The sequence below is a fragment of the Specibacter sp. RAF43 genome (assembly GCF_052114065.1).
GTDB lineage: Bacteria > Actinomycetota > Actinomycetes > Actinomycetales > Micrococcaceae > Specibacter.
The window spans coordinates 1-57,671 of the sequence record NZ_JBFREA010000002.1 but is presented as its reverse complement, the minus strand read 5'-3'; the positions used below and the strand labels follow the sequence as shown (position 1 = coordinate 57,671).

48 protein-coding genes, 4 tRNA genes and 1 riboswitch (1 of these 53 running past the window's edge) are annotated in these 57,671 nt (G+C 68.6%); of the genes, 10 read left to right on the top strand and 42 right to left on the bottom strand.

Going from position 1 to position 57,671, the window contains the following annotated elements:
- The 3 genes from nrdE to nrdH form a co-directional block, all read right to left on the bottom strand.
- Positions 1-1,775 carry the 5' portion of a class 1b ribonucleoside-diphosphate reductase subunit alpha gene (gene nrdE, locus AB4Y80_RS01865; RefSeq protein WP_442211704.1) on the bottom strand. The gene continues 346 nt to the left of window position 1, outside the view, so only the first 1,775 of its 2,121 coding nucleotides appear in the window; it begins with the start codon at positions 1,773-1,775; its stop codon lies beyond the left edge, outside the window.
- Between the two features lie 14 nt (positions 1,776-1,789).
- Positions 1,790-2,266, bottom strand: coding sequence for a class Ib ribonucleoside-diphosphate reductase assembly flavoprotein NrdI (gene nrdI, locus AB4Y80_RS01860; protein WP_442211596.1), 477 nt, complete (start codon positions 2,264-2,266; stop codon positions 1,790-1,792).
- 124 nt (positions 2,267-2,390) lie between these two features.
- Positions 2,391-2,636, bottom strand: a complete 246-nt coding sequence (nrdH, locus tag AB4Y80_RS01855) for a glutaredoxin-like protein NrdH (protein ID WP_442211595.1) — start codon at positions 2,634-2,636, stop codon at positions 2,391-2,393.
- A 473-nt stretch (positions 2,637-3,109) separates the two neighbouring features.
- Here nrdH and AB4Y80_RS01850 point away from each other — a divergent pair, with 473 nt between their 5' ends.
- Positions 3,110-4,042, top strand: coding sequence for a LysR family transcriptional regulator (locus tag AB4Y80_RS01850; protein WP_442211594.1), 933 nt, complete (start codon positions 3,110-3,112; stop codon positions 4,040-4,042).
- A gap of 12 nt (positions 4,043-4,054) precedes the next feature.
- Here AB4Y80_RS01850 and AB4Y80_RS01845 read toward each other — a convergent pair whose 3' ends face one another.
- The 4 genes from AB4Y80_RS01845 to AB4Y80_RS01830 form a co-directional block, all read right to left on the bottom strand.
- Entirely contained in the window at positions 4,055-5,518 is a 1,464-nt protein-coding gene (locus AB4Y80_RS01845) for an aldehyde dehydrogenase family protein (protein ID WP_442211593.1), read from the bottom strand.
- A gap of 26 nt (positions 5,519-5,544) precedes the next feature.
- Complete coding sequence (locus tag AB4Y80_RS01840; protein WP_442211592.1) at positions 5,545-7,137, bottom strand: HNH endonuclease; 1,593 nt, start codon at positions 7,135-7,137, stop codon at positions 5,545-5,547.
- Between the two features lie 183 nt (positions 7,138-7,320).
- A complete protein-coding gene (metE, locus tag AB4Y80_RS01835; RefSeq protein WP_442211591.1) occupies positions 7,321-9,645 on the bottom strand; it encodes a 5-methyltetrahydropteroyltriglutamate--homocysteine S-methyltransferase in 2,325 nt (774 codons plus the stop codon).
- 53 nt (positions 9,646-9,698) lie between these two features.
- On the bottom strand, positions 9,699-10,661 hold the full coding sequence (locus AB4Y80_RS01830; RefSeq protein WP_442211590.1) for a methylenetetrahydrofolate reductase: 963 nt from the start codon (positions 10,659-10,661) through the stop codon (positions 9,699-9,701).
- A 347-nt stretch (positions 10,662-11,008) separates the two neighbouring features.
- On the opposite strand from AB4Y80_RS01830, the gene AB4Y80_RS01825 reads away from it, so the two are divergent.
- Positions 11,009-11,206, top strand: coding sequence for a hypothetical protein (locus AB4Y80_RS01825; RefSeq protein ID WP_442211589.1), 198 nt, complete (start codon positions 11,009-11,011; stop codon positions 11,204-11,206).
- A gap of 5 nt (positions 11,207-11,211) precedes the next feature.
- Here AB4Y80_RS01825 and AB4Y80_RS01820 read toward each other — a convergent pair whose 3' ends face one another.
- A complete protein-coding gene (locus tag AB4Y80_RS01820; RefSeq protein WP_442211703.1) occupies positions 11,212-12,417 on the bottom strand; it encodes an ROK family transcriptional regulator in 1,206 nt (401 codons plus the stop codon).
- Positions 12,418-12,615: 198 nt separating this feature from the next.
- A complete protein-coding gene (locus AB4Y80_RS01815; RefSeq protein WP_442211588.1) occupies positions 12,616-13,782 on the bottom strand; it encodes a class I SAM-dependent methyltransferase in 1,167 nt (388 codons plus the stop codon).
- A 153-nt stretch (positions 13,783-13,935) separates the two neighbouring features.
- Between AB4Y80_RS01815 and AB4Y80_RS01810 the strand changes: the two genes are divergently transcribed.
- Positions 13,936-14,895, top strand: a complete 960-nt coding sequence (locus AB4Y80_RS01810; RefSeq protein ID WP_442211587.1) for an MIP/aquaporin family protein — start codon at positions 13,936-13,938, stop codon at positions 14,893-14,895.
- Positions 14,896-14,898: 3 nt separating this feature from the next.
- On the opposite strand, the gene AB4Y80_RS01805 is transcribed toward AB4Y80_RS01810, so the two are convergent.
- The 15 genes from AB4Y80_RS01805 to AB4Y80_RS01735 all read right to left on the bottom strand — a co-directional run bounded on the left by AB4Y80_RS01805 (position 14,899) and on the right by AB4Y80_RS01735 (position 29,924).
- The gene (locus AB4Y80_RS01805; RefSeq protein WP_442211586.1) at positions 14,899-15,345 is read right to left on the bottom strand and encodes a YchJ family protein; all 447 of its coding nucleotides are present in this window, start codon (positions 15,343-15,345) and stop codon (positions 14,899-14,901) included.
- A 141-nt stretch (positions 15,346-15,486) separates the two neighbouring features.
- A tRNA-Ala gene (locus AB4Y80_RS01800) sits at positions 15,487-15,562 on the bottom strand.
- A 50-nt stretch (positions 15,563-15,612) separates the two neighbouring features.
- Positions 15,613-15,688 (bottom strand) — tRNA-Ala (locus tag AB4Y80_RS01795).
- Positions 15,689-15,812: 124 nt separating this feature from the next.
- On the bottom strand, positions 15,813-16,577 hold the full coding sequence (locus tag AB4Y80_RS01790; RefSeq protein ID WP_442211585.1) for a histidine phosphatase family protein: 765 nt from the start codon (positions 16,575-16,577) through the stop codon (positions 15,813-15,815).
- A gap of 17 nt (positions 16,578-16,594) precedes the next feature.
- Complete coding sequence (gene rsfS, locus AB4Y80_RS01785; RefSeq protein WP_442211584.1) at positions 16,595-17,002, bottom strand: ribosome silencing factor; 408 nt, start codon at positions 17,000-17,002, stop codon at positions 16,595-16,597.
- 25 nt (positions 17,003-17,027) lie between these two features.
- Positions 17,028-18,716: a hypothetical protein gene (locus tag AB4Y80_RS01780; RefSeq protein ID WP_442211583.1), complete on the bottom strand. Its 1,689-nt coding sequence runs from the start codon at positions 18,714-18,716 to the stop codon at positions 17,028-17,030.
- 7 nt (positions 18,717-18,723) lie between these two features.
- Positions 18,724-19,422 carry a nicotinate-nucleotide adenylyltransferase gene (gene nadD, locus AB4Y80_RS01775; protein ID WP_442211582.1) on the bottom strand — a complete coding sequence of 233 codons (699 nt, stop codon included), beginning with the start codon at positions 19,420-19,422 and terminating at the stop codon, positions 18,724-18,726.
- Positions 19,385-19,633, bottom strand: a complete 249-nt coding sequence (locus AB4Y80_RS01770) for a hypothetical protein (RefSeq protein WP_442211581.1) — start codon at positions 19,631-19,633, stop codon at positions 19,385-19,387. The genes nadD and AB4Y80_RS01770 overlap by 38 nt, the downstream gene beginning before the upstream one ends.
- Positions 19,634-19,753: 120 nt before the next feature.
- Entirely contained in the window at positions 19,754-21,043 is a 1,290-nt protein-coding gene (locus AB4Y80_RS01765; protein WP_442211580.1) for a glutamate-5-semialdehyde dehydrogenase, read from the bottom strand.
- A gap of 29 nt (positions 21,044-21,072) precedes the next feature.
- Positions 21,073-22,212 carry a glutamate 5-kinase gene (gene proB, locus AB4Y80_RS01760; RefSeq protein WP_442211579.1) on the bottom strand — a complete coding sequence of 380 codons (1,140 nt, stop codon included), beginning with the start codon at positions 22,210-22,212 and terminating at the stop codon, positions 21,073-21,075.
- The gene (gene obgE, locus AB4Y80_RS01755; protein ID WP_442211578.1) at positions 22,202-23,806 is read right to left on the bottom strand and encodes a GTPase ObgE; all 1,605 of its coding nucleotides are present in this window, start codon (positions 23,804-23,806) and stop codon (positions 22,202-22,204) included. The genes proB and obgE overlap by 11 nt, the downstream gene beginning before the upstream one ends.
- A gap of 119 nt (positions 23,807-23,925) precedes the next feature.
- Positions 23,926-24,183 carry a 50S ribosomal protein L27 gene (gene rpmA, locus AB4Y80_RS01750; RefSeq protein ID WP_442211577.1) on the bottom strand — a complete coding sequence of 86 codons (258 nt, stop codon included), beginning with the start codon at positions 24,181-24,183 and terminating at the stop codon, positions 23,926-23,928.
- A gap of 56 nt (positions 24,184-24,239) precedes the next feature.
- Positions 24,240-24,548 carry a 50S ribosomal protein L21 gene (gene rplU / locus AB4Y80_RS01745; protein ID WP_442211702.1) on the bottom strand — a complete coding sequence of 103 codons (309 nt, stop codon included), beginning with the start codon at positions 24,546-24,548 and terminating at the stop codon, positions 24,240-24,242.
- Between the two features lie 312 nt (positions 24,549-24,860).
- Positions 24,861-26,369 (bottom strand): bifunctional hydroxymethylpyrimidine kinase/phosphomethylpyrimidine kinase, encoded by a 1,509-nt coding sequence (locus AB4Y80_RS01740; protein WP_442211576.1) that lies wholly within the window; start codon positions 26,367-26,369, stop codon positions 24,861-24,863.
- A riboswitch (TPP riboswitch) is annotated at positions 26,358-26,456 on the bottom strand. It overlaps the preceding gene by 12 nt.
- A 111-nt stretch (positions 26,457-26,567) precedes the next feature.
- A complete protein-coding gene (locus AB4Y80_RS01735; protein ID WP_442211574.1) occupies positions 26,568-29,924 on the bottom strand; it encodes an Rne/Rng family ribonuclease in 3,357 nt (1,118 codons plus the stop codon).
- A 390-nt stretch (positions 29,925-30,314) separates the two neighbouring features.
- On the opposite strand from AB4Y80_RS01735, the gene AB4Y80_RS01730 reads away from it, so the two are divergent.
- Positions 30,315-30,950: a vitamin K epoxide reductase family protein gene (locus AB4Y80_RS01730; protein ID WP_442211573.1), complete on the top strand. Its 636-nt coding sequence runs from the start codon at positions 30,315-30,317 to the stop codon at positions 30,948-30,950.
- Positions 30,951-31,036: 86 nt separating this feature from the next.
- Here the strand turns inward: AB4Y80_RS01730 and ndk are convergent, their stop codons facing one another.
- The 6 genes from ndk to AB4Y80_RS01700 all read right to left on the bottom strand — a co-directional run bounded on the left by ndk (position 31,037) and on the right by AB4Y80_RS01700 (position 37,977).
- Positions 31,037-31,453: a nucleoside-diphosphate kinase gene (gene ndk / locus AB4Y80_RS01725; protein WP_442211572.1), complete on the bottom strand. Its 417-nt coding sequence runs from the start codon at positions 31,451-31,453 to the stop codon at positions 31,037-31,039.
- A 40-nt stretch (positions 31,454-31,493) separates the two neighbouring features.
- Entirely contained in the window at positions 31,494-31,925 is a 432-nt protein-coding gene (locus AB4Y80_RS01720) for a DUF4233 domain-containing protein (RefSeq protein WP_442211571.1), read from the bottom strand.
- 3 nt (positions 31,926-31,928) lie between these two features.
- Complete coding sequence (locus tag AB4Y80_RS01715) at positions 31,929-33,311, bottom strand: bifunctional folylpolyglutamate synthase/dihydrofolate synthase (protein ID WP_442211570.1); 1,383 nt, start codon at positions 33,309-33,311, stop codon at positions 31,929-31,931.
- Positions 33,311-36,622 carry an isoleucine--tRNA ligase gene (gene ileS, locus AB4Y80_RS01710; RefSeq protein WP_442211569.1) on the bottom strand — a complete coding sequence of 1,104 codons (3,312 nt, stop codon included), beginning with the start codon at positions 36,620-36,622 and terminating at the stop codon, positions 33,311-33,313. Before ileS ends, AB4Y80_RS01715 begins: the two co-directional genes overlap by 1 nt.
- Positions 36,623-36,861: 239 nt before the next feature.
- Positions 36,862-37,620, bottom strand: coding sequence for an SDR family oxidoreductase (locus AB4Y80_RS01705; RefSeq protein ID WP_442211567.1), 759 nt, complete (start codon positions 37,618-37,620; stop codon positions 36,862-36,864).
- A gap of 9 nt (positions 37,621-37,629) precedes the next feature.
- Positions 37,630-37,977: a DUF488 domain-containing protein gene (locus tag AB4Y80_RS01700; protein ID WP_442211566.1), complete on the bottom strand. Its 348-nt coding sequence runs from the start codon at positions 37,975-37,977 to the stop codon at positions 37,630-37,632.
- 282 nt (positions 37,978-38,259) lie between these two features.
- Between AB4Y80_RS01700 and valS the strand changes: the two genes are divergently transcribed.
- Positions 38,260-40,881 carry a valine--tRNA ligase gene (gene valS, locus AB4Y80_RS01695; protein ID WP_442211565.1) on the top strand — a complete coding sequence of 874 codons (2,622 nt, stop codon included), beginning with the start codon at positions 38,260-38,262 and terminating at the stop codon, positions 40,879-40,881.
- Here valS and AB4Y80_RS01690 read toward each other — a convergent pair.
- The 9 genes from AB4Y80_RS01690 to AB4Y80_RS01650 all read right to left on the bottom strand — a co-directional run bounded on the left by AB4Y80_RS01690 (position 40,802) and on the right by AB4Y80_RS01650 (position 49,945).
- Positions 40,802-41,680 carry an SGNH/GDSL hydrolase family protein gene (locus AB4Y80_RS01690; protein WP_442211563.1) on the bottom strand — a complete coding sequence of 293 codons (879 nt, stop codon included), beginning with the start codon at positions 41,678-41,680 and terminating at the stop codon, positions 40,802-40,804. The genes valS and AB4Y80_RS01690 overlap by 80 nt on opposite strands.
- Positions 41,681-41,694: 14 nt before the next feature.
- The gene (locus tag AB4Y80_RS01685; protein ID WP_442211562.1) at positions 41,695-43,026 is read right to left on the bottom strand and encodes a UDP-glucose dehydrogenase family protein; all 1,332 of its coding nucleotides are present in this window, start codon (positions 43,024-43,026) and stop codon (positions 41,695-41,697) included.
- The gene (locus tag AB4Y80_RS01680) at positions 43,023-44,168 is read right to left on the bottom strand and encodes a glycosyltransferase family 4 protein (protein WP_442211561.1); all 1,146 of its coding nucleotides are present in this window, start codon (positions 44,166-44,168) and stop codon (positions 43,023-43,025) included. Before AB4Y80_RS01680 ends, AB4Y80_RS01685 begins: the two co-directional genes overlap by 4 nt.
- A gap of 449 nt (positions 44,169-44,617) precedes the next feature.
- Complete coding sequence (locus AB4Y80_RS01675) at positions 44,618-45,244, bottom strand: mycothiol-dependent nitroreductase Rv2466c family protein (RefSeq protein ID WP_442211560.1); 627 nt, start codon at positions 45,242-45,244, stop codon at positions 44,618-44,620.
- Positions 45,245-45,326: 82 nt separating this feature from the next.
- Positions 45,327-46,610 (bottom strand): ATP-dependent Clp protease ATP-binding subunit ClpX, encoded by a 1,284-nt coding sequence (gene clpX / locus AB4Y80_RS01670; protein WP_442211559.1) that lies wholly within the window; start codon positions 46,608-46,610, stop codon positions 45,327-45,329.
- Positions 46,611-46,803: 193 nt separating this feature from the next.
- Positions 46,804-47,493 (bottom strand): ATP-dependent Clp protease proteolytic subunit, encoded by a 690-nt coding sequence (locus tag AB4Y80_RS01665; RefSeq protein WP_442211558.1) that lies wholly within the window; start codon positions 47,491-47,493, stop codon positions 46,804-46,806.
- A 37-nt stretch (positions 47,494-47,530) separates the two neighbouring features.
- The gene (locus tag AB4Y80_RS01660) at positions 47,531-48,151 is read right to left on the bottom strand and encodes an ATP-dependent Clp protease proteolytic subunit (RefSeq protein WP_442211557.1); all 621 of its coding nucleotides are present in this window, start codon (positions 48,149-48,151) and stop codon (positions 47,531-47,533) included.
- 261 nt (positions 48,152-48,412) lie between these two features.
- Positions 48,413-49,786 carry a trigger factor gene (gene tig, locus AB4Y80_RS01655; protein ID WP_442211556.1) on the bottom strand — a complete coding sequence of 458 codons (1,374 nt, stop codon included), beginning with the start codon at positions 49,784-49,786 and terminating at the stop codon, positions 48,413-48,415.
- A gap of 86 nt (positions 49,787-49,872) precedes the next feature.
- Positions 49,873-49,945: transfer RNA gene (locus AB4Y80_RS01650), tRNA-Pro, on the bottom strand.
- Between the two features lie 147 nt (positions 49,946-50,092).
- Between AB4Y80_RS01650 and AB4Y80_RS01645 the strand changes: the two genes are divergently transcribed.
- Positions 50,093-50,166, top strand: a tRNA-Gly gene (locus AB4Y80_RS01645).
- 33 nt (positions 50,167-50,199) lie between these two features.
- Here the strand turns inward: AB4Y80_RS01645 and AB4Y80_RS01640 are convergent.
- From AB4Y80_RS01640 to AB4Y80_RS01630, 3 genes are read right to left on the bottom strand one after another with little or no spacing between them, the layout of a single operon-like run.
- Positions 50,200-51,159, bottom strand: coding sequence for an Fpg/Nei family DNA glycosylase (locus AB4Y80_RS01640; RefSeq protein ID WP_442211555.1), 960 nt, complete (start codon positions 51,157-51,159; stop codon positions 50,200-50,202).
- A gap of 3 nt (positions 51,160-51,162) precedes the next feature.
- Positions 51,163-51,642: a ribose-5-phosphate isomerase gene (locus tag AB4Y80_RS01635; RefSeq protein WP_442211554.1), complete on the bottom strand. Its 480-nt coding sequence runs from the start codon at positions 51,640-51,642 to the stop codon at positions 51,163-51,165.
- Positions 51,643-51,689: 47 nt separating this feature from the next.
- Positions 51,690-52,679 (bottom strand): hypothetical protein, encoded by a 990-nt coding sequence (locus AB4Y80_RS01630; RefSeq protein ID WP_442211553.1) that lies wholly within the window; start codon positions 52,677-52,679, stop codon positions 51,690-51,692.
- A gap of 194 nt (positions 52,680-52,873) precedes the next feature.
- Here AB4Y80_RS01630 and pepN point away from each other — a divergent pair, with 194 nt between their 5' ends.
- From pepN to AB4Y80_RS01610, 4 genes are all read left to right on the top strand, one after another.
- Positions 52,874-55,432, top strand: coding sequence for an aminopeptidase N (gene pepN, locus AB4Y80_RS01625; RefSeq protein WP_442211551.1), 2,559 nt, complete (start codon positions 52,874-52,876; stop codon positions 55,430-55,432).
- A 153-nt stretch (positions 55,433-55,585) separates the two neighbouring features.
- Positions 55,586-56,398: an SGNH/GDSL hydrolase family protein gene (locus AB4Y80_RS01620; protein WP_442211550.1), complete on the top strand. Its 813-nt coding sequence runs from the start codon at positions 55,586-55,588 to the stop codon at positions 56,396-56,398.
- 23 nt (positions 56,399-56,421) lie between these two features.
- On the top strand, positions 56,422-56,892 hold the full coding sequence (locus tag AB4Y80_RS01615; protein ID WP_442211549.1) for an OsmC family protein: 471 nt from the start codon (positions 56,422-56,424) through the stop codon (positions 56,890-56,892).
- An 88-nt stretch (positions 56,893-56,980) separates the two neighbouring features.
- A partial coding sequence (locus AB4Y80_RS01610) for a mechanosensitive ion channel family protein (RefSeq protein WP_442211701.1) occupies positions 56,981-57,671 on the top strand: 691 nt, incomplete at its 3' end.

The window sequence follows — 57,671 nt, the reverse complement described above, 5'->3', positions numbered from 1 at the left end:
GAGGTCGAATTGTTGATGTAGCTGATGGAGCCGGTGGGCGGGACGGCCTGCAGGTTCTGGTTGTAGATCCCGTGCTCCATGACGGAGTCCTTCAGCGCGCGCCAGTCATCCTGGGTGGGGATGTGGATGCCGTCGAACAACTCGGCCACCCGGGCGGTCTGGGGCACCCATTCGGCATCCGTGTACTTGTCGAAAAACTCGCCCGTGGCGTACTTGGACTTCTCGAAGCCGGCGAACGTGGATCCGGTCTCCATGGCGATCAGGTTCGACGCCCGGATGCAGTGGTACACCACGGTGTAGAAGTAGATGTTGGTGAAGTCCAGGCCCTCCTCGGAGCCGTAGTGGATCCGTTCCCGGGCCAGGTAGCCGTGCAGGTTCATCTGGCCCAGGCCGATGGCATGCGATTGGTCATTGCCCCTGGCGATGGAGGGCACGCTGGTGATGTTGGACATGTCCGAGACGGCCGTCAGGGTGCGGATGGACGTCTCGATGGTGCTGCCCAGGTCCGGCGAGTCCATGGTCTTGGCAATGTTCAGCGAGCCCAGGTTGCAGGAGATGTCCTTGCCGGTCTCGGCGTAGGAGAGGTCGTCGTGGTAGCTGGTCGGCTGGGAAACCTGGAGGATTTCCGAGCACAGGTTGCTCATGATGATCTTGCCGTCGATCGGGTTGGCCCGGTTCACCGTGTCCTCAAACATGATGTACGGGTAGCCGGATTCAAACTGGATCTCGGCGAGGGTCTGGAAGAACTCGCGGGCCTTGATCTTGGTCTTCTTGATCCGCGAGTCATCGACCATCTCGTAGTACTTCTCGGTGACCGAAATGTCGGAGAACGGCACGCCGTAGACTTTTTCGACGTCGTACGGGGAGAACAGGTACATGTCCTCGTCGCGCTTGGCCAGGTCGAAGGTGATGTCCGGGACCACCACGCCCAGGGACAGGGTCTTGATGCGCACCTTCTCATCGGCGTTCTCCCGCTTCGTGTCCAGGAAGCGGTTGATGTCCGGGTGGTGGGCGTGCAGGTACACCGCGCCGGCACCCTGGCGGGCCCCGAGCTGGTTGGCGTAGGAGAAGCTGTCCTCCAGGAGCTTCATAACGGGAATGACGCCGGAGGACTGGTTCTCGATCTGCTTGATGGGGGCGCCCACCTCGCGGATGTTCGTCAGCGCGAAGGCCACGCCGCCGCCGCGCTTGGACAGTTGCAGGGCGGAGTTGATGGAGCGGCCGATGGACTCCATGTTGTCCTCGATGCGCAGCAGGAAGCAGGAGACCAGCTCGCCGCGCTGGCGCTTGCCGGCGTTGAGGAAGGTGGGGGTGGCGGGCTGGAAGCGGCCCTCGATGATCTCATCGACCATCTTCAGGGCCAGCTTCTCGTCGCCGCGGGCCAGGTGCAGGGCCACCATGCACACGCGGTCCTCGTAGCGTTCCAGGAAGCGGTTGCCGTCAAAGGTCTTCAGAGTGTAGGACGTGTAGAACTTGAACGCGCCCAGGAAGGTCTCGAAGCGGAACTTCTTCTTGTACGCGTGGTGGTACAGGTCCCGGATGAAGTTCATCGTGTACTGGTCGAGGGTTTCCCGCTCGTAGTACTCGTTCTTCACCAGGTAGTCCAGCTTCTCCTCCAGGTCGTGGAAGAACACGGTGTTGTTGTTCACGTGCTGGAGGAAGTACTGGCGGGCGGCGGCCCGGTCGGCGTCAAACTGGATCTCGCCGTCGGCGTTGTACAAATTCAGCATGGCGTTCAGCTCGTGATAGCCCAATCCCTCCCATGCTGCCGGCATGGCCTTGGCTGCCTTCACTGGCTTGTCTTGTTCTGCGACAATCGTGTCCAAAATTCTTCCAATCCTTCGTGAACGCGGTCCACGTCTTCCGACGTGCCCATCAGTTCAAAACGGTAGAGATGCGGTACCTTGCATTTGACCGAGATGATGTCCCCGGCCAGACAATACGTTTCGCCAAAGTTCGTGTTCCCGGCGCCGATGACGCCGCGAATCAGGCCCCGGTTCTGCTCGACGTTGAGGAACTTGATGACCTGCTTTGGCACGGCCCCATGCCCGGAGTCTCCGCCGTACGTTGGCAGGACCAGGACAAAGGGTTGGTCGGCGATCAGGGTCTCGTCATGGGTGTAGACCGGCAGGCGTGCCGCATCCAGGCCGAGCCTCCCGACAAACCTGTGGGTATTCGCCGAGACGGAGGAAAAGTAAATCAACCGGCGGCTGGTGTGCCGCCCGATCGTCCGCTCGACAGCTCTTGCTGCTGCAACGGCTGACATTCACATCGCTTCCTGCGGTACTTACTTGCTGGTGTGGGGCCGACCAGTTAACGGTCAGCCCCACCTGTGTGCACTCGCGGCACGTGAAATTATCTGGCGGGCGGGACTACTTGCCCGCCGGCGGTCAGGCTACCGAAGATACGGCGCCCTGGTTGATTTCGGCGATCTTGTCCGGGCGGAAGCCTGACCAGTGGTCGGCGTCGGTCACGACGACGGGCGCCTGCATGTAGCCAAGGCCGCGCAAGCGCTCCAGGGCCTCCGGATCCGTGGAGATGTCCACGCTCTGGTAAGTGATGCCCTTTTTGTCCAGTGCCCGGTAGGTGGCGTTGCACTGGACACATGCTGGCTTGGTGTAAACCGTGACGGTCATGATCAAGATCCCCTTGTCTGAAAATACTGCTCTGGAAGAACCAGTTGTTGCCCCGGACGGCCTGCTCGCTGCCGTGCGGGCCGGAGCGCTTGCGTCGTGGCCTCGTCAGCGGTTTGGGATGCGATCCCATGGTTGCTCGGTGCTGTTTAGGTGGTGCTTGGTGTTGCCGAATTTCTGTATTTGATACTACATGTAGTGCAGGCTTCCGGCAGTGACCCCAAGATGATGTATTACAAGTATGTCATTTTATGCACCGTTCGTCCACAGCCCGGCGGGCTTAAAAGCGCCGAAAATCCAACGATTCGCCCCGGGATGTCCACAGCCTGTGGAGTACTTAAGCACTTAATTCACGACGGCGTGTCGGGGGACATCGGCGTGTCGCCGCCGGCTCCGTCCCCGGCGCGCGGTGCGGCCCCGTTGCGCCGCCTATGCTTACAGAAAAGCCCCGACCAGGATCCGAGAAGGAGCACGCGGTGATCAACCCGATCCATCTGAAAACCCTCCTGGAGGTGGTGCGCCGCGGATCCTTTGCCGGCGCCGCAACCCAGTTGGGATACACGGCCTCCGCGGTGTCCCAGCAGATGTCGGCACTGGAACGGGACACGGGAGTCGTACTCTTTCACCGCTCGGCCCGCAGCGTGCTGCCCACCGACGCGGCCGTCGTGATGACCCGCCATGCCGCCAAGGTCCTCACCGACATTGACGCCCTGTTGGCCGCCAGCTCCCGCACGGAGCAGGGCACCAGCCAGGAGTTGCGGCTGGGGATATTCCCCTCCCTGGCCACCTATGTGCTCCCCCGCCTGCTGCGCAGCCAGGAGTGGCCGGATCTGGGCATCAACTTGCATGTCTCCGTCGGTGAGCCGCAGCAAACCATCGCGGGCCTGCGCATCGGCGGCGACCTTGACGTGGCGCTGGTCTACCAGGTGGGACAGTCCGGGCTGGCCTGGCCGCACACCATCAACCGCCAGTGGATTGGCGACGACAACTTCCGGGTGGTGCTCCCCAAGTCGTGGGGCATCCGGCCCGGCGCCAAGGTGGCCGCCGCACAGCTCTCGGACATGCCATGGATCATGCACCATCCGGGCACCAGCGACGCCACCGTCATTGAGCGGCTCTTCGCCAGCTGCAGCCTCCACCCGCGCGTCGCCGCCTACAGCGATGATTTCAACGCCAGCTTGCAGCTTGCCTCGGTGGGCCTGGGCGCGGCCCTGGTCCCCGAGCTGGCCCTCCAGCACCGTCCGGACGACGTGGTGGTGCTGGACGTTCCGGAGATCCGGCTGGCCCGCAATATTTTTGCGCTGCTGATCAACGATAAGCGCACCGCACGCATCGAGGTGTTTGTGGACAGGCTGGCCGGCATTCTGCACGACCTCACGCGCACCAGCTCGCTGGAACCCGCGCCTTGACGCCCGCCCCCGTTAGCCCTTGCGGAATTTCCGGAGGGGCCCGGCCAGCTGCCGGATGAGCCGCTTCTTCACGGGCCCGAACGGCGGGTAGATGAACCGCAGCGTGTCCGGGGCGAGGGGCTTTTCCAGTACGGCCTTGTGGTGGGAAAACGTGTCCACGGAGTGCCGGCCGTGGTAGCCGCCCATCCCGCTGGCCCCGACGCCGCCAAACGGCAGCTCGGGGACGGACAGGTGGGCGGTCGTCACGCCAAAGCTGAGGGCGCCCGAGGACGTTTGTTCGGTGAACGCCCGCCGCACGCCGGGGTCCTTGCTAAAGACATAGAGGGACAGCGGCTTCTCGCCGGCATTGATGAAGTCGATGGCGGCCGCCGCGGACTGGACGGTCACCAGAGGCAGCACGGGTCCGAAGATCTCCTMCTGCATCAGCGCGGATCCAGCCGCGGCATGCACCACGGTCGGGGCGATGTAGCGGGTGGATGAGTCGGTGCGCCCGCCGATGACCAGGGTGCCCTGCGGATGGGCCGGGGCGGCCGCCAGATCGGTTGCGAGCATCCCGGCGACACGGCCAAACGCGGTGTCGCTGACCATTCGCCCGTAGGCCAGGCTGTGCTGGGGTTCGTCTCCATAGAGGGACCGGATGGCGGCGGGCAATTCCGCGGCCAGCTTCTCCAGCGCTTCCCCGGTGCCCAGGACGTAGTCCGGAGCCACGCAGGACTGGCCGGCGTTCATGAACTTTCCCCACGCGATGCGCGCGGCGGCCGTCCGCATGTCCACGGTGCCGTCCAGGTAGACCGGTGATTTTCCCCCGAGCTCCAAGGTGACCGGGGTCAGGTGCCTGGCGGCCGCCGCCATGACGATGCGTCCCACCCGGGCATTGCCGGTATAGAAGATGTGGTCAAAGCGCTGTTCGAGCAGGGCCGCGGCTTCCGGCTCGCCCCCTTCGACGATCCACACGGCCCCCGGGAGGTATTCGGGCACCCACCGGGCGAGTGCGGCGGAACTGTTGGGCGCCAGCTCGCTGGGCTTGGCCACCACCGTATTGCCGGCCGCGAGCGCGCCGATTACGGGGGCCAGGACCAGGTGTATGGGGTAGTTCCACGGCGCAATGACCAGGACCACGCCCAGCGGTTCCAGCACGACGGACGCCGTGCCCGGCCGCAGCGACAACGGCACGGTCGCCCGGCGGGGCTCCAGCCAGCCGGGCAGGTGCCTGACCGTGTGGGCGATCTCCCCGATGAGAAAACCCAGCTCGGTCAGCAGGGCTTCGGACGGGTGCTTGCCCAGGTCGGCGGCGAGCGCGGAGGCGAATTCGCCGCGCCGCTCCACCAGCATCCGGTTCATGGCCCGCAACCGGTCCAGCCGCCAGGACAGCGGCCGGGTTGCCCCGGAGTCGTAGGCGGCCCTGGCGGCCGCGACGTCCCGGTCGATGCGGTGGTCTCCTGCAGCAGCCGGCGTCCCGGCGACCTGTTCGCTCATGCACACAATCTACTCTTTCCCCGCCGTCATTCCGGCGGTGCCGTGCCCGGCAGCGGCAGCCTGCGGGCGCGGTACGTGTGGCCGGTGGGCGTCGTGATGGTGGTTCCGGGCGGCTCCCCGCCGCCCTCACCGTCCCCGCCGGTGGGCGTGCTCCGCCATCCCAACGCCTCCTTCGCCAGGTTGCAGGCCTGGCATAGGCCCTGGCCATTGGCGGGCGTGGTGGTCCCGCCGTCCGCGAAGGACTTGATGTGGTCGTAGTCGCGGATGGGCGCATCGCACCAGGGCGTGCTGCACAGCTGGTCCTGGTCAAACAGGAACCGCTTCATCCCGTCCGGGAAGAGCCTGCTCTTGGCGTCCATGGCCATCAGGGCCTGTGTGTCCGGGTGCGTGTACAGCCGCTGGAGCCACACCTGGGCCCGGCCGGCGGTGTTGAGCACCATTTGCCGTCCCAGGGGTGCGGGAATGGGGCCGTAGCCGGTCAAGATGGCGGGATCGGCGGCGCCGTCAAACAGGGCCCGGTCCGTCATGATCAGATCGAGCGCGATCCCCGACTCCCCCACGGCCGTGCACAAGTCCAGGTCCACCGCCGCGCCCGCCGAGGAGGTCACCGTGGTCCGGGCGTCGGCTCCGGGCGGGCAGAGGCCGTGGCGGGTGAGACGGTGCACCAGGGCGTCCGCCATCACTTGTCCCCTGGTTCGCCGGTCCCCGGCACTCCGGGCGGAGCCGGCCACCGCCGTCAGGGACTTCAGCACGCGAACGCCGTGCTTGAGGGGCAGCAGCGCGCTGAGGTAGGTCATGCCATCGGCGGCCGGTCGGAGAGTGACGCAGCGTTCGGATGCGGCCTTTTCCTGCCGCTTGACGAAGGCCGCCGGCTCCATTTGGTAGGCCAGCGCCTTGACGGCCGTGGCCAGTCTCTTGTTGCCCAGCATTTCCAGCTCGTCCGGATGGCCGGCAATGGCGGCGTCGACCCGGGCCCGCTGTTCGGGTGAGAGGAACTCGGTCCCGTCGGCAATGATGTGCGCACGGTAGTCATTGAGGACCCCGTGTGACCAGGCCGCCAGGGTTCGGGGCATTTCCTGCACCACACGGGAGGCCGTGGCCAGATGCCGTTTGCCCATCGCCGGCGATTCCCGCCTCGCCAGGGCGATTTGCTCGCCGATGCCGCGGCCGACGGCGGCGCCCTTCAGACCCGCCGCCACCTGCCGTGTTTTCTCCAGGCTCGCAAAGAGCACCTGGGCCCGGGCCTGCGCGGCGGACGCGGCATTCTTGACGTCTTCCAGTTGCCGGATAGCGTCGATCACGGCGGCCGCGGCGCTGTCCGGCCCCGGCAGGGTCCCCCGGGCGGCAAATACGGGGGGAGTTGCCGCGGCCAGCCGTTCCGAGGTGGCGAATTCCCGGGCGGCCCGGGCCAGCTCCCCGGCGTCAAAGGCGGCAGCCAGGACGGCCACGAATTCCCGGCACGGCCCGGCCACACCCGCAGACGGTGAATCGAGGCCGCTTCCGGCCCCCGCGTTGTACCGTGCCGCTGCTGCCCCCACCGCGTCGGCCCCCGCCGCGGCGGGCCGCCCGGCGGGGCCGTCCCCGCCGGGCGCTTCCGTCAACTCCGGTACGTTCACCACGCCCGCCTCAGTGCTGGTTCCGTCGGCGGGCCGTGCCCCGCCTGTCCCTTCGACCCTAGCGACCTGCGGGCCCGGAACCAGCCCCCAATCCCGGAAAGTGCACGGCCCCGGCGCCGGGTCCGCCTGTGGAGGAACCAATGGGAACGCGAGGACCGCCGCGGCGACCGCCATGGCCGCGGCGACCTACACGAGCTGGGCGCGGACCTCCCTGGTGGCGGCCACGAKGTTGCGCAGGGATTCCTCGGTCTCCGCATAGCCGCGAGTCTTCAGGCCGCAGTCCGGATTGACCCAGAGCTGGCGGGCCGGGACGTGCAGGACCGCGGTGCGCAGCAGCTGGGTGACCTCGGCCCGGCCGGGGACGCGGGGGCTGTGGATGTCATACACGCCGGGGCCCACGCCGCGGCCGAAGCCGTGGGCCTGGAGGTCGCCGACGACCTCCATCCGGGAGCGGGCGGCCTCGAGGGAGGTGACGTCGGCGTCCAGGCCGTCGATGGCGTCGATGATGGCCCCGAATTCCGAATAGCACAGGTGCGTGTGAATCTGGGTGCCGTCGGCGGCGCCGCCGGTGGCGAGCCGGAACGAGTTCACGGACCAGTCCAGGTAGTCGGCCTGGTCGGCGCGGCGCAGCGGCAGCAGCTCGCGCAGGGCGGGCTCGTCCACCTGGATGATCTTGATGCCGGCGGCCTCAAGGTCGGCGATCTCATCGCGCAGGGCCAGGGCCACCTGGTTGGCGGTCTCCCCGAGCGGCTGGTCGTCGCGCACAAAGGACCACGCGAGGATGGTGACGGGACCGGTCAGCATGCCCTTCATCGGCTTGGCGGTCAGTGATTGCGCGTAGGCGGCCCATTCCACCGTGATGGCCTGCGCCCGGGCCACGTCCCCCCACAGGATGGACGGTCGCGTGCACCGGCTGCCGTAGGACTGGACCCAGCCGTGGGCGGTGACGTCAAAGCCCTCCAGGTGCTCGGCAAAGTATTGCACCATGTCATTGCGCTCGGGCTCCCCGTGCACCAGGACGTCGAAGCCGAGCTCCTCCTGCAGCGCAACGACCCGCTTGATCTCATCCTTGATCAGTTGCGCGTAGTCCGCGGCCGTGATGGCGCCCGTGGCGGCCCGGGCCCGGGCCGATCGGATCTCGCCGGTCTGTGGGAAGGAGCCGATCGTGGTGGTGGGCAGCGGCGGCAGGTGCAGGGCACTTTCCTGGGCGGCCGCGCGGGCCGCGTAGCCGGAGCGGTTGAAGTCGGCCGTGGTCAGGGCGGCCAGGCGGGCGCGGACCTCGGGGCGCCGGACCCCGGCGGCCGCGGCGCGGGAGGCGATGACGGCGCCGGCGGCGGTGATGGCGGACGCGGACGACGCCGGGTCGTCCAGGTGGGCGGCCAGCGTCACCACCTCCGTGACCTTTTGGTCCGCGAAGGCCAGCCAGCCGCGGAGTTGGGCGGGCAGCGCAACCTCGGCGTCGACGTCGTGCGGGACATGCAAGGTGGAGGTGGACGTTGAGACGGCCACCCGCAGCCCGGCGGCGCGCAGGGCGTCCAGCTTGGCGGCGGAGGCGGCGAGGTCATTGCGCCAGATGTTGTGCCCGTCCACGACGCCGGCCACCACGGTCTTGCCGGCGAGCAGGGCCAGCTCCGCGGCGGAGGGAACGGCGCCCTTGAACACATCCAGGTGCAGGGCGTCAATGCTGGACGCGGCCAGCGTGGGCAGCAGTTCGGTCAGCGCCCCGTAGGGGGTGCTCACCAGGACGGCCGGACGGGCCGGGGCTGTGCGGCCGGCCAGAACACCGTAGGCGCGGGCGACGGCGGCCTGGACCTCGGCCAGGGGCACGTCCAGGTCGGTGACCAGGGCGGGCTCGTCCAGCTGCACCCACGTGGCGCCGGCGGCGGCCAGGCGGGCCAGGAGCTCGGCGTACACGGGGAGCACGTCCTCCAGGCGGGAGAGCGGGCTGAAGCCGGCCGGGGCGGCGTCGGAGGCCTTGCTCAGCAGCAGGAACGTCACCGGACCCACCAGGTAGGGGCGCGTTTGAATGCCCTTGTGCCGGGCGAACTCAAAGTCCTCCACGATCCGGTTGGACGTGACGGAGAAGGCGGTTTCCGGGCCGATCTCGGGCACCAGGAAGTGGTAGTTCGTGTCAAACCACTTGGTCATCTCCAGCGGCTGCTGCGCGGCGGTGCCGCGGGCCAGGGTGAAGTAGGCGTCAAGGTCCAGCACGCCGGCGGCGTTGAGGAGGTTGCCAAACCGGGCGGGGACGGCACCGAGGTGGGTCGCGGCGTCGAGCACGTGGTCGTAGTAGGAGAAGGTGGCGGGGATGGCCGCCGGCTCGGTCAGGCCGAGGTCAACGAGGCGGCGGGCCGTGACCAGCTGGATTTCCTTCGCGGCGGCGTCCAGGGCGGCGGCGTCAAGCTGGCCGGCCCAGTAGGCCTCAACGGCCTTTTTCAATTCGCGCCGCCGGCCGATGCGCGGGTATCCCAGCAGGGAGGCGGAGGGGAATGCGGGGGTGGTGTGTGACATGGAATGGATCCTTCGCGGTTTTGACGGTTGTTGGGTTCCGGGGCGCGGCAGTCTCAGGCCCGCACGAGCTGGGGCCGGACGGACCGCCGGACGACGGCGGGCGGGCGGGGCAGCTGCAGCGCCTCCAGCACGGCCAAGGCGGCGGCGTGCTCGTTGAACGTGTACAGGTGGATGCCCGGCGCCCCGGCGTCCAGCGCGTCCCGGGCCAGGCCCACGGTGGCCCGGACGCCGATCCGGCGGCTTTCGACGGCGTCGCCGGCCCGGCCCAGCGCGTCCAGCAGGGCCGGGTCCGGGGCGACGCCGGTCAGCGCGGCGAGGCGGTCCAGCCGGCGTCGGCTGGTCAGCGGTATGACGCCGGGAATGATGGGGATGCTGACCCCGGCCCGCCGGGCCCGGGCGACCAGGCCCTTGTATTGGTCGGCGTGGAAGAACACCTGGGTGATGGCAAAGTCGGCCCCCGCGCGCTGCTTGGCCAGCAGCACCTCCACGTCGTGCTCGATGCTCGGCGATTCGGGGTGCTTGGCCGGGTAGGCGGCCACCCCGATCGCCACCTTCCCGGCGCAGAGCATGGCCGAGCGCCGCTGTTCCACGCGCCGGATCAGCTCGACGAGGTCCCGGGCGTACGTGAGCGAACCCGGGGGCCGCGCCGTGGCGGGGTCCTGCGGGAGGTCCCCGCGCAGGGCCAGGATGCCGCGCACCCCGTGGTCGAGCAGCTCGGCGATGACCCCGGCCAGGTCATGGGCGGTGTTGCCCACGCAGGTCAGGTGCGCCAGCGGTCGCAGCGAGGTTTCGGTGAGCAGGCGGTGGAGCAGTTCGACGGCGGTGTCCCGGTTGCTGCCGCTGGCACCATAGGTGACGGAGACGTAGTCCGGGTTGGTGCCCTCCAGTTCGCGGATCGTGGCCCAGAGGGATGCGGCGGCCGTGGCGTTGCGGGGCGGGAAGAGCTCATAGGACAGGGCGACGGGGGTGGCGGCGGCCGGTGGCACGGTCGCCCGTGACGGGATGGGAGGGGACATTTGCGTTTCCTTGGCGTAGTCAGGTCAGGAACGGCAGCCACCGGGCACGGGCGCGGCGAAAAACAGCGCGCACCGCCGGTGTACTCCCGCAGCAAATGTCAGGCCCACATGGGGGCACCCACATCCTTGAAAAGCAAGGATCGCTGACACACGTTGGCAATAAACGTGGCTTCAGTCTAGGACGCCGGGCTCCGGATGCAAATCAGTTGGCCGAATTTCGGCACCCTTTTACGTAATATGTCCGCACATTTGAGTCATGAACCGGGGTAAAGATAGGTGTCCACCGAATTAACAAGCAATTCCTGCAACCTCTTTTGTCCGGGCCCCGGCGCGGCTAGGGTGTGAGCATGAAACAGTTGCCAGCCGCGTATGTGGAATACCTGCAGGACAGGGACGAGGACTTCATCGCCACGGTCAAGCCCGTGCTGCAGCAATCAAACGCGGACCAAAGCCACGGGGTGCGGGTGGTCTTGCTCCCCCATTGGGTGCAGGCGCACATTGATGAGACCATCCCCTTTGGCGAGGTCGTCGAGGGCGTGGACTAAGGCGCCTACGCCTTGGCATCCAGCAGCAGCGCGGCCGCATTGGGGCCGAACGTGGACTCCATGACCAGGGCGGCCGCACCGAAGGCGCCGCCGCCGGTGCGCACGCGCGTGCCGGTCACATCCAGGGAGTGGACCTTGGTGGTGACGCTGAGCCGGTGCAGCAGGGCCGGGATCTCCCGCAGGTAGGTGGCGGACAGCGGCGGCCAAAGCGGCCCGCCAAACACGACGCGCTCCACGTCCAGAAAATTCGTCAGCACGGACACGGCGCCGGCCATCCTGCCGGCGGAGCGGGACAAAATGGCCGCGGCCGTCGGGTCTCCCCCGTCCGCGGCGGCGGCCAGGGCGGCGAGATCCGCGGGCAGCGAGCCCGGCCGCTCCGGACCGGCCGCCGGCAGCACCCCGAATGCGCGGGCCTCGGCGACCAGGGTTTCGGGCATGCAGCTGACCTTGATGCAGCCGCGGCGCCCACAATCGCAGTCCGGGCCGTCCGGGTCGGCGATGATGTGCCCGATCTCCCCGACATTGCCGGAGGAGCCGCGGACCACCTCATCGCCCAGGACCAGGCCGGCGCCGATGCCGGTGCCGATGTAGATATAGACAAAATTCGCCGCGCTCCCGGTGGTGCCGGTCCACAGTTCGGCCACGGCCGCCGCGGTCACGTCCTTGTCCATCACCACCGGCAGCCCGGTCACCTCGGCCAGGATGTCCCGCACCGGGACCCGGGTCCAGCCGGGCATGTGGGGAGGTTCCACGACGGTGCCCCGGGCGGCGTCGACCGGGCCCGGGGTGGCGACCCCGACGCCGGCGATCCGGGATTCATCCACGCCCGAGTCGGTGATGATGGTGGCGATCCGCCGGCCCATGGCGGCGACGGCGGCCGCCGGGGCGGAGGTGAGGTCGGTGGGTGCCTCGATGAATTCGAGCACTGTGCCGACCGCATCCATCAGCGCAAAGGAGGTCACCGCCGGGTCAATGTGCACGCCGACCGAAAACATGCCCCGCGGGTTCAACCGCAGGATGGTCCGGGGCTTGCCCGGACCGGACGTTTCCTTCCCGGCCTCCACGATCAATCCCTGGTCCAGCAGCCGGCGGCAAATGTTGGAGACGGTCTGGGCGGCCAGGCCGGTCGAGGCCGCCAGTTCGACCCGGCTCAACCCGTGCTTGGCCCGGCGGATGGAGTCAAGGATGACGGCCAGGTTGAAGTCGCCCATCTTGGGCAAATTCGTGCCGCGACGCCGCTGTGGCAAACCGGTCTCCGGTGCACCCAATGTGTCTCCTAGGCCAGGTATCAAGATAGTGGGGAGCCTCGCTGGCGGTCCCCCTACATCCAGCTGACAGGATACCTTGCCCGGGCGGTGCCGACAGGAAGGCCGGCCCGTCAGGCGCGCCGCCGCGGGCCGGCCCCGCCCCTACCCCTGCGCGACAAAGCGCGTGACCGGGCGCTTGACCGAGCGCGCCACCGTGAACTTGGCGTTGCGCCCCTGGATCGTGGTGGCGCCCACGCGATCTTGGAGCTGGGCCAGGTAGTCCAGGTGCCGGTTGTACACCGTCCACAGCTCCCCGCCCGGGGCGAGCACGCGGGCGGCCGCGTCGAAGAGCTTCAGGGCGATCCCGGCGTGCACCGTCGCGCCCACGTGGAACGGCGGGTTGAGCACCACCAATTCGGCGCTGCCGGCGGCAAAGCCGGCCATGGCGTCGTCGCGGACGGCGGTGATGCGCCCGGCGAGACCGTTGGCCGCCGCGGTGGCCGCCGCGGAGGCAACGGCCGCCGCGGACTGGTCGGTGGCCAGGACGCGCAGCCGCGGCCGGGCCGTGGCCAGGGCCGCCGACACGGCGCCGTTGCCGCAGCCGAGGTCCACGGCGACGGCGGCGCCGGGGCGCATGTGGGGTTCAAAGTCCAGCAGGAAGCGGGTGCCGATGTCCAGTTTGGTCCCGGAAAACGTGGCGCCGTGAGCGCACAGCCACAGCCCCAGGGAGTCGTTGTATTCCGTGCGGGGAAAGCCCGACGCCGTTCCCGTCGTTGGGCCCGTCGCCGTGAGCAGGCGCGACTTGTGCCAGGCCCGTCCGGCCGTGACGGTGCCAAAGTAGCGCCCCAGCACCTCGTTCATGGCGGGCGTCATGTGCTTCACGCGGCCGCCGGCCCGCACCAGCACGGTCGCCGGCGCGAACCGGCTGATGAGATCGGCCGTTTCCTCGAGCTCCGCCAGGCTGCGCGGCAGCTGCCACAGGACCAGGCCAACGCCGGTGAACAGGTCCCCGGTCAGCGGCAGGGAGGAAAAGGTGCCGGCCAGGCCGAGCGCCTCCGCGTTGGCCGCCAGGGCCAGTTCGCCGGACAGGGGGTCCTGGTGGACGCGGATGCCGGTCAGGCCGTGCAGCTGCGCGGCGGCGAGGGTCAGCGCGCCGTAGCGGTCCCCCACAACGGCGAGGGATCCGGTGTCGTCCCGTCCCGCGAGCTCGGCCAACGGGCCGGCGGACTCCCACAGCAGGAGCTCGTCCGTGGCGTCGTGGGCAAAAAGGTTGGAAGCCTCAATGTCCGGGAACCGGCGCAGGCGGGAAAAGTCAAAAACGGGGTCCATGCTGCTCTTTCTGTGGCTCGCCCCCACTCTACCGTCGCCCCCACCGGCGCCCGGTGTGACAAATAGTACATGTGGCTTATCTCACGCCGGTCGTAGAATGGGGGCAGCCGCCTCGTCACGGATATGTATTTATCGAGATAAAGGATGTGCATCATGAGTGAAATCACTCCGTTACGCCGAACGGTCCGTGAAGGAAGCGGATTGAAACGTGTGGGCGGACTTTGGGGAGAATGCCTGGCTGAATTCCTGGGCACGTTTGTTTTGATTTGTTTTGGTGACGGCGTGGTGGCCATGGCCGTCGCCGCACTTCCCGGCAGCGGCCGTGCCGCCACCGACACCACCATTTTCAATGCGGCCGGGGACTGGCTGCTGATCACCTGGGGATGGGCCCTGGCCGTGGCCCTGGCGGTCTACGTGGCCGGCGGCGTCAGCGGCGCCCACATCAACCCGGCGGTGACGCTGGCCTTCGCGGTCCGGCGCAAGTTCGCCTGGAACAAGGTCCTGCCGTACATTGCCGCGCAGGTGGTGGGAGCCTTTGCGGCGGCCGCCCTGCTGTACGTGGTGTACTTCAACGCCATTGACGCGTTCAACGCCGCCGCCAAGACCACCCGGTCCGAACCCGGCGGCCTGGCCACCTACTCCATCTTCGCCACTTTCCCGGCCCCGTACTTCCACGGCAACCTGATCATCCCGCTCATCGACCAAATTGTGGGCACCGCCTTCCTGGTCATCTTCGTCGTGGCGATCATCGACCTGCGGAACACGGCCGTGAAGGCCAACCTGGGCCCGTTCATGATTGGCATCGCCGTCGCGGCGATCGGCATGTCGTTCGGCGCGAACGCCGGATACGCCATCAACCCGGCCCGTGACTTTGGCCCGCGCCTGTTCGCCTGGATGGCCGGTTGGGGCGAGGTGGCCCTGCCGGGCACCGTGGCGGGTTCCTTCAGCTGGTACTTCTGGGTGCCCATCATCGGCCCGCTGATCGGCGGCGTGATCGGCGTCCTGCTCTACGACTGGTTCATTGGCGACATCCTGCACGCCCGCCGCGCCCTCGCCGAGGCCAGCGAGGAAGGACCCGCCACCCTGGAACCGCGCACCGACGACGACGAATAGGCGCTAGCGGACGTCAAGGGCGTCCACATAGAGCCATTGCCGCCCGATCCGCACGAAGCGGCTGGTCTCCGTCAGCACGTCCCGCACGCCGTGCTGGCGGAAGGCCGCCCGGAATGCCACCACCCCGGCGGTGTCAAACGGCCCGCCGCCGCTGGTGGCCAGGATCTCCAGCCGGTACCAGCGCTGGTCCGCGTCCAGCTCCAGGCGGGCGGGCCGGGTGTCCGGGTGCCAGGTTTTCAGCAGATAGTCGACCCGGCCGGTGGCGAAGGCCGTGTACCGGGAGCGCATCAGCGCCTCGGCCGTGGGCGGGTACGCCGGGGCCTTCCCGGATCCGGGGGCCGTGCCGGATGCTTGGGCAGTCTTCGAGGCCGGGCCCAGGAACCTGCCGCAGCAACCGTTGTAGCTTTCACCGCTGTGGCACGGGCACGAAGCGGGATCGGGTATCAGCATGGCGGGCGGGCATTCCTTCGGGGCGGGCGGCATCCAGCCGGGAATCGCATGGACCCCGGTGAATCCGTGGAGTCCGGGACGCGAAAAAGGGCCGGGCCCTGTCCCGTGTTGCACGGAACAAGGCCCGGACCCTGTCCGCCTTGGTGGAGCTGAGGGGACTCGAACCCCTGACCCCCTGCATGCCATGCAGGTGCGCTACCAGCTGCGCCACAGCCCCAAACTACAGATGTTCGTCTGATGCAAACGTGCCGGCACTGCCGACCAGTTTGGTGGAGCTGAGGGGACTCGAACCCCTGACCCCCTGCATGCCATGCAGGTGCGCTACCAGCTGCGCCACAGCCCCAAACTTGTCTCTCCGACCGGTGTGAATCAGGTGCGAATCACGGTGGACCAGGCGGTACTGGCCGGAGCAACTTGTCCATCTTAGAACAGGTTTTCGTCGGCTGCCAAATCGGCGGCGTGCCGGCCTAATCCTCCACCGGCTCGGCCAGGTCCTCGGGCGCCTCATAGGGTGCCGGCAGGGTGCCCACATTGTGCTCGGTCAGCCGCCAGTGCCATTCCCGGGCACCGGCCACGGACGCCTGCGACTGCTCCAAAACCGACCAGTGGCAGTTGGACAACCCCGACAGCGTCCGCCACAGGTCCAGGGGCAGGCCCAGCATTTTCGCCAGCGCCACCCGGGTGGCGCCGCCGTGCGTGGCCACCACCAGCGTTCCGCCCGCGGGCACGGCGTCCACGGCTTCAAGAATGGCCGCGACCATGCGGTCGGCCACCTCCACGCGCGTCTCTCCCCCGCCGCCGGCGCGCACCAGCGGGTCGTCGGCCTGCCACCGCTTGAGGTCCGCCGGGTACCGCGCCTCTATCTGCTCAAAGGTCAGGCCCTCCCACTCGCCGCCAAACGTTTCCCGCAGCCGTGCGTCCCGGGTGACGCCGCAACCCGTCAGGGCGGCGAGGGCCGCCGCCGTCGCATGGGCGCGCGACAGGTCGGAGGAGATGATCCGCACGAACGGTCCACCGGCCGTGTCATGTTGCGCAGCAAGCTTTCCGGCCAGCAGCTTCGCGGCCCGCCGCGCCTGCCGGACACCAATGTCGTCCAGCGGGATGTCGGTCTGGCCCTGGAAGCGCCGGGCGGCATTCCATTCGGTGCGCCCGTGCCGCCAAAAAACGACCCGCCGACGGGGATCGGCGGGCCGGCGGGCCGGGGATGACGGTGCCGCCACCACGGCGCTCACGCCCACAAACCCATGGATCAGTCAGCCTGTACCGGTTCGGCGGTGCGCCGGGCGGAGGGGTCGGACTCGGCCATTTGCAAATCGATGATCGGGCAGTCCGCATAGAGGCGTTCCAGGGCGTAGAAGATCCGGTCCTCTTCGTGCTGGACGTGAACGACGATGTCCGCATAGTCAAGCAGGACCCAGCGCCCGGCGGAACGGCCTTCGCGACGCACCGGACGCATCCCGAACTTGTGGAGTTCGTCCTCGATTCCGTCCACAATGGCGTTGACCTGGCGTTCGGTGCTGGCCGAGGCGATGAAGAAGATGTCGGTGATGGCCAGGCGGTCGCTCACGTCAATGGCGATTACGTCCTTGGCGAGCTTCTCCGACGCCGCCCGGGCCGCGGCCCGGACCATTTCGATCGATTTTTCTGTAGCGCTCACATGCGTTCCTTTGCTAGATCCGGTCCTAGTGTGCCAGGCCGGTGATGATCATGACGGCCCCGACAAGCAGTGCCGCACCGCCAAGAATGATGCTGCCCCATTGGATGAGCAGGTTTCGTTGCGTGCGGCCGAGCCCGGCGGTCACCGCGTCCAGTGGCTCCAGTCCGTGCGCGTAGTCGGCCGGCATGGGCGGCATTTGGGTCCGGGTGACCTCCCCGCGCGCCGGGGCGGGCGGTGCCGTAGCGGGCCGACGCTGCTCACTGGCCATCGCCTGGGCCCGCTTGAGCGTGGTGCTGTGTCCGCCGGTGAGGGGGCGGTGCCCGGGGCCGGGACGGCGGACCTGCCCGGCGGACAGGGCGGCATCGAAGCGTTGGGCGTTGGCCTCCCTGGCTGACGACGGCGCGGCGGGCTTGGCCCTGCTCCGTGACTGTTTCGGGGTGGACCGGGTGACGATCGGCACGTGCGTAGTCGTGGGCGGGCGCAGCACAGGCTGGCTGAGGCCGGGCACCTCCATGAACTCCAGCGGCGTGACCATGGCCAGGTTGTTCGCGGCCGTGGGATCCGTGGCGGTGCGCCGGCTCCTGGCGCTCTCCTGGGCGAGGCGTTCCTTGGCCTGGGCGCGCTGGCTGAGGACGGCGGCCCGCTCGGCCTGCGCACGTTGCTCGGCCAGGGCCTGGAGTTCCTCGGCGCTGGGCGTCGGCGTCGCGGGCTTGATCAGCGACCCCGGCCCGACCGTCACGGGATGGTAGGCCCCGCCCGGGACCAGGCCGCGCGTGGGCGCCGGTTGTGCGGGCACTGCTGCTGCCTGCGGCGCCCCGGCACCGGCCGGTTGTGCGGAGGGGGCCGGATGGTCGGCCGGTTGTGCGGCGGGGGCCGGATGGGAGGCCGGGCGGGCGGCCTGTTCAGTGGCTGGGGCCGGACTTACGGCCGGCCGGGTGGCGGCGGCTTGGGTGGCGGCCGCCCGATTGGCGGCGGACCGGGCGGCGGCACGCGAGGTCGCGGCCGGCGGGCGGGCGGCAGCCTGCGCCACGGCACCGACTGGAGTCGCCGGTGAACCGGCCGCGGTGGCCGACGTCGGGCCGGCCGTGGCCGACGGCATGGGGCCGGCCGCGGGCGCGCCGGCGGCACGCCGGCCGAAGCGGCGTCCCTCCGGCGCCTCGGGGAGCACCGGCAGCGGTGCCGGGTGCGCCTCGGGGAGCACCGGCAGCGGTGCCACGGAGGATTCCGGGGCCCGGCCGGCGGTGCGGGGTTCCGGGGCGGGTCCGGCCGGGACTCTTCCGGACCGAACCACCGGGGTCAGGCCGGTGGCCGGGCCCTTGGCCAGCGGGACCACCGGGATGAGGCTGGTGACGGGGGCATTCGCCTGCGGCACCACTGGTGTGAGGCTGGTGACGGGAGCGCGTTCGGCCTCCAGCTGGGCCTGGCGCATGGCGCGTCGGGAGGGCAGGGGCGCATCCTGGGCCGGCTCCGCCAGTTCCTTGAAGACGCGCAGGGCAGCCCGGTCCCGGGCACGCGTTTGGGAGGATCGTTCGCGCGGGGCGGGCGCGTCGGCGTCGTTCTGGGGGGCGGGCAGGGTCCGGCGGCCGCGCCGATCGACCGGCTCGGGGGCAGGGACGAATGGCACCGACGGGTACTCGCCGGTGCCTGCGCCCTGCTCCGACTGTGCCTGCCGCCACTCCCGGCGACTGCGAATCGGCTCCATGTCCTCGCTCATCAATTACTCATTCAGTACTCGTGGTCACCGGCAGGATGCGTCGGGCCCCATTTCCGTTTGGTTGAACATACAGTCCATACTTGGCGATGTACTGCACCACGCCGTCCGGCACCAGGTACCACACCGGATTGTGTTCCTGCACCCGGGTTCGGCAATCCGTGGAGGAGATGGCCATGGCGGGCACTTCCAACAAACTTACGTCGGAACGGCCCATGTCGTCGAGCTCATGGCCGGGCCGGGTCACGCCCACAAAGTGGGCCAGGTTCCAGAGTTCGTCATTGTCCTTCCAGGACATGATCTGGGCCATGGCGTCGGCGCCGGTGATAAAGAAAAGGTCAGCCTCCGGGCGCATGCGCTTAAGGTCTCGCAGGGTGTCGATGGTGAAGGTCGGGCCGGGACGGTCGATGTCCACCCGGCTGACCGTGAACCGGGGGTTGGCGGCCGTGGCGATGACGGTCATCAGGTAGCGGTGCTCGGCGGCGCTGACCGTCCGCTTCGCCTTCTGCCACGGCTCCCCGGTCGGCACAAAGATGACCTCGTCCAGCTTGAAAACCGAGGCAACCTCGCTGGCTGCCACCAGGTGACCATGGTGGATCGGGTCAAACGTTCCACCCATGACTCCAACACGGAGACGATCGCGGGAGCCGGTGGCCACCACGCGCGTTTTCTCAGTGATTGGAGGGTGCCTGGTTGTCGTTGGGGGCATGCTTGTTGGTGTGCTGGCGGTGCGGGTCATCGCCCACCTCGATCGGCGCGTGGCGGTTGCCCAGGTTCATGAAGGACACGCACACAAACATCAACAGCAACAAGACGCCCAGCATGACGGCGCCGATCACGAACGGGGGCGCAATCAGCGGTGCGGCTTCCTCGTGGACTTCGGCGGCGGCCAGGACGACGCCGGCAAGCTGGGTCAGCATGTGTTCTCCCCTAGGGTTTGTGGGCCGGCGCTCGTTGGGTGCAACCGGCCGGTCAAGGTAATGGTGTCCCTTCCATGGTACGTGGTAACCGCCACGGCTGGCACACCGGCCGCGCCGTGGTCAGCCGCGGACTTGGCCCTCGCCCTGGACAATCCACTTGGTGGTGGTCAGCTCGGTCAGCCCCATCGGGCCCCGGGCGTGCAGCTTTTGGGTGGAAATTCCCACCTCCGCGCCCAGCCCGAGCTCACCGCCGTCGGTGAAGCGGGTGCTGGCGTTGACGATGACGGCGGCCGAGTCCACCTCCGCGATGAACCGTTCCGCGTTTGAGAGGTCGTTGGTCAGGATGGCCTCGGTGTGCCCGGTGCTCCAGGTGCGGATGTGTTTGACCGCCTCCTCGAGCGAGTCAACCATCTTCACGGCCAAATCGAGGTCCATGTACTCGGTGGCCCAGTCGTGGTCGGTGGCGGGGGTGCTGCTCAGCCCGGCCGGCAGCACCGCCCGGATCCGCTCGTCCACGTGCAGGCGCACGCCGGCGCCGGCCAGCGCCGTCAGCACGGCCCCCAGCACGGTGGCGTCCTTGTGGACCAGCAGGGTTTCCACGGTGTTGCACACGCTGGGGCGCTGGGTCTTGGCGTTGAGCAGGATGTCAACACACATCTCCTCCCGGGCGCTGCTGTCAATGAAGATGTGCACATTGCCCTCGCCGGTCTCGATGACCGGAACCGTGGAATTGCTGACCACCGTCTGGATGAGCTCGCGGCCGCCGCGGGGAATAAGGACGTCCACGCTGCCGCGGGCCCGCATGATCAGGTTGGCCCCCTCGCGGCCGTACTTGTCCACGGACTGCACGGCGTCCGCGGGCAGGCTGACCGATTCCAGGGCGTCGCGCACGATGCCGAGCAGGGCCTCATTGGTGTGGGCGGCGGCCGAGCCTCCGCGCAGGATGACGGCGTTGCCGCTCTTGAGCGCCAACCCGGCGATGTCCACCGTGACGTTGGGGCGGGCCTCGTAGATGGCGGCCACCACGCCCATGGGCACGTTGATCTGGCGCATGCGCAGGCCGTTGGGCAGGGTCTGCCCGCGCACCACGTTGCCCACCGGATCCGGCAGCGAGGCCAGCTTCTCGAGGGCGTCGGCCAGGCCCTGGATGCGTGCCCGGGTCAGGGTGAGCCGGTCCAGCATGGCCGCGGAGGTCCCGGCGGCCCGCCCGGCCTCCACGTCGTGGCCGTTGGCGGCCAGGATCGCCTCCTGGTGCGCGACGAGGGATGCGGCCATGGCGCGCAGCCCCTTGTCCTTCCAGGCCCGGTTGGCGCGGGCCATGCGGCGCGACGCCCGGCGCGCCCGCTCCGTGATGCCCCGCACCTCGGCGGCAACATCCGTGAGATTTTGTACAACAATCTGCTCGGTCATGCCTTAAGTTTAGGCCACCGCACGGCGCCCTAGGTGTGCAGCAGCACCAGGTCGTCCACATGGACCACTTCGCGTTCATATTCGCGGCCCAGCTCCTTGGCCAGGGACTTCGTGGACCGGCCCAGCATCTGGGGCAGGTCCGCGCACGGGTAGTTCACCAGGCCGTGGGCGAACACGTTTCCCGCGAGGTCGGCGAGCTCGACGGCGTCCCCGGCCTCGAAGTCGCCGCTGACGGCCGTGATGCCCGCCGGAAGCAGCGACTTGTGCCGTTCGCGCACGGCCCGCACGGCGCCGTCGTCCAGGACCAGGCGGCCATGGATGTCCGCGAGGTGGGCCAGCCAGAGCAGGCGGACGGGGCGCTTGTTGCCGTTGATGGCGAACCAGGTGCCCACGTCCTCCCCCGCCAGGGCGGCGGCGGCATTCGCGGTGGAGGTGACCAGCGCGGGGATGCCGGTTTCGGCGGCGATGAGCGCGGCCTGGACCTTGGTGGCCATGCCGCCGGTGCCCAGTCCGGCCTGGCCGGCGTTGCCGATCACGATCCCCTCCAGGTCCCCGGGCGAGTCAACGGTGCTGATCCGGCGGGCGCCGTCGGCCGGCGGCCCGTCATACAGGGAGTCGACGTCGGAGAGCAGGACCAGGGCGTCGGCCTTGACCAGGTGCGCCACCAGGGCGGCCAGGCGGTCGTTGTCGCCAAAGCGGATCTCATGGGTGGCGACGGTGTCGTTTTCATTCACGATCGGCACCACGCCCAGGTGCAGCAGCCGCTCCATGGCGCGGTGCGCGTTGACGTAGTGGCGGCGCCGGCTCAGGTCCTCGGCGGTGAGCAGCACCTGGGAGACCGTGACCCCGTGGCTGATGAACGCGTGGTTGTAGTGGGCCATGAGCAGGCCCTGGCCCACGCTGGCGGCCGCCTGCTGGGTGGCCAGGTCCCTGGGCCGGCGCGCCAGGCCCAGCGGCAGCAGCCCGGCGGCGATGGCCCCGGAGGAGACCAGGATGATCTCGGTGCCGCTCAGGCGCCGCCTGGCCAGCACGTCMACCAGCTGGTTCAGCGCCACCTCGGAGATGCCCCCGGCCACGGAGGTCAGGGAGGAGGAGCCGACCTTGACCACAATCCTCGCGGCGGTGGCAAGCGCCGCCCGGGAATCCATCCGGTGCCCGCTAGAGTTCATCGGTGTCCTGTGCGCCTTCGGCCGCCAGGTCCGCCTTGATCACCCGGTCGGTGACGGACTTGCGGTTGGTGGATTCGGTCCAGATCCCGGCCTTGCGCTCGGCCTCGAGCTCGGCCCGGGCCGCGGCCTTGGCATCGCGGCGCTCCTGCTGCTCCTCGCGCTTTTGCGCGCGGGTGGGTCGGTCGCCGAGGTCGAGCAGGCGCAGGTCGGTGCCGCGGGGGGCGGCCAGGTGTTCGGCCCCGCCCATCACGGTGGGTTCCCAGTCAAAGATCATGCCGTCGCCCTCGCCGATGACCACGGTGTCCCCCGGGGTGGCCCCGGCCTTGAACAGGCCGGCCTCCACGCCGGCGGCCGCCAGGCGGTCGGCCAGGTAGCCGATGGCTTCCTCGTTCTGGAAATCGGTCTGGCGGACCCAGCGTTCGGGCTTCTCGCCCAGAACCCGAAACAGCGGCTCCAGGTTCCTTTCCTCGCGGCGGATGGTGAACGGCACGGCATTCACGGCGCGGGGTCGCAAAATCACGGGGGCGACCTTCGCGGGCGCGGCGGCGAGGGCGTCCCGGGCGGCCTGGACGATCTCGGCCATGGCGTATCCGAGCTGGCGCAGGCCCTCGTGGGTGGCGGCGGAGATGTCAAAGACCCGGTAGCCGCGCCTCTCCAGGTCGCCGCGGACAAATGCGGCCATGTCGCGGCCGTCGGGCGAGTCGATCTTGTTCAGCGCCACCAGCCGGGGGCGCTCATTCAGCGGGACCACGTCGCCGTCGGCCCCGGCAAAGCTCATGTCGACGGCGTACCGGTCAAGTTCGCGTTCGATCACGGCCAGGTCGGAGAGCGGGTCCCGGTCGGCCTCCAGCGTGGCGCAGTCCAGCACGTGCACCAGTGCGGCACAGCGTTCGACGTGGCGCAGGAAGTTATGGCCCAGGCCCTTGCCCTCGCTGGCGCCTTCGATGAGCCCGGGGACGTCGGCAATGGTGAACCGGACGTCCCCGGATTGCACCACGCCCAGGTTGGGGATCAGGGTGGTGAACGGGTAGTCGGCGATCTTGGGCCGGGCCGCGGACATGGCCGCGATCAGGCTGGACTTGCCGGCGGAGGGGAAGCCCACGAGCGCGATGTCGGCGATGGACTTCAGCTCCAGGACGATGTCACGGGTGTCGCCCTCGATGCCGAGCAGCGCGAAGCCGGGGGCCTTGCGTTTTTGCGAGGACAGGGCCGCGTTGCCCAGTCCGCCCTGGCCGCCGGCGGCGGCCACGTATTGCGTGCCCTCCCCGACCAGGTCGGCGAGGACGTTGCCGTCCTTGTCCTTGACCACGGTGCCGTCCGGGACGTCCAGGACCACGGATTCACCGATTTTTCCGTCGCGCCAGTCGCCCATGCCGGGGCCGCCGTTGGTGCCGTGCCGGTGCGGGGCGTGGTGGAAGTCCAGGAGTGTGGTGGTTTGCGAGCTGACGCGCAAGATGACGTCGCCGCCGTCCCCGCCCTTGCCGCCGTCGGGCCCGCCCAGCGGCTTGAATTTCTCGCGGTGAACGGAGACGCAGCCATGGCCGCCTGTCCCGCCGGATACGTGCAATACAACCCGGTCAACAAAGCTGGCCAATGAATTCTCCTTGAGTAGTACTTTCGCTGCGCACTAATTCTAGTCCGCGCTGGTTAAAGCCGGGTTAAAGACCAGTGGAGCGAGCCATGCGGCCCGCTCCACGAGGAAATGCTTTGGTATTAGACCGCGGCTGCGACGATGTTCACGACGCGGCGTCCACGACGCGTACCGAACTCGACCGCACCGGCGTCCAAGGCGAACAGCGTGTCATCGCTGCCGCGGCCAACGCCCTCACCCGGGTGGAAGTGGGTGCCGCGCTGGCGCACGATGATTTCCCCGGCCTTGACAACCTGTCCGCCGAAGCGCTTCACGCCCAGGTACTGAGCGTTGGAATCACGACCGTTGCGAGTGGAACTCGCGCCCTTTTTATGTGCCATGTGAAAATGCCTGCCTTTTGACTAAAAGATTTTAAGTGGGATCGACTCGACGCGGGTTACGCGATTGAGGTGATCTTGACCTTCGACAGTTCCTGGCGGTGGCCCTGACGCTTCTTGTAACCGGTCTTGTTCTTGAACTTCTGGATGACGATCTTCGGCCCGCGAAGATCCTCCAACTTCTCAGCCGTAACCTTCACATTGGCCAGGTCCTTCGCGGCGGTGGTGATGTTCTCACCATCGACCAAGAGCAAAGCGGGCAGCTCAAGGGTGCTGCCAACTCCACCGGGGACGCGGTTCATGGTCACGTGGTCTCCGACGGAAACCTTCTCTTGGCGGCCGCCTGCGCGGACAATCGCGTACACCACTGGGGAACTCACTTCTCTCGACGTTATTACAAAGTTTTCATGTGCCTCAACGCCGTGGACCTCAATGGAGTTCTACCAGAGAGTGGTTGCCCTTTAGTGTTGGCGTAAGCACCGAAGATCAAGAATACGCTAATTCAAGCTCCGGCCGCAAATGAGACTGGTTCCGTGCCACTGCGGGAAGGGTGGTGAGAGTAAATCCGCCGCCCCGGCCCGCCCAAGGGAACCGTGCTCCACAACCTTAGCGTGTCGGCGGGTCGGTGGGCGCCATTTTGCGCCGCGCCGCACCGTGTTTCTTCCGCGCACCCCGTGGCGTTAATCACCTCGGCGCGGGCCCGTCGGCACGTGCCGGCGGGGTGCGTCAAAGAATTCCAGTTCGAGGCGGGAGGACTCCTCGAATGCGGTGCGCATGTGCGCACGCTCGGCCGCCGTGCCCCGCCGGGCGGCGGCGTCCAGGATCGAGACGGCCGTGCGGGCGGCCTCGGCAAAGGCCTCGTCCGCATAGGTGCCCAGCCAGGCCGCGTAGGGGTGGTCGGCACTGCGGGTGAGGTGGTCCGCGTGCAGCACCCGGCCCACTTCCGCGTAGAGCCAATAGCACGGCAGCACGGCGGCAACCAGTTCCCCGTAGCTGCCGGCAAACGCGGTGGCCTGCAGGTGGTCCACATAGGTCTTGGTCACCGGGCCCGGCGCCGTCCCTGCGGTGTGCCGGGAGAGCCAGTCGCGGTGCAGCTCCATCTCGACGGCCAAGGCGTTGTGTGCCCCCTCGGCCCAAAAACGCTGCTCGGCCTCGGTGGGGGCCAGGGCGCTGGCCCGGGACAGCACGCGGGAGTACCCGTTGAGGTAGATGGCGTCCTGCGCCAAATAATAGGAGAAGTGCTCCCCGGCCAGGGTGCCCGCGGCCAGGTCCTTGATGAAGTCCAGGGCCAGGATGTCCGCGCGCAGCGGCGCCGTGTCCCGCCACAGGGACCGGCTGAACTCGTCCGCCACGGGCGCGGCGTCCGCCCACAGGGCGTGGAAGTGGTTGACCGGGCCGCGCCCGTGCCCCACGTCCAGGTCCCCGGAGCTTTCCAGCGCCCCGCGCAACCAGGCCTTGACCCGTTGCACGGAGGCGCCCCAGTCGCCGGTTTGGGCCTGCACGGTGGCCAGCCCGGCGGACAGCGAACATCCCGTGCCGTGCGTGTTGCCGGTCTCGATGCGGGCGCCGGGGAATTCCAGCAGCGACCCGTCCGGGCCCGCCAGCGCATCCGGGCACTGCTCCCCCGGCAGGTGCCCGCCCTTGACCAGCACGTGGACGCCGGCCGAGCGGGCCAGCGCCTTGCCCTGCACCAGCGCCTCCTCCCACGACTCCGCCGTCCCCTGGCCGGTGAGGACGCCCAGTTCCGGCAGGTTCGGCGTGATGAGATGGGCGTGCCCCAGCAGGGTGAGCAGGGCGGCCCTGGCGTCGGCGTCCAGCAGCCGGTCGCCGCTGGTGGCGACCATGACCGGATCTAGCACGACGACGGCGGGCCGGGTGCGTGCCAACCAGTCGCCCACGGTCTCGATCACCTCGGCGGTGGCGAGCATGCCGATCTTGACGGCGTCGATGGTGATGTCCTCGCTGAGGGCCTCCAGCTGCCGGGCCAGGAATTCGGCCGGCGGCACGTGGACGGCGCTGACGCCCCGCGTGTTTTGCGCGGTCAGGGCGGTGATGGCGGCCATCCCGTATCCGCCGTGGGCGGCGATGGACTTCAGGTCGGCCTGGATCCCGGCGCCGCCGGACGGATCGGAGCCGGCAATGGTCAAAACTCTGGGCAAATCGTGCAGCCGGGGCAACTCGATGGTCATGGACATCCCTTCGCCGGTGCTGGCCGGGCAGGTTCAACGGGTGTTTTCTCAGCCGGCCCTGGCGGCCTGGCACCCCGTGTCGCTGTCCACCCTAGCCCCCGCGGCTCCCCTTAAGGAAAACTGACCCGCAATAGATGTCCAAAAAACGCGATTTCGCGGCGATTTTCGACAACTATTGCGGGTCAGTTGGCGTCCGGGCTAGAGCTCCGAGGCGGGAACGCCCACGCCCAGGATGATGGGTCCGGCGTCCTTCGTGGGGGCCTGCACCGGCTCCGGCAGCCGGACGGCAGCGCTGCTGTGCTGGGCGGAGCCGTGTGCCGGCACGGGCCCCGTACCGGTCTCCACGTCGATGCCCGCGCCGCCCTGGGCGCGGCTGGCGCTGCGGTTGCGGCGCGAGCGGCGCGAGCGCGAGCGGCTGCCGGCCGGGGTGTCCTCGCCGTCCTGGCCGGAGAGCTGGTCCAGGGCCTGCGCGATGCCGGCCAGTGCGGCGGCCGAATCGGCATGGTGGGCGGGGTCGACGGCGTGGCCGGTGTGATGGCCGCGGGGCAGCTCCACGGCCTCCCCGCCCAGGGTGAGGGTGGCGGTCTCGCCCAGGCTGGTGGGCAGCGACTGCACCTCCACCTCCCCCACATCGTGGTGGGCCGGCTCGGGGCGGGCCGGCTCGGAACGGGCGGCCTCGTGGTGGGCGGCGGCCGCGGCGGCGGCGATGTTGGCCAGGGCGGTCCGGGCGGCATTGGCCTTTTCGGTGCGCTGCGCCTCCGTCAGCTCCTCCACCTCGTGCGTTGCCGGGGCGTCGTCCTCGATGGACGTCTGGCGGCTGCGGTTGCGCTTGCGCTCACTGCGGGTGGAGCGGTTGGCCCCCCGGTCGCCGTCCCGGCCCTCGTTGCGGTTTCCGCCGTGCGGATGGTGCTGTTCGGCGGCCACGGTGTGGACGCGGCGGTGCTCCACGGGAATTTCGTGCGTGACCATGCCGCGGCCGGCGCAGACCTCGCACTGCTCCCCGAAGACCTCCAGCAGGCCGGTGCCCATGCGCTTGCGCGTCATCTGCACCAGGCCCAGGCTGGTCACCTCGGCCACCTGGTGCTTGGTGCGGTCCCGGCCCAGGCACTCCACCATGCGGCGCAGCACCAGGTCGCGGTTGGATTCCAGGACCATGTCGATGAAGTCGATGACGATGATGCCGCCGATGTCGCGCAGGCGCAGCTGGCGGACCACTTCTTCGGCCGCTTCAAGGTTGTTCTTGGTGACGGTTTCCTCCAGGTTGCCGCCGGAACCGGTGAACTTGCCCGTGTTCACGTCAACCACGGTCATGGCTTCGGTGCGGTCGATCACCAGGGAACCGCCGGAGGGCAGGAACACCTTGCGTTCCAGGGCCTTGGAGATTTGTTCGTCGATGCGGTGCGCGCCGAAGATGTCCTCGGTCTTGGTCCACTTTTCCAGCCGGTCCAGCAGGTCCGGGGCCACGTACGTCACGTACGCCTCGATGGTGTCCCAGGCTTCCTCGCCGGCGACGATCAGCTTGGTGAAGTCCTCGTTGAAGACGTCGCGGACCACCTTGATGGTCAGGTCCGGCTCGGCGTAGAGCATTTCCGGGGCGAGCGTCTTGTGGGCGGCGGCCCGGGTGCTGATGCCTTCCCATTGGGCGCGCAGCCGGTTGATGTCGTTGGTCAGCTCCTCCTCGCTGGCGCCCTCGGCGGCGGTGCGCACAATGACGCCCGCGTTTTCGGGCAGGTGGTCCTTGAGCACGCGCTTGAGCCGGTTGCGTTCGACGTCCGGAAGCTTGCGGGAGATGCCGGTCATCGACCCGCCCGGCACGTACACCAGGTACCGGCCCGGCAGGGAGATCTGGCTGGTCAGGCGGGCACCCTTGTGGCCCACGGGATCCTTGGAGACCTGCACCAGGACGGCGTCCCCGGACTTGAGCGCATTTTCGATCCGGCGCGGCTGGCCGTTGAGGTTGGCGGCGTCCCAGTCCACCTCCCCGGCGTACAGGACGGCGTTGCGGCCGCGGCCGATGTCGACGAAGGCCGCCTCCATGCTCGGCAGCACGTTTTGGACCTTGCCCAGGTAGACGTTGCCGATCAGCGAATCCTGCTGGGTCTTGGAGACAAAGTGTTCGGCCAGGATGCCGTCTTCGAGCACCCCGATCTGGATGCGGTCATCGCTTTGGCGCACCACCATCACCCGGTCCACGGATTCCCGCCGGGCCAGGAACTCGGCCTCGGTGATGACGGTGCGGCGGCGGCCGGAGTCGCGGGAATCGCGGCGGCGCTGCTTCTTGGCTTCCAGGCGGGTGGAGCCGCGCAGGCTCGTCACCCGGTTCGACGCGCTCGAGGACGACTCCGCCGGCGTGCGCGGGGCCCGGACCCGGGTCACGGTGTTGGGCGGATCCTCATCGGTGCCGCCGGTCAATTCCAGGTCCGCATCCCCGCGGCGGCGACGACGACGGCGACGCGACGTCACGCCGTCGTCGTGGCCCTCGGTGTCGGCATCGGCATCGTCGGTGCCCGCTGCATGGGCCGGGGCTTCACCCTGGGCGTCGGAGTGCTTGTTGCGGCGGTTACGGGCCCGGCCGCGGCGCGAGCGGGACTCGTCGTGCGAGTCGAAGTCGTCGCCGCCGTCGGCGTCGTCGTGGTCCACGGCGGGCGCGGAGACGGCCAGGCTGAGGTCGGGGGCCTGGAACAGGACGGAGATGCCGGCGGAGGGGGCCAGGAAGGGCGAGTCGGCCGGCACGGTCGCGTCCGGTGCCGCGGCTGCCGCGTCGACCGGGGTTTCGGCGGCGGGCGCTTCGGCGGCGGGGCTGAGGGCGGCGGGCGCTGAGGTGCTAGGTGCCGCGGCGTCCGTGACGGCAGCGGTGGACTTCCGGCGGCTGCGGGCCGGCCGGGTGGGTGCCTCGGCGCCGGGCTGCTCCGCCGCTTCCGCAACGGCCTCCGCGGGCGCGGCGGCCGCGCTGTCGGTGGCGGCGTCGACCTTCTTGACGCTCCGGCGGCGCGCGGGAGCCTTCGCCACGGGCGCCTGGTCGGCGGAAACCGCTTCGGCACTGGCCGGCTCGGCACTGGCCGCGGGGGCAGTGATTGGGGAGGCGGAGTCCAGGTTCAGCACGCCCTGCACCGGGGCGGGTGCGCCGGTCGCGGCCGTGGCCCGGCGGCGCGGGGCCCGCTTGGCGGGCGTCTTGACCGGCTCGACGGCGCTGTCCGCGGCGGCGGCCGAAAGGTCGGTGGCCGGAGTTCCGGTACCGGCCGCGGCGCCGTCCGGCAGGTACCCGTCCGGCACGGTGCCGTCGAGCAAGGCGGCGTCGGCCTTCTTGGCGCGGCTGCGGCGCACGGGCGCCTTCTTCACGGGAGCATCCGCGGCGGTGGCCCCGGCGGGCGGCATCTCCGCGGCAGGGGTGTCGGCGACCGGTGCCGGCGGGGGCACGGGGGCGGGCGAGGTGACCTTGGCCGACGCGCGGCGCGAGCGGGTGGTCCGGGGCTTGGTTGCGGCGGCCGATGAATCCGTGCCGTCAGGTGATTGCGTGCTTGTTGCTGTTTCTGCGCTGGACTTTTCATTATTCATGGAGGGCGTTACCTTCGCACCGTTGCGATACCCCCACATCGAGCACCGTCAACGGCAGGTGTGTCGGCACCCGCGGGCGCCGACGGAAGTCGTCTAATTGCTTTCCAGGCGGCACCATCTTCCGGGTGCTGCAAGCTCTGAAAAGCCGATGGTTTGCCGGATCCGCGTTGTTCTGCGTCAGACTGTCCGGTGGATGGCTGCCGAAAGCGGGAGCGTCGTCACCGGCAGACCCGTGGGCGTGCCATCGGACTGAATGACGCATGTGGATCGCCGTCCAGCCACGTCCATTGTCTCATACACCCCCACCGTCGGCGGGCGAATCACACACGGCGCGCCAAGATTCACACGCTACAATCGGGACACAATAGACCGCACGAAGAAAAGGCGCCCATGCCCTCCCCCAGCGTTTCCGACCGCCTTCCCACAGACCAGGCGCTGCCCGTGCTGGCCCGGCCCAGGCCCTTCGGCTGGTTCCTGGTCATTGCCGGTGCCGTCGCCTGGCTGGCGTCCGCCACCTTGGTGCTGGAGCGGCTGCACCTGTACACCAACCCGGGCGCGAAGGTCAGCTGCGACTTCAACACCTGGATCTCCTGCGGGGACGTCATGAAGACGCAGCAGGCCGCGATCTTCGGCTTCCCCAACCCGTTCATCGGGCTGGTCACGTTCGTGGTGGTCATCACCACGGGGGTCGTGCTGCTGGCGGGGGCGTCGCTGAGCCGCTGGTACTGGCTGGGCCTGCAGCTGGGGGTCACCCTGGGGCTGGCGCTGGTGGGCTGGTTCTGGTTTCAGGCCGTGTACGTGCTCGCCATCCTGTGCCCCTACTGCATGGTGGTGTGGACCGTGATGATCCCGCTCTTCGTCTGGGTGAGTGTCCGCAACCTCCAGCACGGCGTCATCCCGGCCCCCCGCGCCGTGGCCAGGTTCGCCGCCGACTGGGCCTGGGTGATCGTGGGCCTGGTCTACCTGGGCGTGATCGCCTCCATCTTCTTCAAGTTCATGCACCTGATCTTCTCCTCCAATGCCTAACTAAACCGCACCCCGCAGCAACGACGAAGGGCACCTCCCGCACGGGAGGTGCCCTTCGTCGTTGCTGCGGGAGGTGCGGGGTGCGCCTAGGCGAACCAGATGCCGATCTCGCGCTCGGCGGACTCCGCGGAGTCCGAGCCGTGCACCAGGTTCTGCTGGACCTTCAGGCCCCAGTCGCGGCCAAAGTCGCCGCGGATGGTCCCCGGTGCCGCCGTGGTGGGGTCGGTGGTGCCGGCGAGGGCGCGGAAGCCCTCGATCACCCGATCGCCCTCAAAGATGGCGGCGACCACGGGGCCGGAGAGCATGAACTCGACCAGCGGCTCGTAGAACGGCTTGCCCACGTGCTCGGCGTAGTGTGCCTCGAGCTGCCCGCGGGTCGCGGTGACCTTCTTCAGCTCGGCCAGGGCATAGCCTTTGGCTTCGATGCGGGCCAGGATGGCGCCGGAAAGGTTGCGGGTCACGCCGTCGGGCTTGACCAGGACAAGGGTGCGCTCGTAGCTCACAGCTGCTCCACTTCGGTTGTGTTGGGGTTTCCGCACCAGTCTACGGGGCCGGGTCGGGGTGTTCGGCATCCCAGGCGGCCTGCACCCGGGCCCGTTCCCGGTTTTCCCGGTCGATGCGGCTCCCGGCGAACAGGGCATACCACCAGGCCACGGCGAAGAGGATGCCGACCACGAACATCGACGGCTCCTTGAAGCCGCCGGCGATCAGCAGCAGCTGCAGGACCCAGCCCACGGCCGCTCCCCACGGCCGGGCCAGGAACGCGCACGTGGCCACCATCAGCAGGGCGAGCACGCCTCCGATGACCAGGTAGGCGGGGTTCCTGCCCTGCAACCCGAACAGGGCCAGGGCGGCAAAGAGCGCGACGAAAGCCTCGAGCACCAGCACGGTGGAGCCGAACATCATCTTGGTGGAGCGCGGCTTCTTCGGCATGCCGGGGCGCCACTCGCGTTGCGCCTTGGTCAGTCTCGCCATGCCCTAGGCACCTTCCCTTTCGCCGGGCCGGCCCAGCAGGATGCGGGCCTCACCGACCACGGTGATCGAGCCGGTGATGAGCACGCCGCCGGCGAGGTCATTGTTGGACTCGGCACGTTCCACGGCCCATTCGATCGCCTCGTCCAGCTTTTCGGCAATGTGGACGTCGTCCTCGGGCCAGCCCAGCTCGACGGCCATCTCGGCCAGTTCGGCCGCGGGGATGGCGCGGGGCGACTTGGACTGGGTCAGGCAAATCTCCCCCGCCTCGCCACCGTAGGATTCCTTGAGCGTGCGCAGGATTTCCTCGGCGTCCTTCTCCTGCAGGATGCCCAGCACCACCACCAGCTTGCTGAAGGCGAACGCCTCCTGCAGGGCCGCGGCGCTGGCCTGGATCCCGGCCGGGTTGTGGGCGGCGTCCACCACGATCGTGGGGGACGTGCGCAGCACCTCCAGGCGCCCGGGCGAGGTGGCGTTGCGGAATCCCTCCTGGACCAGGTCCAGGCTCAGTTCCTTTTCCCCGTTGCCAAAGAAAGCCTCCAGCGCGGCCAGGGCGACGGCGGCGTTTTCGGCTTGGTGTTCGCCGTGCAGGGGCAGCAGGATCTCCGGGTACCGGCCGGCCAGGCCCCGCAGGGTGAGCAGCTGCCCGCCCACGGCGATGGCCCGTGACTCCACACCAAACTCGACACCCTCAAAGCAGTACCGGGCGTTCTTTTCCCGGGCCCGCTCCAGCAGCACCTGGGCGGCGTCCACCGGCTGGGCGGAGCTGACCAGGAAGGCGCCCTCCTTGATGATGCCGGCCTTCTCCACCGCGATGGCCCCGGTGGTATCCCCCAGCAGCTCGGTGTGGTCGAGGGAGATGGGCGTGATCACGGCGACCTGCCCGTCGCCCACATTGGTGGCGTCGGTGATCCCGCCCAGGCCCACCTCCAGGACGGCGACGTCCACCGGCTCGTCGGCGAACACCGCGAACGCCAGGATGGTCAGGCATTCAAAGTAGGTCAGCCGCGTCTCGCCGACCGCCTGCAGTTCCGCGTCCACGATCAACAGGTACGGGTGGATTTCATCCCAGATCCGCACGAACGTTTCATCGCTGACGGGCGCGCCGTCGATGCTGATGCGTTCGGTGACGCGGGTCAGGTGCGGGCTGGTGTAGCGGCCGGTGCGCAGCCCGTGGGCCATCAGCCCGGACTCGATCATCCGGGCCGTGGACGTCTTGCCGTTGGTGCCGGTCACGTGGATGATCGGGAAGGCCTTGTTGGGCTCCCCCAGGACGTCCATGGCGCGGAACAGCGGGGCCAGCCGCGGTTCCATCTTGTTTTCGGGGGCGCGGCCGAGCAGTTCGGCGTACACGCTTTCGACGGAGAATTCGTCATGCGGGGTAGTCATCAGGCAATTGTCCGTTCCACGGTGATGATGGTTTCCACGTCGCCCGGGATGAGTTCCAGGACCACGGTGAGCGTTTCCTTCTTGACCAGGTCCATGTTGGCGTGCAGCGCGTCCACCACGTCCTGCGGGGCGCTGATGGTGGTCTGGATGCGGTCACTGACGTGCAGTTCGGCGTCCTTGCGGGCCGACTGGATGGCCCGGACCATGTCGCGGGCCGTGCCCTCGGCCTCCAGCTCGGGCGTGAGCGTCGTGTTCAGCACCACGAACCCGCCGCCGGGCAGCATCGCCACCGCCGACTTCCCGCCGTCGTGCGCGTCKGCCACGATCGTCTCCAGCGTGTATTCGGCGGGCTCCAGGGCCAGGCCGCCGGCGATGACCACGCCGCCGTCGATCGACCAGTCGCCGGACTTGGAACCCTTGATGGCCCGCTGCACGTCCTTGCCCAGGCGCGGGCCGGCCGCGCGGGCGTTGACCACCAGCTTCGCCGAGATGCCGAATTCCTCCGGGGAGGCGTCGGCGGCGTCCACGAGGCGGACCGAGCGGATGTTCAGCTCATCGGCCACGATGCCGGTTCCCTCGGCGAGGGCGGCCGCCTGCGGCACCACCACCGTCAGTTCCGCCAGCGGCAGGCGCACCCGCAGCTTGGCGGCCTTGCGCAGGCTGGAGCCCGTGGAGCAGATCTGCTGGATGAGGTCCATCTGTTCGATGAGGGCGGGGTTGGCGCCAAACAGCTCGGCGTCGGGCCAGTCGGTCAGGTGCACGGAGCGCCCGCCGGTCAGCCCGCGCCAGATCTCCTCGGAGATCAGCGGCAGCAGGGACGCGGCCACGCGGGTGACGGTTTCCAGCGCCGTGTAGAGGGCGTCGAAGGCGTCGGTGCTTTCGTCAAAGAAGCGGGTGCGGCTGCGCCGGACATACCAGTTGGTGAGCATGTCCATGTAGCCGCGCAGGGCGTCGCAGGCGCCGGAGACGTCATAGTCGTCGAGGCGGGCCGTGACGTCGCGCACCAGTTCGCCGGTGTTGGCCAGCAGGTACGTGTCCATGGTGTCGGTGTAGCCGTCGTAGCGCAGCTGGGCGTCGTAGCCGGCCCCGCCATTGGCGGTGTTGGCGTACAGGGTGAAGAAGCTGTACACGTTCCACAACGGCAGGATCACCTGGCGGACGCCGTCCCGGATGCCCTGCTCGGTGACCACCAGGTTGCCGCCGCGCAGGATGGGGCTGGCCATCAGGAACCAGCGCATGGCGTCGGAGCCGTCACGGTCCAGGACCTCGGAGACGTCCGGGTAGTTGCGCAGGCTCTTGGACATTTTTTGCCCGTCGGAGCCGAGCACGATCCCGTGGCTGATGACGTTGCGGAAGGCCGGGCGGTCCAGGAGCGCGGTGGAGAGCACGTGCAGCATGTAGAACCAGCCGCGCGTCTGTCCGATGTACTCCACGATGAAGTCGGCCGGGTTGTGCGTGTTGAACCAGTCCTCGTTCTCAAACGGGTAATGGACCTGGCCGTACGGCATGGAGCCGGAGTCGAACCACACATCCAGCACGTCCTCCACGCGGCGCATGGTGGATTGGCCCTGTTCGGGCGTGCGGGGGTCGTCCGGGTTGGGCCGGGTCAGCTCGTCGATGAACGGGCGGTGCAAATCCGGCTGGCCCTCATGGTTGAGCGGCAGGCGGCCAAAGTCGGCCTGTAGTTCGGCGAGGGAGCCGTACACGTCGGTGCGCGGGTAGTCGGGGTCATCGGACTGCCACACCGGGATGGGCGAGCCCCAGTAGCGATTGCGGCTGATGGACCAGTCGCGGGCGTTGGCCAGCCACTTGCCGAACTGGCCGTCCTTGACGTTGCCCGGGATCCAGTTGATGTCCTGGTTGAGCTCCACCATGCGGTCCTTGAACTTCGTCACCTCCACGTACCAGGAGGAGATGGCCCGGTAGATCAGGGGTGTGCGGCAGCGCCAGCAGTGCGGGTAGCTGTGCACGTAGCTGGCCTGGCGGACCAGCCGGCCGGCGTCCCGGACCACCTTGGTGATGGTCTTGTTTGCCTCAAAGACCTGCACCCCGGCGATGTCGTTGAGCGGCCCGCCGGCAAACAGCGGCAGGAACTTCGCGCCCTCGTCGATGGAGAGCACCACGGGGATGCCGTACTGCTCGCAGATCTTTTGGTCCTCTTCACCGTAGGCGGGCGCCTGGTGCACGATGCCCGTACCGTCCGTGGTGGTCACATAGTCGGCCAGCAGGATGCGCCAGGACTTGGCCGTGCCGTATTTTTCATCGTCGGCAAAGTAGTCCCACAGCGGCTCGTAGGCCAGGCCCTCCAGCGCGGAGCCGAGGTAGGTGGCGGTGACGGCCGCGCTCGCGGCGGCCGCGCCGTCGGCTCCGTCGCCGTACCCCAGGTCCTTGGCGTAGGCGCCCACCAGGTCCGCGGCGAGCAGGAACTTCTCCGTCCTCGAACCGGCGGCGACCGCGGCGGAGCCGTTCGGGCCCACCGGCACGACGGCGTAGCTCACCGTGGGTCCGACGGCCAGGGCCTGGTTGGTGGGCAGCGTCCAGGGCGTGGTGGTCCAGGCGATGGCGGCGACGCCGGCGAGCTCGGCCGCCAGGGGATTCGCCGCCCCCTCTTCGCCGAGGATGGGGAAGGTGACGGTGACGGTCTGGTCCTGGCGGTCCTTGTAGACGTCGTCATCCATGCGCAGCTCGTGGTTGGAGAGCGGCGTCTCGTCCTTCCAGCAGTAGGGCAGCACGCGGTAGCCGTTGTAGGTCAGGCCCTTGGCGTGAAGCTGCTTGAAGGCCCACAGCACCGACTCCATGTAGTCGACGTTGAGGGTTTTGTAGTCGTTGTCGAAGTCGACCCAGCGGGCCTGGCGGGTCACGTAGTCCTRCCATTCGCCGGCGTACTTCATCACGGAGGCGCGGCAGGCGTCGTTAAACTTGTCGATGCCCATGGCCTCGATCTGCTTCTTGTCCGTCATGCCCAGCTGCTTCATGGCCTCCAGCTCGGCCGGCAGCCCGTGCGTGTCCCAGCCGAAGCGGCGCTCCACGCGGTGGCCGCGCTGGGTCTGGTACCGGGCCACCAGGTCCTTGACGTAGCCGGTGAGCAGGTGCCCGTAGTGGGGCAGGCCGTTGGCGAAGGGCGGGCCGTCGTAAAAGACAAACTCGTTGGCGCCGTTCACGCCGGCGTCCCGGGCGTCGATGCTCGCCTGAAAGGTGCCGTCCTCGGCCCAGTACTTCAGGACGAGTTCCTCGATCTCCGGGAAACGCACGGAGGCGGGGACGTGGTCGGAGTCGGTCTGGGCGGCGGAGGCCTTCGGGAAGTGGGTCATCACATCATCCTGCTCGGTGGCGAACAATTCAGGATGCAAGGACGGCTTGCGCCGCGGTACCACCTCGCTTACCGCCCCCGTTGCCGGGGCCGGCCGCTCGTTAACTGCGCTGACGGGCTTACCCGTCCGGTTCTACTGGCGTCCCGGCGTCTGCGGGGCGTGTTCTTCCGGAAGCTCACCGGTGATGGCCGGGTCAATGCTTTGAACCCATTCTAGGGGATCCGCGGGCGTGCTTGCACCTAGCCCTTGCGGACCAGCTTGTGGTTGGCGGCCTGGGCGACCGGGCGGATGACGATCTGGTCGAGATTGATGTGGTGCGGCAGGCCGACGGCGTAGCTGACCACCTCGGCGACGTCCTCGGCCGTGAGCGGCTCGGCCACCCCGGCGTATACCTTCTTCGCCGCTGCCTTGTCGCCGCCGAGGCGGTTGAGGCTGAATTCCTCGGTGGCCACCAGTCCGGGGGCGACCTCGATCACGCGCAGGTTGTTCTCGACCTCTTCAAGCCGCAGGGCGTTGGTGATGGCGTGCTGGGCGAACTTGGCGGCGTTGTAGCCGGAACCGCCCTCATACGCGGCCAGCCCCGCCGTCGAGGTCAGGTTCAGCACCGTGCCGCGGCCGTTTTCCCGCAGGGCCGGCAGGAAGGCCTGGATCATTTTCAAGGTGCCGACCACGTTGACCTGATACATCCAGTCCCAGTCGGCGGCCTGGGCCGTGGCCACCGGGTCCACGCCGCGGGCGCCGCCGGCGACGTTGATCAGCGTGTCCAGGCCGCCGTTGGCCGCGACAAAAGTGGCCAGGGCGGCGACGTCGTCGTCCTTGGTGACATCGGCGACAAACGCGACCGCACCGCTTTCGCGGGCCAGGGCGGCCAGCCGGTCGGCGCGGCGGGCGACGGCAACCACGTCCCAGCCGTCCGCGCGGAGCTTGCGGACCGTGGCCGCGCCAATGCCGGAGCTGGCCCCGGTGACTACTGCATGCTTGGAAGAGTTTTTAGCCATGCAACCAATCTAGCGGCTCGAGCCGTTGAGGTAGTCCAGCAGCACGGCCGCCTGGTTGAGCTGCGGATCCTTGGCCCCGAACAGGATCACCACTTTTTCATGCTGGGCCGCGACCTGGCGGAGTTCCTCGACGGCCGGGTTGTGCTCCAGCTCCGCCGTGTAGTCCTTCCGAAACTCATCGAACCGCTCGGCCTGGTGGTGAAAGGCGTTGCGGACCTCGGTGCTGGGGCCGGCCTCCTTCAGCCACAGGTCCACGCGGTCCTTCTTGATGCCGCGCGGCCATAACCTGTCCACCAGGACCCGGAATTCGTCCGGTTCGGGGTCGTCATACACTCGCAAGATCCGTAGCGTGCCCATGACCGCATCATAGTCCGCCGGTTCCGCCTCCGGGTCTTTTCGTCCGGCATGCGCCGGACTCGCGGCGGGTTCCGCGCATGGTGGAAGAATCCTTCCGCTATGCGCCCGACTCGCGGCGGGTTATGCGCAGCTTGTCCAGTGGCGTGCAACTAGGCATCAATCCTGCGCATAGGAGAAGTTTCCGGCCGGCGGAACCGGGCCGGGGGCCGTTTTCGCCCGGCACCGGACACCCGCGGCGCCGCCGAATCCGGCTTCCTGGGCAACTCATGAAAGAATTGGCACATGGCTGAAATGATTCCGGGCACAGACACGCCCGCCCCCGCTGCATCCACCGTTCCCGACAAGCCCGCGCTGGAGGGCCTGGAGGCCGCCCTGACCAAGCGGTGGCTGGCCGAGGGCACCTACAAGTTTGACCGCGACACCACCCGGGATCAGGTGTACTCCATTGACACGCCCCCGCCCACGGCCTCCGGTTCGCTGCATGTGGGGCACATGTTCTCCTTCACCCAGACGGACGTCCAGGCCCGGTACATGCGCATGACGGGCAAGAACGTGTTTTACCCGATGGGCTGGGATGACAATGGCCTGCCCACTGAGCGGCGCGTGCAGAACTACTACGGCGTCCGCTGCGATCCGGCCACCCCGTACGACGCCGACTACCGCCCCCCGGCTACGCCCGCGAAGAACCAGCGCGACTTCGACGTCGTCTCCCGGCAGAACTTCATCGAGCTGTGCGAGGAGCTGGCCGTTGAGGACGAGAAGGTCTTTGAGAACCTGTTCCAGACCCTGGGCCTGTCCGTTGACTGGGACCTGACCTACCGCACCATCGACGACCACTCCCGCGCGGTTTCCCAGCGCGGCTTCCTGGCAAACCTGGACCACGGCGACGCCTACATGGCCGAGGCCCCCACCCTGTGGGATGTCACGTTCCGCACCGCCGTGGCGCAGGCCGAGCTGGAGGACCGCGAGGTGGCCGGCGCGTACTACCGCTACCCGTTCTTTGCCGAAGACGGCACCAAGATCTACATCGAGACCACGCGCCCGGAACTGCTGCCGGCCTGCTCGGCGCTGGTGGCCAACCCGGACGACGAACGGTACCAGCCGCTCTTCGGCAAGAAGGTCACCTCCCCGTTGTTCGGCGTGGAGGTGGAGGTCAGGGCGCACCCGCTGGCCAAGGCCGACAAGGGCTCGGGCATCGCCATGGTCTGCACCTTCGGCGACCTCACCGACGTCACCTGGTGGCGCGAACTGCAACTGCCCACCCGCGCCATAGTCGGGCGCGACGGGCGCATCCTGGGCGAGACCCCGGAATGGATCGGCACCGAGGAGGGCCGCGCCAACTACGCCGCGATCGCCGGCAAGACCGTCTTCAGCGCCAAGGAAGGCGTGGTGGCCATGCTGACCGAGGCCGGCTTGCTGGACGGCGAGCCAAAGAAGATCATGCACCCGGTGAACTTCTTTGAAAAGGGTGAGAAGCCCCTGGAGATCGTCAGCTCGCGCCAGTGGTACATCCGCAACGGCGGCCGGGACCAGGACCGCCGCGAACGCCTGATCAACCGCGGCAAGGAAATCGAGTTCCACCCGGCCTTCATGCGCTCCCGCTACGATAACTGGATCTCCGGGCTCAACGGCGACTGGCTCGTTTCCCGCCAGCGCTTCTTCGGCGTGCCGGTCCCCGTCTGGTACCCGCTCGACGCCGACGCCAACCCCGACTACGACCACCCGATCCTGCCCACCACCGCGATGCTGCCGGTCGACCCGGCCGCGGACGCTGCCCCCGGCTACACCGAGGACCAGCGCAACGCGCCCGGCGGCTTCGTGGGCGACGCCGACGTCCTGGACACCTGGGCGACATCCTCGCTCACCCCGCAGATCGTGGGCGGCTGGGGCACCGACGAGGACCTGTTCTCCAAGGTGTTCCCGTTCGACCTGCGCCCCCAGGGCCACGACATCATCCGCACGTGGCTATTCTCGACGGCCGTGCGCGCCGATGCCCTGCAAGATTGCGCCCCGTGGAAGCATGCCGCCATCTCCGGCTGGATCCTGGACCCGGACCGCAAGAAGATGTCCAAGTCCAAGGGCAATGTGGTGGTCCCCACCGACGTGCTCAACGACTTCGGCGCCGACGCCGTCCGCTACTGGGCGGCCTCGGCCAAGCTCGGCGCCGACACGGCGTACGAGATCGCGCAGATGAAGATCGGCCGCCGCCTGGCCATCAAGTTGCTCAACGCCTCCAAGTTCGTGCTGAACCTGGGCGCGACCGAGGCGAACGTGCTGCGCGGGGACGCCGCGGCTATCACCAACCCCCTGGACCGGGCGTTGCTGGCCCAGCTGGCCGACGTCGTCCGCGGGTCGACGGCGGCGTTTGAGGCGTACGACTACGCCCGGGCGCTCCAGCTCACGGAGAGCTTCTTCTGGCACTTCACCGACGACTACGTCGAACTGGTCAAGGACCGCGCCTATGGGGCGGCCGGGGAGGCGGGCCAGGCGTCGGTCGTGGCCACGCTGGCGACCACGCTGGACTCGCTGCTGTGCCTGTTTGCCCCGTTCCTGCCCTTCGCCACCGAGGAAGTGTGGAGCTGGTGGCGGGCCGGGTCGGTGCACCGCGCCCCGTGGCCCACCGCCATTGACGTGGCCGACGGCGACACCACCATGCTGGCGACCGTCGGGGACGCGCTGAGCGGCCTGCGCAAGGCCAAGTCCGAGGCCAAGGTCAAGCAGCGCACGCAGGTGCTCTCCGCCACCGTCACGGCCGGGGCGATCCAGGCTTCGCAGCTGGAAGCCGGGCTGGGCGACCTGCGGGCCGCCGCCAACGCGCTGGCGATCACGGTGGCCGCGGGCGACGGCGAGCTTGCGGTGACGGATGTTGTGCTCGCCCCCGCCGAGGAGACCGTCCAGGCGTAGCCGCGGCCGGTGCGCGAGTCCGGGCCAGCTTTCGCAGGCCCTTCCTCGGAGGCACCCGGACGGGCTGGGGCCAGCGCGGTGCCAGTCCGTCCCCGAGTGTCACGCCGCGGAGCTTGCGGGCAAACATCGGCAGCACCCAGTCCACCAGCCACCGGTGCTGGTCCCGGCCCCGCTGGCGAAAAGTGCGCGCGGGGCCGGCACGGTTGCCCTTCACCTTGATGGCATGGGGCACGCCGAGGATTTCCAGGACCCGCGCGGCCAGGTATTTGTGCCCGGCCTTGGACATGTGCAGCCGGTCATCGCACCAGAGGCCGGGGTTGCGGTAGGCGTCAAAGGCCGCATAGTCGATGAGAACCGCGCCGTATTTGGCGGCGATCCGCCGGACGCCGTCGTTGTAGAGATGGTTGCGACCCCGCAGCGGGCCCAGGATCGCGGAGACCGCCACGTCGTAGCCGGTGAACAACAGCAAGGTGGCGCCCGTGCCGGCCAGGCGGGCCACCAGCTGCTCGTAGTCCGCCAACAGCTCCCGGACCCGGGTGCCGGCGTCCATGAGGTCATTGCCCCCGGCATAGAGGGTGATGAGCGTGGGCTCCAGCGCGATCGCCGGCTCCAGCTGTTCGGCGATGACGTGGCGCAGCCGCTTGCTGCGAATGGCCAGGTTCGCGTACTCCCAGCCGGGCCGGTCCCGGGCCAACCCCTCCGCCACCCGGTCCGCCCAGCCCCGCACCCCGTTGGGCAGATGCCGGCTTGGATCGCCGACCCCTTCGGTGAACGAATCGCCCAGGGCAACGTACCGCACGGTAAGGTCCCGCCCTAGACGGCGGCGCCGGCGTGCGCCAGCCCCCGCCCGATCCCGCAATACTCCCACCCGGCGGCGCGCCAGGCCGCCGCATCCAGGGCGTTGCGGCCGTCCAGCACCACCGGCCGCGCCACCACGGCGGCGGCCGCGGCGGGATCGAGGGCGATGAACTGCGGCCATTCGGTCAGCAGCAGGGTCAGCTCCGCGCCGCCCAAGGCCTGCACCGGATCCGCCTCGAACGCCAGTTGCGGGTACCGCAGCCAGGCGTTGGCAACCGCCCGCGGGTCGCTGACCGTCACCCGCGCCCCCTGAGCCGCGAGCTGCAGCGCAATGTCGAGGGCCGGGGAGTCCCTGATGTCGTCGGTGTTGGGCTTGAAGGCCGCGCCGAGGACGGTGACGGGTACCCCGGCAACCGAGCCGCCGCACAGCCGGACGGCGGCCTCGACCGTGCGGTACCTGGCGGCGGAGTTGATGCCGTCCACCCGGGACAGCAGCTCATCGAGGGAGTCCACGCCGCGTTCCTGGGCCTGCGCGCGGAAGGAGCGCAGGTCCTTCGGCAGGCAGCCGCCGCCAAAACCCACCCCGGCCTGCAGGTGGTTGGCGCCGATGCGCCCGTCGTGCCCGAGCCCGCGCACCAGATCGACGACGTCGGCGCCGGCCGCATCGCAAAACTCAGCCACGGCGTTGATGTAGGAGAGCTTCAGGGCCAGGAAGGCGTTCGCCGCGACCTTGATCACTTCGGCGGTGGCGTAGTTGGTGACCACCCGCGGGGTGCCGTTGCCGCGCAGGGGCGCGTACACGGCGTCGAGCGCGGCGGTCGCCCGGACGCCGCAGGGCCCCTCCGGGACGCCGTACACCAGCCGGTCCGGCGCCAGCGAGTCCTGCACGGCCGTGCCCTGCCGCAGGAACTCCGGATTCCAGGCCAGCACGGCCCCCGTGCCGGCCAGCAGGGCGGCCAGCGATTCGGCCGTCCCCACGGGGACTGTGGACTTGCCGGCCACCACCATCCCGGGCCGCAGGAACGGGCGCAGGGAGTCCACGGCCCCCATGAGCTGGGTTAGGTCGGCCGCGTTGCTGGTCTTGGCCTGCGGCGTCCCCACGCAGAGGAAATGGACCTCGGCGCCCGCCACGGCGGCGGCGTCCGTGCTGAAGGCCAGCCGCCCGCCGCGGAGCCCTGCCACGAGCAGTTCCCCCAGGCCCGGCTCGTGGAAGGGTGCCACGCCCCGGGCCAGCAGCTCGATCCTGGCGGCGTCGGAATCGAGCCCGACCACCTCATGGCCCAGGGAGGCCAGGATTGCGGCATGCACGGCGCCCAGGTAGCCGCAGCCCACAACGGATATTTTCACTTGATCCCCTTCAAGCCGGTGCCGAGCATGGAGTGCTCGGCGATTGTTTGGTCGTACAGCGCCATCAGCCGGCCGCAGACCACGGGCCAGGTGCGTCCCTGGACCGCGGCGTGGGCTGCGGCGCCGAAAGCGGACCGCTTGGCGTCATCGCCGATCAGGTCCGTGACGTAGCCGTGCAGCTGGTCGAGATCGCCCGGGGCATACAGCCATCCCGTGCGGGAGGAATCGACCAGGTCAACGGGGCCGCCGCGGCCGGTTGCCACAACGGGAACGCCGGAGGCCATCGCCTCCTGGATGGTCTGGCAGAAGGTTTCCAGCTCGCCCGGGTGGACGAACAGGTCAAGGGAGGCCATGGCGGCGGCCAGCTCGTCGCCGGCGAGAAAGCCGGTGAAGTGGGCTCGCGGCAGGATCTCCGCCAGGGCCCGGCGTTGCGGCCCGTCGCCGATGATGACCAGGCGGGTATTGGGGATTGCGGCGATCGCGGCGAGGTCCTCGACCTGCTTCTCCAGGGCCAGCCGCCCCACGTAGCCGATGATCTTCTCCCCCGCAGGTGCCACGTGCTCGCGGAACGCCCGGCTGCGCTTGCCGGGATGAAAGCGCCCGACGTCCACGCCGCGGCCCCACAGCTCCACCCGCGGAATGCCGTGGCCGCGCAGCTGCGCGATGGCATCGGTGGAGGGCGCCAGCGTCTTGCCGGCCGCCTCGTGAATGCGTGCCACGCGGCCCCACGCCCAGTTTTCAAGAAAGGGCATCCCATATTTTGCGGCATAGCCGGGGACGTCGGTTTGATAGACGGCCACGGTGGGCAGCCCGAGCTGGGCCGCGGCCCGGACGGCCCGCCATCCCAGCACGAACGGGGAGGCCAGGTGGACAATGTCCGGTTCAAAGGCGGCCAGCAGGGTCCTGACCCGGGCCACCCCGCCGACGGCGACGCGAATGGTGCGGTACCCCGTGACCGGCACGGCAGGAAGCCGCCGAACCGCGGCGCCCTCCACGACGTCGGCACCGTGTTGCGGTGTTGACGGCGCGATGACCAGGACGTCATCCCCGCGCTGCGCCAAGTGTTGGAGGATTTTCAGCAATGAATGGGTGACCCCGTTCATCTCCGGCAGGAACGACTCGGTGACTATGGCTACTCTCACGCCTCCACCGTGGCCGGTCAAGGTGGCCGGGACGGGCGGCCCAGGGAAAGCGGCGGTGAAAGGCCGGTGAATGATCGTGCCCCGACGGGCAGGCCCCCGGGCACGTCCCCGGGCAAAGGGGAAGCCCCATCAGCTTTTCGCGGTTGGTGGGGCTTCGACTTTCTGACCACGTGATGACGTCTTGTGGTCTAGTGGACTCCGTCGACTTTCAGGTCTTCTTGCCGCGTCACCGGCAACCAGTTCCTTTTTACGAGCTTCCCGCCGAAACGGTGTCTCAATTAGTAATCGGTTCTGTCACTGAATCTCTGGTGTCCCTAACCCGTTCCCGAAGGATTGGGTAGCAAGAATTATTCTCCCGTGCCGGGCCACATGCAAGAGGCCGGCGCAAATTACAATCACGTAATTTGTGCCGGCCTCTCGGCGTCAGAGCGTCAGTGAAACGAGGGTCCTCAGTCGAACTGCGGGTCCTCGGTGCGCGAGCGCTTGAGCTCGAAGAAGTACGGGAAGCCGGCCAGCGTGACCGTCGCGTCCCAGAGCCGCCCGGCGTCCTCGCCGCGCGGGATGCGGGTGATGACCGGGCCGAAGAAGGCGGTGCCGTTGAACGCCACGACCGGGGTGCCGACGTCCTGGCCCACCTTCGCCAGCCCCTCGGCGTGGCTGGCGCGCAGGGCTGCATCGTGGGCGTCGGTGGCGGCAGCACCGGCCAGCTCGGCCGGCAGACCGACCTCGGCCAGCGCCTTGGCGATGACGTCCGTCAGGTCCTTGTTGCCTTCCTGATGGATGAGGGTCCCCATGGCATCATAAAGGGGCTTGATGACCTGGTTTCCGTGCGCGGCCGCCGCGGCCGTGATCACCCGGACGGGGCCCCAGGCCCGGCCCACCAGCTCCTTGTAGTCCGCGGAAATGTCGTCGCGGTGCTCGTTGAGCACCGAAAGGCTCATCACGTGCCAGTCCACGCTGATGTTGCGCACGGTCTCCACCTCGCCGATCCAGCGGGACGTCACCCAGGCGAACGGGCAGATGGGATCAAACCAAAAGTCGGCTTGTTCGCGGGCGGTTACGGCATTTTCAGACACGGAAGTCTCCTCGGTTGGGGGCACGGTTTGCGCGGGGCCCTGCGCCGCTGCGGCGCATTCCCTCACTGGGCACAACGGAAAGTCAGGCCGACTTGTTCCGGCGCTTGGCCACGACCTCGTGCGGGATCAGGTTCGGCTCCGCCGACTTATTCACGACGTCGGCGGTGACCATGACCGTGGCGATGTCCTCGCGGCTGGGCAGGTCAAACATGACCGGCAGCAAGACCTCCTCCAGGATGGCCCGCAGCCCGCGGGCGCCGGTCCCCCGGGCCAGGGCGAGATCGGCGATGGCGGCCAGGGCCTCGTCGTCAAACTCGAGGTCCACGCCGTCGAGGGTGAACATCTTCTGGTACTGCTTCACCAGCGCGTTCTTCGGCTCCGTGAGGATCTGGATCAGGGCCGTGCGGTCCAGCTGGGTGACGGTGGTGATTACCGGCAGCCGGCCGATGAACTCCGGGATCAGCCCGAACTTGAGCAGGTCCTCGGGCATGACGTCCGCGTAGCTGGCGTCGGATTGCTTGAGCGCGCTCAGCGGGGCGCCAAAGCCGATGCCCTTCTTCCCGGCCCGGGACCCAATGATCTCCTCCAGCCCGGCAAAGGCGCCGGCCACGATGAACAGCACATTGGTGGTGTCGATCTGGATGAATTCCTGGTGCGGGTGCTTGCGCCCGCCCTGCGGCGGGACGGAGGCGATGGTGCCCTCCAGGATTTTCAGCAGCGCCTGCTGCACGCCCTCCCCGGAGACGTCCCGGGTGATGGAGGGGTTTTCGCTCTTGCGCGAGATCTTGTCGATCTCGTCGATGTAGATGATGCCCTGCTCGGCCTTCTTGACGTCGAAGTCGGCGGCCTGGATGAGCTTGAGCAGGATGTTTTCCACATCCTCGCCAACGTAGCCCGCCTCGGTGAGGGCGGTGGCGTCCGCGACGGCGAACGGGACGTTCAGCCGACGGGCCAGGGTCTGGGCCAGGTAGGTCTTCCCGCAGCCGGTGGGCCCGACGAGGAGGATGTTCGACTTGGCGATCTCGACGTCGTCGTGGAGGCCGCCGGCCAGCGCCCCGCCCTTGGCATGCCCGGACTGGATGCGTTTGTAGTGGTTGTAGACGGCCACGGCCAGGGAGCGCTTGGCCGGTTCCTGACCGATGACGTATTCCTGCAGGAAGTCAAAGATTTCCCGCGGCTTGGGGAGTTCAAAGCTGTCCAGGTCCGCCACCTCGGCCAGTTCTTCATCGATGATCTCGTTGCACAGTTCAATGCATTCGTCGCAGATGTAGACGCCCGGGCCGGCGATGAGCTTGCGGACTTGCTTCTGGCTCTTGCCGCAAAAGGAACACTTCAGCAGATCGGTGCTTTCGCCCATCCTGGCCATGAATGTGTCCTTCCATAAACGACGCGACGGCGGATGCCGCGGTCATTGACTTACCTCGGGTCACGTCAGCGCGGGGCCGAAGTGCATTGCATGCTACGTTCCACTCTAGGCCAAGGCCCTGACATTCCGTGGAAGCCAAACGCCGGAACAGAACACTTTTCTGTGGCCTGTCCCGGCGTATCGTCCCGCCGTTCTAGCGGGTGATGGCGGACTGCTTGATCTTGCGCGGTTCCAGCACCTCATCGATCAGGCCGTATTCCTTGGCCTGCTCGGCGGTGAGGATGTTGTCGCGCTCGATGTCGTTGCTGACCTGCTCCGGAGTGCGCCCCGAGTGTCCCGACAAGGTGTTCTCGAGCCACTCGCGCATCCGCATGACCTCATTGGCCTGGATCTCCAGGTCGGAAGCCTGGCCGCCCTGGCCGCCGGAGAGGGCCGGCTGGTGAATCAGGACGCGGGCGTTGGGCAGCGCCAGGCGCTTGCCGGGGGCGCCGGCGGCGAGGAGGACCGCCGCCGCACTGGCCGCCTGGCCCAGGCAGACCGTCTGGACTTCCGGGCGGATGAACTGCATGGTGTCGTAAATGGCCGTCATGGCGGTGAAGGAGCCGCCGGGCGAGTTGATGTAGAGGGTGATGTCGCGGTCCGGGTCGGTGGACTCGAGCACCAACAGCTGGGCCATGACGTCATCGGCCGAGGCGTCGTCAACCTGGACGCCCAGGAAGATGATGCGGTCCTCGAACAATTTCGTGTACGGGTCCTGGCGCTTGAAGCCGTACGGGGTGCGCTCCTCAAATTGCGGCAGGACGTAGCGGCTGGTGGGAAGGTCCCCGGCGGTGCGGCCGTAGCCGGCGCTGCCGAATGCTGTACCGCCAAAGTTGTAAGTCATTGTCTTTGCTCCTGAAATCTCTTCTGCCCGGGCCGGTCTACTTGGCGTTCGTTCCGCCGCCACCGGCGACGGTGCCCGCGTGCCGGCTGATCTTGTCAAAGAAGCCGTATTCCAGGGCTTCCTCGGCCGTGAACCATTTGTCGCGGTCATTGTCCTTGAGGATCTTCTCCACGGGCTGCCCGGTCTGATCCGCCGTAAGCTCCGCCATGACCTTTTTCATGTGCAGGATCAGCTCGGCCTGGATCTTGATGTCCGAGGCCGTGCCGCCAATGCCGCCGGAAGGCTGGTGCATCAGGATGCGGGCGTTGGGGGTGGCGTACCGCTTGCCCTTGGTGCCGGAGGAGAGCAGGAACTGCCCCATCGAGGCCGCGAGTCCGGTTGCCACGGTGACGACGTCGTTCGGGATGAACTCCATGGTGTCGTAGATGGCCATGCCGGCCGTCACGGAGCCGCCGGGTGAGTTGATGTAAAGGTAGATGTCCTTTTCCGGATCCTCGGCCGAGAGCAGCAGCAGCTGGGAGCAGATGACGTTGGCGTTCTCGTCGCGCACCTCCGAGCCCAACCAGATGATGCGTTCCTTGAGCAGGCGGTTGTAAATATAATCGTCACGGCCCGACGGGTCCGCAGCGGCCATCGTCGGTGTGCTGTGCTGTGCCATGGTGGACTTACCTCTCCTTCGTGCGGTCCGTTGGCCTGCAGCCACAGCCGGCAGGTGCCGATGCGCCCTAAGCCAATGCGGACCATCACTAATCTTCGCTACTTGGACAGTAGCCGTTTTCGGCGGCCATTTGTTTCCCAAAACAGCGCTGTTCGCTGACGGCGCACGTTTGCCGAACACGGCCCGGCGGGAAAACAAAAAACCGTTGCCGGCCCCCACGGGGGCCGGCAACGGCGTGAAATGTGTCCCGCGCGGCGGGGACTAGATGCGGGCTTCGCCCGGATCGACGACGGCGGTCGGCTCGATGACCTGCTCGGCCGGCTCGGTCTCGGTCTCGTCCTCCTCGGAGGCGACGGTGACGAAGTCGGTGAGGTCGACGACGTCGCCCTTGGTGTCCTTCACGGCGGCCTTGGCCAGGACGGCGGCCAGGGCCTTGCGGCGGCGCACCTCGCCCACGATCATGCTGACCTGGCCGGAGGAGTCCAGCATCTGGGCGAACTGGTTCGGGTCCATGCCGTACTGGCTGGCGGAGGAGACGATGTAGTCGATCAGTTCGGCCTGGCTGACACCGATTTCCTCCTTCTCGGCGATGGCGTCGAGGATGATCTCATTGCGGAAGGCACGCTCGGTGTTTTCCTTGACCTCGGCGCGGTGCTCCTCGGTGTCGTGGTCCTCGCCGTGGGAGTTCTCGGGGCGGAAGTGCTGCTCGAGCTGCTCGGTCACCACGGATTCGGGCACGGGCACCTCGATGAGCTCAACGAGCTTGTCCAGGACCTTGTCCCGGGCCTCCACGCCCTGCTCCATCGTCTTGGCGTCGGCGGCCTGCTTGGCCAGGTCCTCGCGCAGTTCGGCAATGGTGTCGAACTCGGAGGCGAGCTGGGCAAAGTCGTCGTTGGCCTCGGGCAGTTCGCGAACCTTGACGGCGGTGACCTTCACGGTGACCTGGGCGGCCTCGCCGGCGTGATCGCCGCCGGCCAGCTTGGTCTCGAAGATGGCCTCCTCACCGGCACTCAGGCCGGTGGCGGCCTCGTCCAGGCCCTCGAGCATGTTCCCGGCGCCGATCTGGTAGGAGAGGTCGGACGCGGAGTCAACCTCGTCGCCGTCGATCTTGGCGGAGATGTCAATGGTGAGGAAGTCGCCGTCGGCGGCGGGGCGGTCCTCGGCCTTGAGGGTGCCGAAGCGCCCGCGCAGCTCGTCAAGGGCCTTGTCGGTGTCGGCGTCGGTGGCCTCGGCGGCCTCCACCTCGACCTCGATGCCTTCGTAGTCGGGCAGTTCGATCTCCGGGCGGATGTCGATCTCGACGTGGAACTTCAGCTCGCCGTCCGTGGCGGTCGGGTCCGGCACCTCGGTGATTTCCACCTCGGGGCGGCTGAGCGGGCTGATGCCGGTCTCGGTGACGGCGCTCTGGTACCAGCCGTTAAGGCCCTCATTGATGGCCGTCTCCAGGACGTAGCCGCGGCCAACGCGCTGATCGATCAGCTTGTTGGGGACCTTGCCCTTGCGGAAACCAGGCACCTGGACCTGTGTGGCAATCGTCTTATAAGCCTCTGCAATGCTGGGCTTCAATTCCTCAAAGGAAACCTCAACGTTGAGCTTTACCCGAGTGGGCGTGAGGTTTTCGACAGCGCTCTTCACAGCGTGGTACTCCTGATGGTCTGTTGGCGGATGTTAGGCACCAGCACAGGGCAGTCACGGACCAACGTGAACCGAATAATGCTGAGTCGGGGCGACAGGACTCGAACCTGCGGTCTCCTGCTCCCAAAGCAGGCGCGCTAGCCACTACGCTACGCCCCGTAGTGCCCGCAACAGTCTACGGGCAAAACTTCACCGATGCACAATCTGCCCGGGCGTTCGCGCAGGAGCATTGGCCGCGGTGGATTTGCCGGTGGGGTGGGGCGTTGCTAGTATCGAGGAGTTGTCCGGCCGCGTGCCGGAAAATCCGGGGGCGTAGCTTAATGGTAAAGCCTCAGTCTTCCAAACTGATTACGCGGGTTCGATTCCCGTCGCCCCCTCCACACCAAAACCCCCGGCCGTTGCGGCCGGGGGTTTTATTGTTGGCAGCCCGGGCGCTGGCAGCCCGGGCACCAATACAGTTTCCGCCCGGCCACTTCCCTCAAGGCGATCTCGGTGCCGCAGCGCCGGCACGGCAGCCCGTTGCGCTTGTAGACGTAGTGGGCGTCCGCCACGGGCACGTCCCGGTTGGGCCTGCCGCGGCCCGTCCCCACCCCGGCGGCCACGCCCGGACCGGATGCCAGGTCCGCCGGCAGGGTGGTGATGATGCGCCCGTCGCGGACGCCGTCGCGCATGATCGCGGCAATGTCATCCCACAGCGCCGCCGCCTCCTGGGGCGGCAGGGACCGGCCGGGCCGCAAGGGATCCAGGCCGCGGCGGAACAACGCCTCGGCCCGGTACACATTGCCCACCCCGGCCAGGATGTCCTGCTTCATCAGCAGCACGCCAAGGCCGGTGCCGGAGGCCCGGAGGCGGCGGATGAACTCCTCCCGGTCCCCCGGCAGGTTGTGCAGCGGATCGGGGCCCAGCTTCGCCCGGGAGGCCGCCGCCTCGGCCGGCGTGAGGACCTCGCAGGCCGTGGGGCCGCGCAGGTCCGCCCAGCCGTGCGCGGACACCAGGCGCACCCGGACGGCGCCCCTGGGCTCCGGCGGGCCCGCGTACCGGGAGGCAGTGTCTCCATCGGGCTGGCTTGCTCCGCCCAGCTCCTGTTCGCCGATCCGCCGGGGCGCGCCGATGCTCGAGGCGCCGGTGAACGTGGCGTCGCCGCCGAAGTCCCACGCCCCGTACAGGCCCAGGTGCACGCGCAGGACGAGGTCGTGCGAGAACGCCAGGAACAGCTGCTTGCCGTGCGCGTCGGCGCGCTCGAGCGTGTGGCCGTCCAGGCGGGCGGCGCCGGCGCTGAACTTCCCCTGCGGGCTGGAGACGGCCAGTTCGGCGCCGCGAAAGACGTCCCGGAACTGCCGCGCCAGCCGGTGGACGGAGTGGCCCTCCGGCATCGGCTAGTCGACCAGCTCGCCGGTGGTCTCGTAGGCGGCAATCTTGTTGATGCGGCGCACATGGCGTTCGGCGTTGCTGAAGGGTTCGGCCAGGAAGGCCTCGATGATCGCGGTGGCCTCGTCCAGGCTGTGCTGGCGGCCGCCCACGGCCACCAGGTTCGCGTCGTTGTGCTCGCGGGCCAGCTTGGCCGTCTCCAGGTTCCAGGCCAGGGCCGCGCGGGCGCCCTTGACCTTGTTGGCGGCGATCTGCTCGCCGTTGCCGGAGCCGCCGAGCACGATTCCCAAGGCATCCACCCCGGCGGCCCGATCGGCCACCACGGCCCGGGCGGCGTTGATGCAGAAGAACGGGTAGTCGTCCTCGGCGTCGTATTCGGCCGGCCCGTGGTCGACCATCTCGTAGCCCTTGGCCGACAACGCGGTGATGAGGTGGGCGCTAAGTTCCATGCCGGCGTGGTCGGTGGCGATGTGCACGCGAGTTGTCATTGCGGGTCCAATCAGGTGGTGGGGGAAGTCCCTGCCAAGCCTACCGGCTACTCCGTAGCCGGCTTCCCGGCGCGGCGGTTGAGGATGGCGGCGGCGGCGTCGGCGGTGTCGAGGTCCGGGGCGCCCACCACGGCCCGGCCGCCGTCGCCCTGCCGCAGCACGACGGCGGCGCCCGAGGCGGCCAGGAACGACGCCGAGCCGCCGCGCCGGCTCAGGCCCCAGCCGCCGTGGTCCCGGGCCGCGACGACGAGCGAGACAGCCGCGTCGATCCCGGTGCAGGGGATGACCAGCACCGGCAGCAGCCCGGCCAGCTTGACGGTCAGCGCGGTGCGGTCAATGTGCACGGTGGCGCACAGGGCGCCCACCACGGCCACGGCCACCAGCGTGGTGACCAGCAGCAGCCACGGGCTCAGGATCGAGAGCACGGAGCCGGGCAGCAGACCACACAGCACGATCATGATGATGACGGAGCTGCGCGGGTGGATCACGTAGCCCAGCCGGTCCCGGGCGGCGTCCGGATCTGCCTCCAGGTCCAGGACCTCGGCGAGCGCGGCGTCGTCGGCGGGCGTCCATTGTTCGTCGGGCTTGAACGTCAAAGCCAGCACCACGCCCATGGCGGCCGCCAGCCCGCACCCCATCAGCGCCACGTAGCCGTCCACGCGCTGGACCGCGGCCCCGCCCTGGACGGACTGCCCCAACAGGGCGGCGGCAAACAGGGTCGCGGACGCCAGCTGCAGGGCCATGCCGACGCCCAGCAGCACGCGGCGCAGCTGGCGCGGCAGCGTTGTCCGCGCGCCCTGCGTGCCGACGCCGATTCCCAGGAGCAGGGTGAGCGCCACGGCCACCGCCAGGAACGCGGGCACAGGCAGCGGGCCCCCGCCCGTGGGCAGCTCGACGCCGCGCGGTAGTGCCCCGGCCAGCAAGAGGCCCCCGATCACCAATCCAAGGCACAGCAGCACCGGGAAAATGATGGCGAAACGCAGCGCGCGGGCATCCACGCGCCGGCCGTTGTTGTTCTCCGCTGCAGGTACGTCCATGGGCACTACTTTTTCACACCGGCGGCGCGGACGCAGGCGGCGACCCGCGCACAGGGCCCGGTACAGGCACGCCCACGCCATGCGGCCGTGGCGCCTGACACATCCCCACCCATAAAGTGCAAGAATAATTGCTATCTGGCCGGAGCATCGAGGCGCCGGCACCTGTCCACCGACCTCCATCGAAAGGCATCACCATGCCCGGCATGAACCTGACCCGTGCGGAAGCCATCGAGCGCTCCGCCCTCCTGAGCGCCGAATCGTACGACGTCACCTTGGACCTGAGCCGGTCCGGCGATACCTTCGGCTCCACCACCACGGTGACGTTCAGCGCCACGGAAGGGGCGGCGTCGTTCATTGACGCCGTCACCGACAAGGTGCACAAGGTGACCCTCAACGGGGTCGAGCTGGACCCGTCCGAGGTCTCCGACGGCATACGCATCCAGCTGCCCGGGCTCGCCGCGCACAACGTGCTCACCATCGAATCCGACGCCGTGTACATGAACACGGGCGAGGGACTGCACCGGTTCGTGGACCCGGTGGACAACGAGGTCTACCTGTACAGCCAGTTCGAGGTCCCGGACAGCCGGCGCATGTTCGCCGTCTTTGAACAGCCCGACCAAAAGGCCGTGTTCACCTTCCACATCACCGCCCCGGCGCACTGGGACGTCATCTCCAACTCCCCCACCCCCGCCCCCGTCGAGGTGGGCGACGGCACGGCCGTCTGGCACTTCGAGCCGACCCTGAAGATCTCCTCCTACATCACCGCACTGATCGCCGGCCCGTACGAGTCCGTGCGCAGCGAACTGACCAGCTCGGACGGGCGCACCATCCCGCTGGGCGTCTTCGCGCGCAAGTCCCTGATGCAGTACATGGACGCGGAGAACGTGTTTGAGCTGACCCGGCAGGGCTTTGAATTCTTTGAGAAGCAGTTCGGCACCCCGTACCCGTTCCCCAAGTACGACCAGCTGTTCGTCCCCGAGTTCAACGCCGGCGCCATGGAAAACGCCGGGGCCGTGACGTTCCTGGAAAGCTACGTGTTCCGCTCCAAGGTCACCGACGCCACGGTGGAGCGCCGCGCCATCACCATCTTGCACGAGCTCGCCCACATGTGGTTCGGCGACCTCGTGACCATGCGCTGGTGGAACGACCTGTGGCTCAACGAGTCCTTTGCCGAGTTCATGTCCACGCTGGCCGCCGCCGAGAACACCAAGTACGTCGACTCCTGGACCACGTTCTCCTCGCTGGAGAAGAGCTGGGCGTACCGCCAGGACCAGCTCCCGACCACCCACCCCATCACGGCCGAGATCACGGACCTGGAGGACGTGCTGGTCAACTTTGACGGCATCACCTACGCCAAGGGCGCCTCCGTGCTGCGCCAGCTGGTGGCGTGGGTGGGCCAGGAGGAGTTCATGGCCGGGGTGCGCGCCTACTTCGGCAAGCACGCCTGGGGCAACACCGAGTTGAGCGACTTGATGGTGGAGCTGGAGGCCGCCAGCGGCCGCGACCTGTCCACCTGGACCGAAAAGTGGCTGGAGACGGCCGGGGTCAACACCTTCAAGCCCGCCGTGGAGGTGGACGACGACGGCGCCATCACCTCGTTCGCGATCCTCCAGTCCGCCGTCGCCGAGCATCCCACGCTGCGCCCGCACCGGGCCGCGGTCGGCTTCTACGACCTCGCCGCCGACGGCGAGGACGCCGGCAAGCTGGTGCGCACGCACCGCGTGGAACTTGACGTGGACGGCGCCCGCACCGAGATCCCGTCCCTGGTGGGCCGGGCCCGGCCGGCGCTGATCCTGCTCAACGACGACGACCTCGCCTACGCCAAGATCCGCCTCGACCCGGTGTCCCTGGCCACGGCGAAGGCGCACCTGAAGGACTTCCGCCACTCCCTGCCCCGCACGCTCGTCGCGGCGTCGGCCTGGGATGCCGCCCGCGACGGCGAGACCCCGGCCCGCGAGTACGTCGAGCTGGTGCTGGCCAACGTCGGCTACGAGAGCGACTCGACCGTGATCACGGTGCTGTTGCGCCAGCTGGCCACGGCCCTGCACTACTACGTTGCCCCGGAGCACCAAAAGGACGCCGGGATTGCCGCGGCCGCCACCCTGCGGGAGCTGGCCCGGGCCGCGGAGGCCGGCTCCGACGCCCAGCTGCAGTTTGTGAAGTCCTTTGCCGCCCTGGCCCAGTCCGGCGAGCAGCTGGACACCGTCGCGGCCCTGCTCGACGGCACGGAATCCCTGGACGGGCTGGCGATCGACCAGGACTTGCGCTGGGAATTGCTGACGTCATTGGTGGCCGGCGGCCGGGCCGGCCAGGAGAGCATCGACGCCGAACTGGCCCGGGACAACACCCAGACCGGGCAGCTGGCGGCGGCCACCGCGGCGGCGGCCCTCCCCACCCCGGAGGCCAAGGCCGCCACGTGGGAGTCCGTCGTCGTCCGGGGCGAGCATGCCAACGCCATCCAGCGCGCGGCCATCACCGGGTTCGGCCGGGTGTGGGACACCTCCTTGCTGGAGCCCTACGTGACCAGGTACTTTGCCGCGATCCGACAGGTCTGGGCGGAGAAGTCGTACGAGACCAGCTCCACCATCATCACCGGGCTGTACCCGACGCAACTGGTGGCCCAGTCGACCCTGGATGCCACGGACGCGTTCCTGGCCGAGCTCGGCGACCAGACCCCGGCGCTGCGCCGGCTCGTGGTGGAGAGCCGCGACGCCGTCGTGCGGGCCCTGAAGGCCCAGGCCGCGGACAAGTAACCGACTCCAAGGATGCGTCCGTCCGGGCCGGAAACGGCGTGGACGGACGCATTTTTGCCCGTGTTTGGTGCGGGCGGCGGGCCGCGCGGCCGCCCCGAAAATCCAGTGCCGTACAGTCTATCCGCCGCCCGGTTCCTGGGGTAGCTTCAGGTCATGAAACCACATTCAGTGAAGAAACTTGGTGCGCGCCTGGGCGCCGCAATGGCGCTTGCCGGCGGACTCGTCCTGGGCTTGGCCGGCGCCCCGGCCCTGGCGGTTTCGCAGCCCGTCACGTACACGGTGCTTGGCGATTCATACTCCGCGGGATCCGGCGGTGGGGACGAATCGGGCCCCTGCCTGCAAAGCCCCCACGGCTACGCCAACGACTACGCCGCCGCCACGCACCAGGTCCTGCTGAACCTGGCCTGCTACGGGGCCACGATCGAGCAGGTTGGTGCGACGCAGGTCCCCGCCATCCCCTCGACCACCCGGCTCATCACGCTGACCGTAGGTGCCAACGACATCGGCACGGGGGCGGTCTCCGCCGCCTGCCTGGCCGGCCCGCAGACTCCCGCCTGCAAGGCCGCGCTGAGCAATGCGCTGACGCAGCTGACCAAGCTGCCGACCAAGATCAAGGCGCTGGTGAAGCTGATCAAGGCCAAGGCGCCCCGGGCCAAGCTGGCGTTCGTGGGATATCCGCGGCTCTTTGAACCGGCCAACATGGCGGCCCTGGGCTACCCGGCCGACCAGGTCCAGACGGCCAAGACGCTCAACGGTGCGGCGGATCTGCTCAACGCGGTCGTGGCCGTCAGCGCCCTGACCAACGGCGCCCGCTTTGTGCCGGTCGCCTGGAAGTTCGCCGGGCACGGCATCCCGTCCGCGGACCAGTGGCTGATCGCCCCGTTTGGACCCAGCCCGTTCGCGTTCCATCCCAATACCCGGGGCTACCTGCTCGGATACACCGCGGCACTGGGGGTCTTCCTCTAGCGCCGGCTGGTTATGCTGAAGTCATGGCCAGCAGCGAACACCACTACGAAGTCAATGTTTTTTGGACCGGCAACCGCGGAACCGGCACCTCCGGCTACAAGGAATACGGCCGTGACCACTCGGTCACGGCCGCCGGCGTGCCCACCCTGCTGGGCTCCGCCGACCGCACCTTCCATGGCGAGAGGGAACGCTGGAATCCCGAGCTGCTGCTGGTGACCGCCCTATCCCAGTGCCACATGCTCTCCTACCTGCACGTGGCCGTCACGCACGGGGTGGTGGTGACCAAGTACCAGGACGCGGCCGGGGGAACCATGGTGCTCAACGCCGACGGCAGCGGCCAGTTCAGCTCCGTCACGCTGCGCCCGCGGATCTCCGTGGCGGACCCCAAGACGGTCGAACTCGCCCTGTCGCTGCACGCGGAGGCCGCCCGCAAGTGCTTCATCGCGCGCAGCGTGAACTTCCCCGTCCACCACGAACCGGGGCTGCTGGACTAAACGCGCCCCGTTCGGGCGCTAGGGTTAAGGGAGAAGACTCCCGCCCCCGAGCCGCACCCGAAAGATACCAGGTGATTGACGCGTGCCCCTGAATTCCCTTGAAGCCGCCGGCAACACTTTTCTGGAAAACCTGCTCCAGGCCGGCATCGCGCTGGGCATTGCCCTGCTGGCCTGGCTGATGGTGCACTACCTGATCCACCTGGTGGTCAAGCGGGCGCAGGCCGAACCGGGCGCCTGGCACCAGCGCGGCTTTGGCTGGGTCCGGCCCGTCTTCCGCAACCTGACCCCCCTGATGCGGGCCCTGGACAACGAGCGGCGCGTCCAGCGCGCCAAGACCATCGGCTCCCTGCTGAACTCCATCCTCACCGTGATCGTGGTGGTCGTGACCGGGTTCTACGTGCTGCTCGCATTCGAGGTGAACATCACCCCGCTTCTGGCCAGCGTCGGCGTGGTGGGCATCGCGATCGGTTTTGGCTGCCAGCAGCTGATCCGCGATTTCCTGGCCGGGATCTTCATCACCATCGAGGACCAGTACGGCATCGGCGACGTCATCGAGACCAGCGAGGTGGTGGGCCGGGTGGAGTCCGTGGGGCTGCGCATCACCCGCGTCCTGGCCGAGGACGGCACCATCTGGTACCTGCGCAACGGCGAGATCCTGCGCCTGGGCAACCGCTCCCAGGGCACGTACACGCCTCCCGAGCCCGACGACGGGCCGGCCCCCGCCGCCGCCGGCTTGGGCGCGGCGCCGGGCATGGCCACGGCGCCCGCGGCGGGCGGGC

Coding starts and splice junctions, on each gene's coding strand:
- nrdI (WP_442211596.1), bottom strand. CDS start 2,266: ATGTCAGCCGTTGCAGCAGCAAGAGCTGTCGAGCGGACGATCGGGCGG.
- nrdH (WP_442211595.1), bottom strand. CDS start 2,636: ATGACCGTCACGGTTTACACCAAGCCAGCATGTGTCCAGTGCAACGCC.
- AB4Y80_RS01830 (WP_442211590.1), bottom strand. CDS start 10,661: ATGTCCCCTCCCATCCCGTCACGGGCGACCGTGCCACCGGCCGCCGCC.
- AB4Y80_RS01825 (WP_442211589.1), top strand. CDS start 11,009: ATGAAACAGTTGCCAGCCGCGTATGTGGAATACCTGCAGGACAGGGAC.
- AB4Y80_RS01820 (WP_442211703.1), bottom strand. CDS start 12,417: ATGGGCGACTTCAACCTGGCCGTCATCCTTGACTCCATCCGCCGGGCC.
- AB4Y80_RS01815 (WP_442211588.1), bottom strand. CDS start 13,782: ATGGACCCCGTTTTTGACTTTTCCCGCCTGCGCCGGTTCCCGGACATT.
- AB4Y80_RS01810 (WP_442211587.1), top strand. CDS start 13,936: ATGAGTGAAATCACTCCGTTACGCCGAACGGTCCGTGAAGGAAGCGGA.
- AB4Y80_RS01805 (WP_442211586.1), bottom strand. CDS start 15,345: ATGCTGATACCCGATCCCGCTTCGTGCCCGTGCCACAGCGGTGAAAGC.
- AB4Y80_RS01780 (WP_442211583.1), bottom strand. CDS start 18,716: ATGAGCGAGGACATGGAGCCGATTCGCAGTCGCCGGGAGTGGCGGCAG.
- nadD (WP_442211582.1), bottom strand. CDS start 19,422: ATGCCCCCAACGACAACCAGGCACCCTCCAATCACTGAGAAAACGCGC.
- AB4Y80_RS01770 (WP_442211581.1), bottom strand. CDS start 19,633: ATGCTGACCCAGCTTGCCGGCGTCGTCCTGGCCGCCGCCGAAGTCCAC.
- AB4Y80_RS01765 (WP_442211580.1), bottom strand. CDS start 21,043: ATGACCGAGCAGATTGTTGTACAAAATCTCACGGATGTTGCCGCCGAG.
- rpmA (WP_442211577.1), bottom strand. CDS start 24,183: ATGGCACATAAAAAGGGCGCGAGTTCCACTCGCAACGGTCGTGATTCC.
- AB4Y80_RS01740 (WP_442211576.1), bottom strand. CDS start 26,369: ATGACCATCGAGTTGCCCCGGCTGCACGATTTGCCCAGAGTTTTGACC.
- AB4Y80_RS01735 (WP_442211574.1), bottom strand. CDS start 29,924: ATGAATAATGAAAAGTCCAGCGCAGAAACAGCAACAAGCACGCAATCA.
- AB4Y80_RS01730 (WP_442211573.1), top strand. CDS start 30,315: ATGCCCTCCCCCAGCGTTTCCGACCGCCTTCCCACAGACCAGGCGCTG.
- AB4Y80_RS01720 (WP_442211571.1), bottom strand. CDS start 31,925: ATGGCGAGACTGACCAAGGCGCAACGCGAGTGGCGCCCCGGCATGCCG.
- AB4Y80_RS01715 (WP_442211570.1), bottom strand. CDS start 33,311: ATGACTACCCCGCATGACGAATTCTCCGTCGAAAGCGTGTACGCCGAA.
- AB4Y80_RS01705 (WP_442211567.1), bottom strand. CDS start 37,620: ATGGCTAAAAACTCTTCCAAGCATGCAGTAGTCACCGGGGCCAGCTCC.
- AB4Y80_RS01700 (WP_442211566.1), bottom strand. CDS start 37,977: ATGGGCACGCTACGGATCTTGCGAGTGTATGACGACCCCGAACCGGAC.
- valS (WP_442211565.1), top strand. CDS start 38,260: ATGGCTGAAATGATTCCGGGCACAGACACGCCCGCCCCCGCTGCATCC.
- clpX (WP_442211559.1), bottom strand. CDS start 46,610: ATGGCCAGGATGGGCGAAAGCACCGATCTGCTGAAGTGTTCCTTTTGC.
- AB4Y80_RS01665 (WP_442211558.1), bottom strand. CDS start 47,493: ATGACTTACAACTTTGGCGGTACAGCATTCGGCAGCGCCGGCTACGGC.
- AB4Y80_RS01660 (WP_442211557.1), bottom strand. CDS start 48,151: ATGGCACAGCACAGCACACCGACGATGGCCGCTGCGGACCCGTCGGGC.
- AB4Y80_RS01640 (WP_442211555.1), bottom strand. CDS start 51,159: ATGCCGGAGGGCCACTCCGTCCACCGGCTGGCGCGGCAGTTCCGGGAC.
- AB4Y80_RS01635 (WP_442211554.1), bottom strand. CDS start 51,642: ATGACAACTCGCGTGCACATCGCCACCGACCACGCCGGCATGGAACTT.
- AB4Y80_RS01630 (WP_442211553.1), bottom strand. CDS start 52,679: ATGGACGTACCTGCAGCGGAGAACAACAACGGCCGGCGCGTGGATGCC.
- pepN (WP_442211551.1), top strand. CDS start 52,874: ATGCCCGGCATGAACCTGACCCGTGCGGAAGCCATCGAGCGCTCCGCC.
- AB4Y80_RS01620 (WP_442211550.1), top strand. CDS start 55,586: ATGAAACCACATTCAGTGAAGAAACTTGGTGCGCGCCTGGGCGCCGCA.
- AB4Y80_RS01615 (WP_442211549.1), top strand. CDS start 56,422: ATGGCCAGCAGCGAACACCACTACGAAGTCAATGTTTTTTGGACCGGC.